Here is a 56,791-nt window from a genome sequence, read left to right as displayed (position 1 = left end):
CAGAGGCCGACGAAATGATCATTGCGGTAAGACCTTTGGCCGAACTGTGATGTGCCTCGGCCGCCATCAGGGCAAAGAACGGAACCGATAGACTGACAACCACAATCGGAAGGCGCATGACCATATAGCGCCGGAACCAGGTCTGGTTGAACATCGCCAGAATATCGGTGAAATACTCGGACCAATGTCTTTTGCTTTCGTCCTCAGGCGCTGTGGAAATTTTCTGATGCGGAACTTCGGACATCGCCAGGATTGATAGGCCAGACAACAGAAAAAACACCACTGCAACTCCGATCACAACCGAATGGCGCGCAAACGGAGGGTTGCCCAGCGTGATTTGATGGACCAACAGAACAAGACCGATTGCGCCCAATCCGCCGGCGCCTAACTGCAGATATCGCATGATCATCCGTGACCTGGACTGAACGTGCGCGCCCAGCAGGTCAGTAAGCAGCAATGTCTGGATCTCACCCACAAGACCGATCAAAAAAAATGCGATGATAAAGGCTGTGGCCGTGAACACGAGACTGCCTGTCGCGGCCGCCGCCAGAGCCATGACAAGGCAGGCCCCGATCAATACTTCGGTCATCGCGATGCTGCGTTTCTTCTGTTCGCGCAGCGCAATGACCTGGGCCAGAAACACGTCGGCGATCATGCTGCCGACCATGCGGATTGAAACCAGCGCGCCGGCGATGAACATCGGAAGTTCCAGCGAAACGGCAAGAAACGGCAAGACAATGGACGGGCTGCCAAGGGTCCAGGCGACCTGCGACAGAATACTCTGCCCGGTCAAAACAGGCACATTGCGTTTGGCCAAATCAAATTGAGGTTCGGTCATCTGCTCTTTGACTCGCTGCTTCAGCTATTCGACCCAGCCTATGGGTTCGAACCTGATCGGCCAATAGCCCTATCCTCCAACCAACAAAAAACCCGGCCTGACGGCCGGGTTTCCAAATCTCAAGATGCGGGGCAGATCAAAGCTGCGCCATCACCTCATCCGAGGCTTCGAAATTGGTTGTGACACGCTGAACGTCATCATCATCTTCCAGCGCATCCACCAACTTCATCAGCTTTTGCATATCCTCAAGCCCCAGCTCGGTCGTGGTACTTGGCTTCCAAACCAGTTTGGTGGATTCCGTTTCACCCAGCGCGGCCTCGAGCGCGTTCGAGACGTCGTTCAGATCGGTGTCGGCGCACCAGATGATATGACCTTCGTCCGAGCTTTCAACATCTTCCGCGCCTGCCTCAATGGCCGCTTCGAACACGGTGTCGGCATCACCAACCGTATCTGGATAGACCACTTCACCCTTGCGTTCGAACATAAAGCCGACGGAGCCGGTCTCGCCAAGATTGCCGCCATTCTTGGAAAAGGTCGAGCGCACGGTCGATGCGGTCCGGTTCCGGTTGTCGGTCATCGTCTCGACGATGACGGCCACGCCGTTGGGGCCATAGCCCTCATACCGGATTTCTTCGTATTCGTCGCCATCGCCCGCCTGCGATTTCTTGATCGCCCGGTCGATCACGTCTTTGGGGACCGAGTTTGACTTGGCCTCTTTCACCGCCAGACGCAGACGCGGGTTCTTGTCGGGATCGGGGTCGCCCATCTTAGCGGCAACGGTGATCTCTTTTGACAGCTTGGAAAACAGTTTGGACCGCGCGGCGTCCTGACGTCCCTTGCGGTGCTGGATATTGGCCCATTTGGAGTGGCCTGCCATGGTGCGTCCTCGTGATAGTGTTTGCGTATTTGGCGCCCATATAGACTTTTGCGGGCCATGGGATCAAGAGACCGGCTTGCGACGGCTTCTTCTGCGAGTATGTTGGCGGTATGACGACAGATCAGATCATACTTTTCGCTCTCTTTGCCACTGTATTCGGAATGCTGCTTTGGGGGCGGTTTCGCTATGATCTTGTTGCGTTTTCCGCGCTTCTGATCGGAGTGGTGTTGGGGGTAGTACCCGTCGATGACGCTTTTGCCGGTTTTGGTCACTCGGCAACCATCATCGTCGCGCTGGTTCTGGTCGTTTCGGCCGGGCTGGTCCGGTCCGGTGCGGTATTCTTGATCACGCGATCACTGGTTGACGCGTCACGCGGCCTTGGGGCCCATATCGCCTTGATGGGCGGTATCGGGGCGGTTCTGTCCGCCTTCATGAATAACGTCGCTGCCTTGGCCCTGTTGATGCCGGTCGACATTCAGACCGCACGAAAAGCCGGACGAGCCGTCGGCCTGACCCTAATGCCGCTCAGCTTTGCAACAATTCTGGGTGGGATGGCGACCCTGATTGGCACGCCACCGAACATCATCATCGCCTCAATCCGCGCAGAAACTCTGGGCGAGCCCTTTCGTATGTTCGATTTCGCCCCTGTGGGTGGCATTGCTGCGATTGCCGGGCTTGCTTTTGTCTCACTGGTGGGCTGGCGATTGATCCCGAACCGGGGACCGCAAACCGAAACCTCTGAGGCGCTGGCCGAATATATCGCAGAACTAACCGTCCCACCGGAATCGCCGTTGATCGGCAAACGGGTCAGCGAGCTTTATGAAGATGCCGAGAAATCTGACGTCGCCATCATCGGCCTGATCCGCGACGGCAAGCGCCGCTATGGCCGGTCGGCCCATGCAACACTGAATCAGGGTGACGCGCTGGTGCTTGAGGCCCGCCCCGAGGCGCTGGATGAATTCCGCGCGGCGCTGAAGCTGGATTTTTCGGACACACGTCGACAGGAGCTTCTGACCGCTGAAGGCGACGGGCTGGAAGTCGTCGAGGTTGTCGTGACCGAAAACGCCCGCATCACCGGGCGTACTGCGCAGGGGTTGGGATTGGCATGGCGGCAGAGCACCGTTTTGATGGGCATTTCGCGCCAGGGCCGCAGCATCACCGAACAGGTTCGCAAAACCGAGGTTGAGGCTGGCGACATCCTGTTGTTGCTGTGCCCGCGTGATCGCAGCGCCGATGTGACCGAATGGCTGGGATGCCTACCGCTGGCCCAACGCGGTCTGAACGTCACCGCCAATGAAAAGGCCTGGCTTGCGATTGGCCTGTTTGCCACCGCGGTACTGGCAGCCAGTGTTGGGCTGATCTACCTGCCGGTCGCATTGGGGCTGGTTGTGGTTGCCTATGTGCTGACCAAGATCATGCCAATCGCAGATCTCTATACTCACATCGAATGGCCGGTGGTCGTTTTGCTGGGCTCGATGATCCCCCTGGGCAGCGCACTGGAAACCTCGGGCGGCACCGAACTGATCGCCAATGCGCTGATCCAGTTAACTAACGGCCTGCCTGCATGGGCTATTCTGACCGTTCTGATGGTGGTCACCATGACCCTGTCGGACGTGTTGAACAACACCGCCACGGCGATTGTGGCGGCCCCGGTCGGCATTCAGATGGCCCGCACGCTTGAGGTTTCCCCCGACCCGTTTCTGATGACGGTCGCCGTTGCAGCCTCGGCTGCGTTCCTGACGCCTATCGGGCATAAGAACAACACGCTAGTTCTGGGTCCGGGTGGCTATCGGTTCGGAGACTACTGGCGCATGGGCCTGCCGCTGGAAATCCTGATCATTGCGGTTTCGATACCCGCCATCCTTGTGTTCTGGCCGCTGTGACGGGTAAGAGCCGTTCCATGAAACAATTTCTGATCCTGCAGTTACGCCCGGAAACCGATGCGTCCGATGCCGAATTTGCCTCGATTTTGGACAAGACCGGCCTGAGTTCTGAACAGACCCATCGCATCCGGTTGGATTGTGAAGACATGCCCGACGGCTTGGACGTGACCGACTATGCTGGAGTGATCGTCGGCGGCGGCCCCGGCTGTGTCAGCGACGATCCGGCGACAAAATCGCCGACGGATGCCCGCACCGAAGCCGCCATCATGGGCCTGATGCCGCAGATCACCGCGCGCGATCATCCGTTCATGGGGTGCTGCTATGGGCTGGGTATTCTTACCGCGCATCTGGGTGGCGATGTCAGTAAAGACCAGTTCGGAGAGCCCGTCGGCCCCTCAACCTGCCACGTGACAGAGGACGGTGCGACCGATCCACTGATCTCGGGGCTGGGTCAGAGTTTTGATGCTTTTGTGGGCCATAAAGAGGCTGTGCAATCCCTGCCAGAAGGGTGCGTGCATCTGCTTGCCTCGGACCCTTGCCCGTTCCAGATGATCCGCTGGGGCCAGAATGTCTATGCCACACAGTTCCACCCCGAGGCTGATGCCCGCGACTTTGAAGAACGTATCACCATCTACAAACACCACGGCTATTTCCCGCCCGAAGATGCGCAGCGTCTGATCGACATTTGCCACGCCGCCAATGTCACTCTGCCCGGTGAAATCCTGCGCAGGTTCGCCCAACGCTACGGCTGACCCTACGGCGCGGTTGCCTGCGGCTTTGACCCTCGCTTACGCTGGTCCGAACGGCTTTGGGAGGAGTTGTAGTTGGATCTGCTTATTAATGTCGGCCTGCCACTATCGTTGGCCATAATCATGCTGTCCTTGGGTGTCGGGCTTGAGATCGCCGATTTCCGCCGGGTTGTCAGCAGACGATACCCTTTTGCGATAGGGGCGTTCTGCCAGGTGATCTTGCTTCCCATTGCGGCATTTACGACGGTCAAACTCTTTGCACTGCCACCGGAAATAGCAGTCGGTGTTATGCTCCTCAGCTTTTGCCCCGGCGGTGTTACCAGCAATATCCTGACTAAACTGGCCAAGGGTGATGTCGCTCTTTCCGTCAGCCTGACAGCCATCATCAGCTTGCTGTCGATGGTGACGGTACCCGTATTGGCCGCATGGTCGATCAATCACTTCATGGGCGAGGACGCACCCGAGGTTTCGATCACCGGGCTGGCCATAGCGATGTTCCTGATCACCACCCTGCCCGTTGCCATCGGCGTCAGTATACGGCATTTCGCAAAAGGATTCGCAGAACGGGTCGATGCCCATCTGTCCAAACTGGCTTCGATTCTTTTCGTCCTGATCGTTCTCGCCGCGCTGGCCGGGAACTGGGAAATGTTCGTCGAAAATTTGGGGCTGATGGGGTCGGCGTTGATCACCCTGAACATTGCGCTGCTGCTGATCGGGCTGGGACTGGCCCGCGCCGTGAACCTGTCATGGAACGAGAGCAAGACGATCTCGATCGAAACTGGCATCCAAAACTCGACTCTTGGCATCACATTGGCAGCGCTGATTACCAGCACGGAAAACGGGCTAAGCCCTCTTGCTCTGCCATCGGCCGTCTATGGTATCTTGATGTATGTCGTCGCCCTGCCATTTATCGCCTGGCTGCGCCGCAGCTGAGAGGAAAAAACATGTCCAATAACACCGCAGATGCCATTGTCGTTGGGGCTGGGCTGGCTGGGCTTGCGGCCGCGGCCGAGCTAGGCGACCGCGGAAAAAAGGTGATCATACTGGATCAGGAACCCGGTCATTTCCTCGGCGGTCAGGCGTTCTGGAGCCTCGGTGGATTGTTCATGGTCGACACGCCGGAACAGCGCCGGATGGGCATCAGGGACAGCCACGAACTGGCCTTGCGTGACTGGCAGGGCAGCGCGCAGTTTGACCGCGAAGAAGACGCTTGGCCCCGCAAATGGGCCGAGGCTTATGTCGAATTCGCCGCCGGTGAAATGCGGCCCTGGCTGCACGATATGGGGCTGCGATGGTTTCCTGTGGTTGGATGGGCCGAACGTGGCGGTTCTTATGCCGATGGACATGGCAATTCGGTACCTCGGTTCCACATCACATGGGGCACCGGCCCTGGTGTTCTGGAACATTTCATCCGTCGCGTGCGCGAACATGTCAGCACAGGCCTGATCCAGCTGAAGTTCCGCCACCAAGTCAGCCATATCATTATGCAAAACGGCTGTGCCAAAGGCGTCTCGGGAGAGGTCTTGGCTGAGGACGCAGCCGCGCATGGCGCCAAGACCAACCGGGAAGAGGTCGGGGAATTCGAGGTCTATGCTCCTTCGGTCATCGTCAGTTCGGGCGGTATTGGTGGCAATTTCGAAATGGTGCGCAAGAACTGGCCGCGCGACCGCCTGGGCGAACCACCCAAAGACATGATCGCGGGCGTGCCGTTCCACGTTGACGGTCGGATGATCCCTATCAGCGAAAAGGCCGGTGGGCATGTGATCAACGGCGACCGGATGTGGCATTACACCGAGGGCGTCAAAAACTGGAACCCGATCTGGCCATCGCACGGAATTCGTATCCTGCCCGGCCCAAGCTCTATGTGGTTTGACGCGCGCGGCAATCGTCTGTTGCCCCCTTGTTTGCCGGGGTTCGACACGTTGGGCACGCTGAAAGAGATCCTGAAGACCGGTTATGAATACAGCTGGTTTGTACTGACGCAGAAAGTCATCAAAAAAGAATTTGCGCTCTCCGGGTCGGAACAGAACCCGGATTTCACCTCGGGCAGCTGGAAAGAGGTTATCCGTCAGCGCATTTTGTCAGGATCGCAAGCCACCGCGCCGGTCGAGGCCTTCAAACAACACGGGGAAGATTTCATCGTTGCCAACACTCTGACCGAACTGGTCAGCGGCATGAACCAACTGGGTGGCGATCTGATCAATGAAGCGCATTTGCGCGCCCAGATCGAAGCGCGGGACTCACAGGTCGACAACCCGTTTACCAAGGACGCGCAGATGGCGGCTATTCTGACGGCCCGCAACTATCGGGGTGACAGGTTGATCCGCACCGCCAAACCACACAAGTTCCTTGATCCTGCCAATGGGCCGCTAATCGCGGTCAAACTTCACATGCTGACGCGCAAAACGCTGGGCGGTTTGCAGACCAACCTCGACAGTCAGATGATCGGTCCAAACGGTCAGGTCGTTCCCGGGCTGTTCGCCGCAGGAGAGGTCGCCGGTTTCGGCGGCGGCGGCTATCACGGATACAACGCGCTGGAAGGCACATTTCTGGGCGGCTGCATCTTTTCCGGGCGCAACGCAGGACGGTCGCGCGCTGTGGCCTGATTACTGCGTGCGTATGAATTTCAGAACTGGGTCGCCTGCGCTGTCCAGCAGCGCAAGGCTATCGCCCGCCACCGCATAGGACACCACGTTTTGCAGGGCGGCAAAGAACTGATCCTCGACCTGCTCCATCTCGGGCGGGCAGGCCATCAAAGTGGCCGCAATATTGTCTGGAAACGTAAGCGAATTTCCGGAAATTTCGGCCTGCCCTGTGAAACGGTTGCAACCGCCTGAGCCGCTAAAGGCACCGCCTTGCGCAAAATCAAGTTGCGGTGCGCGTTCGCTGTTCAGCACGGCCCCATCCACACCAATCGCCGTCCAGCTTGTGTTTTCCAGCCCCGCCGACGTGGGGCCGCCCGTCTTGACCAACAAAAGGTCGGCCGTATCCGGCGCACCATTGGTCAGGACCGGATACACAGTGTCGGTCGTAAACAGCAGTTGTGACCCACGATATATTGCCCCCCGCACCGCATAGGTCATCCCGTCACGGATCAGAGCATCATCATAGGTCAATTCAAACTCGGCAGGCACCCCGCTCAGCACGTAGCGCTGCGCAGCCAGCGTTACCGCTGGCGCATCCGCAAGCGATATATCCTGCAGCTCGATATAAAGCGTCGCGTCTTCAGGCACGGCAATCCGTTCGCGGTAGGAGGCGGTACCGGTCACCGAACCAGCCGATACATCGCTGCCAATCAGCGCCACCATAATCGCACCCATTACGATCAACTGACCAAATTTTGGAAAAGGCATAATCCCGTCCTTTCGTCCAAGTTCTAGAGGAAAAGATTGTGTCTGGATCAGCCTTTACAAGACCGTCAGCGCAAAACCGGCGGGTTCGCGCCGGTGTTACAACGGCCAGATGATCGGAATAAGCAACGAAGCAAGCAGCCCTACTGTCAGGTTCAAGGGGATGCCAACCTTCATGAAATCGACAAACCGATATCCCCCCGGACCATAGACCATCATGTTGGTCTGATATCCGATTGGTGTCGCAAAGGATGCAGATGCCGCCAACATCACCGCAACTACCAGCGGCCTTGGGTCTACGCCGACGGCCTGCGCCAACCCGATTGCGATCGGCGTGACCACTACCGCAACGGCGTTGTTGGAGACGAGTTCGGTAAGCACCGAGGTCAAAACATAGATGGCCCAAACGATCAGGAACGGAGGCAGCGTGCTGAGCCCGGGCGCAATTGCATCGACGATCAGGGAAACCGCCCCGGACTTATCAAGCGCGGCCCCGATGGCCAGCATCGAGAATATCAATGCCAGAAGTCGCCCTTCGATAAAGGAAAACGCCTCATCCGCGTCTATGCAGCGGGTGACCAGAACCAGAGCGACCGCAAGAATGGACAGCAGCAGAATTGGCGCCACACCTAAAGCAGCCAATACGACGATCCCGATAAGCGCGCCAATCGCCACCGGAGCGTGATTGCGGCGGAACGCACGCGCCGAGGGCTGTGTCACGTCGACCATATCCATATCAGCGGCAAGCTTCTGGATATCGGCAGGTGATCCCTCCAACAGCAGAGTATCCCCGACCCGCACCACGAGGTCGTCTAGTTGACGACCGATATTCTGGTTCCGCCGATGTACCGCCAGAACGTAGACACCATAGCGGCGGCGCAGGCGCATCACGCCCAGCGTTCGCCCAACCATACGGCACCCCGGTGTGATCAGCACTTCGACCGTTTTGGTCTCGACCGCAGAAACCTGATCAACACGCTTTAACTCTTTGTTGCTTTGCAGGCTCAGCAACTCGGTCATCTCGGTTCGCAGAACCACGCGGTCCCCAACCTCGAGCGTCACACCCTTGAGGTTGCGCCGCAGCGACTCGTCCCCTCTGACCACGTCGATCAGACGGACGCCGGGGCGTTTGAACAGTTGCACCCCTGTCACCTCGCGCCCGACCAGGTTGCTGTCGGGCGGGATGACGGCCTCGGTGAAGAACTTCATCTTAGAGCGATCACTGAGAAGCGAGGCCATGCTGTCGCGTTCCGGCAGCAGACGCGGCGCAACAAAGCGCAGATAGATCATGCCGTAGATCACCACTGCGATGCCCAAGGGCGTGACTTCGAAAATCGTGAATGCAGCCAGACCCTGAGATCGCGCGACACCATCCACAAGCAGGTTGGTCGAGGTGCCGATTAGTGTCAGCGTCCCCCCCATGATGGCAGCATAGCTGAGCGGGATCAGCAATTTCGAGGCCGGCACGTTCAACGTGCGGGCAATCTGTACAAAAACCGGGATCATCACGACGACCACGGGTGTGTTTGACACCACCGCCGAGGCCAGAACCACAAACCCCATTAGCATGGCAATCGCGATACGCGGGTTAACCTGTGCCTGTTTCTGCGCAGTTGCGGTAAAGGAATCCAATGCCCCGGTTCTGACCAGAGCCCCCATGACGATGAACATCGCCGCAATCGTCCATGGCGCAGGATTGGACAGAACTGCCAACGCGCTTTGATAGGGCAGGATACCGGTCACCAGCATCAGGGCAACACCCGCGATGGCGACAACCTCGGTCGGGTAAGCCTCGCGCAGGAACATGACAAACATGCCTGCGACAACCAATAGCGCCACGATCGCGCTGCCCGTTTCTGTCAGTTGAAGAAATTGCATTCGTGGTATTCAGTCCGAACCCTGGCCCAGCTTGCGCGCCCGTCGGGCAGTTTCCCGTATTGCGGGCAGCAGGGCAAGCCCAACGTCGCGCTATTGCGGCCCGGCTTGTTGCAAGCGACCCCCAACGCGCACCATTTGCACGGATTTTGCCTGACCATTGCGATCATCGGTTTCCACGAACACACCGCTTAGCGTTGCTTCGCCATTTGCAGGCGTAAACCGCGCCTTGGGCATCCCGGTGATGAACCGGCGCATCGGTTCTAGCTTTTCCATACCAATGACAGAATCGTAATCCCCGCACATCCCGGCATCGGTCAGATAGGCTGTTCCCCCCGGAAGGATCTGCGCATCCGCGGTTGGAACATGCGTATGGGTTCCAACCACGAGGCTGGCGCGCTTGTCGCAATAATGCCCCATCGCCATCTTTTCGGATGTGGCCTCGCAATGCATATCAACGATGATCGCCTGCGCCTGACCGCCGCGCGGGTGTGACTTCAGAATTGGCTCGATGGCCGAGAACGGATCATCGAAGGGCCGCTTCATAAAGACCTGCCCAAGCACCTGTACAACCAGAACCTTGCGCCCGCCAGGGGCGGTATAGAGACGATGCCCGCGCCCCGGAGCACCCTTAGCAAAGTTAACGGGGCGCACAATGCGCGGTTCGCTCTCAATGAATTGCAACATGTCCTTCTGGTCGAAAGCGTGGTCGCCCAGCGTCAGACAATCCGCCCCTGCATCTAACAGCAGCTTGGCATGATCCCCGGTCAAACCCATTCCGTTCGAGGCATTCTCACCATTGATCACCACGAAATCCAGCCGCCATTCGTCGCGCAGACGTGGCAGATGTTGCTGAACAGCCGCGCGTCCAGCGCGGCCCATAACGTCACCCAGAAAAAGTATCCTCATAGAAACCGTCTAAGTGTGGCAATTCGCAAGTACAAGCCGTTAAGCTGACCCAATGAACGGCAAAACTCTTTATTTAGGAGATTCTTTATGTTTCGGATCGGTCTGACCTTTGGTGTCTGTGCCACGCTTGCTGCCTGCTCGGAAGAGCAAGCGGTCAACTCAAACCCACAGCTGCCAAACCCCTCGGCCATCTATTGCATCGACAGCGGTGGGCGGTATGAAATTCGGGACGGAGAGAATGGCCAGACCGGCGTGTGCATATTGCCTGATGGCACCGAAAAAAATGCCTGGGAATATTTTCGCGCTAAAAACCAGGGCTGATACCTTCGTTAAAAGGTCAACACACGGCTTTCAGTTACTACCATATCAAGCGGCTGATCCGTCGATTCCAGCGGCAGCCCGTCTGCTTCTTGCGCATCGAAGGCAAAACCGATGGCCAGAGTCGGGCGTTTCGCGCGCAGCCCTTCCAATGTCCGGTCATAGAACCCGCCCCCATAACCCAGACGCCCCCCATTTGCATCGAATGCCACCAGCGGAACGATTAGAATTTCGGGATCGAAATAGTCATCGACCTCGGGCACTTTGGCGCCAAACGGACCATCCTTCAGCCTGCCTTCGGGCGTCCAGCGAGAGAATTTCAACGGCTGCCCGGCCGCCTGAATAACCGGCACACCAACCGGGCCATAAGCGGACGCCTCGGCCATGGCGGGCAGCGGGTCACTCTCGGTCCGGATGGGCATATAACCCGACAGGGGTACTCCGCGGTGCCCGGCCAGAATTTCAGACAGTCGCCCGGCGGCACCGGGCGGATTTGCATCAAACGCAGATTTGCGCCGGGCAAAGGCCGCCTTGCGCGCGGCAGCTTTGATTTCGGTCAGATCGGTCACAATAGCACCACGCTGGCAAGCCCAAGAAAGATAAAGAATCCCATGACATCCGTCGTTGTCGTCACAAAGGTTCCTGACGCCAGCGCCGGGTCAATACCCATCCGGTCTAGCACGACCGGTACTACCGTACCTGCAAAGCCTGCGATCACCATGTTCACGACCAGAGCGGAGCCAATCACGACACCCAGCAACGGCGAGCCGAACCAATACATTCCCACCACGCCCAGAACGGTGGCAAAACACAGCCCGTTCAACATGCCCACCAGCAGTTCCCGTCGGATCACCCGCATTACGTTCGCACCTGTCAGGTCGCGCGTTGCCAGGGCTCGCACTGCGACGGTCAGCGATTGTGTCCCCGCATTGCCCCCCATCGAGGCCACAATCGGCATCAGAATGGCCAACGCCACCAACTGATCAATCGCCGCCTCGAACTGGGAAATCACCAGCGAGGCGCAGATCGAAGTACACAGGTTTACCGCCAACCATGGCAGGCGTCGCCTGCTGGTCGCGGCCACACTGTCGGACAGCGAGCTTTCGTTGCTGACACCGGCTAGGCGCAACATATCCTCTTCGTATTCCTCATCCAGCACCACCATCGCGTCATCAATGGTGATCACACCAACAAGCCGTCCGTCACCATCCACCACTGGGGCCGAGATCAGGTGGTACTGATTGAACGCATAGGCCACGTCCTCTTCATCCTGATCGACGGGAATGGTATAGAACTCTTCTTCGGCAATTTCGTGCAGAGGCACCTCGCGCCGGGTGGCCATGAGTTTGCCCAGTGTTACCTGTGCTGTTGGCTTCAACCGCGGATCAACAAGAACCAAATGGTAGAATTGTTCTGGCAGTCCGTCATTGGCACGCATAAAGTCAATGGCCTGCCCAACTGTCCAATGCTCGGGCGCCATGACGACTTCGCGTTGCATAAGCCGTCCGGCCGAGTTTTCCGGGTAGGATAACGCCTGTTCGGCCGCGATCCGTTCGGAATCCTCCAGCGCACCCAGGATGGCTTCTTGCTGCGGCTCTTCAAGGTCTTCCAGCAGATCGACGACATCGTCGCTTTCCATGTCGCGTACGGCATCCGCCAGAACATCGGGACGCAGGACTTCAATAACTTCTTCCCTGACACCTTCGTCCAGTTCAGACAGAATATCGCCGTCGAACTCTTTGTCATACAGACGGATCAACCGGGCGCGGTCATAGGGGTTGATCTGTTCCAGAAGGTCGGCGATGTCGGCAGCGTGCAGCGGGTCCATCAATTCGACCAGCTTGTCGCGGTCATCAACATCAACTGCATACAGAATGGATGCTACCGTTCGACGATCCAGTGCATAAGCGTCATCATCAGAAGTCGGCTCACTTACGGGTTCGTTAATACCTGTTGTCATATCTGCCCCCGCTCTGTTCGCCCATTGGCCCCTAAATAGAAGAAGCAGCTACCGGAAAACAATGACAATGCGCCGATTTACCGACAACTTTCCTGCCCCTATGCTGTTTCGCAGTCCCAGACAGGCGGAGATGAATGAGTATGGCGCAAAAAACGCTGCTGAAAGGGCGTGTCCTGAGTTTCACTGGCACCCCGTTCGAGGGCGAACCGACCGAGGCTGTCAAAATCAGCGAAGCGGTTCTGATCGAAAACGGTCGGATTTCCAGCGTATCGGATGCCGACAGTCTGCACAATGCCCACCCCGAGGCAAAAGTCGTGGATCATGGTCAGCACGTGATCCTTGCAGGATTTGTTGATGCGCATGTGCATTATCCGCAGACCGCCATGATCGCCAGTTGGGGCAAACGCCTGATCGACTGGCTGAACACCTATACCTTCCCCGAAGAGATGAAATTCGGGGATGCAGCCTATGCCTCTGAGATTGCCAACCGGTATCTGGACCTGACAGCGGCACACGGCACCACCACGATGTGCAGCTATTGCACCATCCATCCCGAGAGTGTTGATGCCTTTTTCCTTGCGGCCAAACAACGCGGTCAACGTGTGGTTGCGGGCAAAACCTGCATGGATCGCAACGCACCCGATGGCCTGAGAGATACCGTGCAAACTGCCTATGACCAATCCCAGACTTTGCTTGAGAAATGGCACGGGATCGACCGCCTGTCCTATGCGATTACGCCGCGTTTCTCACCCACCTCCACACCCGAACAGCTAGAGGCCATGGGCGCATTATGGGCAGAGCATCCCCATTGCCTGATGCAAACCCATCTCAGCGAACAGACTGATGAAATTGCCTGGGTACGCGACCTGTTCCCCGACGCCCGCGATTATCTGGACACCTATGAAAAGTTCGGCCTGCTTGGTCCCAACGGCCTGTATGGCCACGTCATCCACCTTGAGGCACGTGAACGCGACCGACTGCGTCAGGTCGACGCTGCGTTGATCCATTGTCCGACCTCAAACACCTTTATCGGGTCAGGCCTGTTCGACATGGCAGGGTTGATGCGCGACGGACACCGGGTTGGTCTGGCAACGGATACTGGTGGCGGTTCAAGTTTCTCGATGCTGCGCACGATGGCATCGGCCTATGAGATCGGACAACTGCGCGGAACGCCGCTGCACGCCGCGCAACTGCTGTGGCTGGGCACCGTAGGGTCGGCCCGAACGCTGAGGCTGGATGACAGCATCGGCAATATCGCCCCGGGAATGGAGGCCGACCTGATCGTGCTCGATCTCGCCTCAACCCCGGCCATCGCGCAACGCGAGGCCTGCGCCGATGATTTGTGGGAGGCCATCTTTCCCACCATCATGATGGGCGATGACAGGGCGATTGCCGAGGTTTGGATCGCAGGTCAACCTGTCAGGACCTAGGATTGCAAGGCAAGGGCCAATCGGTTCTGCCGTTCAATCACCCGGGGCAGATCCAGCGTTGCGATCTGCCCGTCCCGCACGATCTGACGGCCTTCGACAAACAGGTGCTTTACCCTAGTCGGACCGGCAAGCAACAGGGCTGCCGGATCCCAACTGCCCGCGCTTTCGATGCCGCGCGTATCCCAAATGGCTATATCGGCACGCTTACCGATAGCCAGACGGCCGCAATCAGGTCGGTTCAAGACATCCGCCCCACCCCGCGTGGCAATTTCAAGCGCCTCGCGAGAGGACATGGCATCGGCACCGCTTGCGACGCGCTGCAACAACATAGCCTGCCGCGCCTCGAGGATCAGATTGCCGCTGTCATTACTGGCCGACCCATCGACGCCCAGACCCACAGGCACGCCGCGATCTCGCATCGACCGTACAGGGGCAATCCCCGAGCCCAACCGGCAGTTCGAACAGGGACAGTGCGCCACGCCTGTGCGGGACCGTGCAAACAGATCAATCTCTGCCCCGTCCAGTTTCACGCAATGGGCGTGCCAGACATCTGAGCCGGTCCAGCCCAAATCCTCGGCATATTGACCGGGGCGGCAGCCGAATTGTTCCTGCGAATAGGCGATATCCTCGTCATTCTCGGCCAGATGGGTATGCAGCATGACGCCCTTGTCGCGGGCCAGAATGGCCGTGTCCCGCATCAAATCGCGACTGACCGAGAACGGCGAACACGGGGCCAGCCCGACCCGACACATTGCACCCTCTGACGGGTCATGAAAGGCGTCGACCACACGCATCATGTCTTCGAGAATAGCTGCTTCGGCCTCGACCAGTGAATCCGGCGGCAAGCCACCATCGCTTTCACCAATACTCATAGCGCCACGTGTTGGGTGGAACCGCAGGCCAACCTCGGCAGCCGCAGCAATGGTGTCATCCAGACGCGCACCGTTCGGATATAGATACAAGTGGTCGGAACTGAGCGTGCATCCCGTCAACGCCAGCTCGGCTAAACCGATCTGGGCGGATACGAACATCTCTTCGGGGCCAAATCGCGACCAGATCGGATAGAGCGTTTTCAGCCATCCGAACAAAAGCGCATCCTGTCCGCCAGGAACGGCGCGGGTCAGGGTCTGGTACAGATGGTGGTGCGTGTTCACGAGGCCGGGCGTAACCACACATCCGCTTGCATCATGGATCTCAGCGCTCGCCTGCAACCCATGGCCGATCTGTTCAATCTGTCCATCTCGGATCAGAATATCCGCGCCAGAAAGTTCTCGGCGCTGGTCATCCATGGTCAGGATCGTGTCTACATTTTTGATGAGGATATCAGTCATCTTGCTCTCCTTGCATCGCCCGTTTCATGCATGGAGTGCAAAAGCTGGCGGAAAACGGGCACAAGAACCAGCCGGATTAAGGCTAATCGGCCCGCCAGTCCGCCGCAACAGTTTTTAGAAGTTGCGCAGGATTTCCAGCGCCGCCGCGTGGATCTGCGGGTTTGCCGCCGCCAGAGCCCGACCGCCATTATGGGCGGGGCCGCCTTGCCAGTCTGTGACGATACCGCCAGCCGCATGAATCACGGCGATTGGCGCCTGAATGTCATAGGCGTTCAGACCTGCTTCGATCACCAAATCCACCTGACCCGCTGCAAGCAGAGCATAAGCATAGCAATCCATTCCATAGCGGGTCAGGCGTACGTGCTGTGACACAGCCTCAAACCCGGCACGATCTTCCGACGCGCCGACCTCGGGGAAGGTCGTGAACAGAATCGCCTGGTCCAGAGAAGGTGTTGAACGGGTCTTCAGGGACATATCGCCCGTAGGACCATGGCTTCGCGCGATATCCGCCGAGCCGATGAAGCGTTCCCCGATATACGGCTGGTCGATGATCCCCATGGTTGGCCCGTCCTGCGTGCTAAGCGCAATCAGAACCCCCCATGTCGGTGTCCCGCTGATAAACCCTCGGGTGCCGTCGATCGGATCCAGAACCCAGGTGCGGCCACTTTGCCCCTCGTGCTGCCCATATTCCTCGCCAAATATTCCATCTTGGGGCCGATGTCGGGCTAAAACCGCGCGCATGGCTTTTTCGGCTGCGCGGTCGGCGACAGTGACCGGATCAAATCCCTGATCCAGCTTATTCGAAGTCTCAAGATTAGACTGCCTGAAAAAAGGAAGAATGGCCGCACGCGCCGCGTCGGCCATTTCTTCAGCTACTTCAAGATCACTCAGCGACATCTTATCCATACGCTACCCGTGCGTTTCGTCAGGATCAGAGTCAACCCGTGAAATCAGGCAACATCACTCAGAACGCGCGCAAGCTCGAACAGGCGGCGACGCTGGTTTTCCGGTATGGCATAGTAAGAGCGGACGAGATCCAGGGCTTCTTTGTCGCCCATAAGGTCTGCAGGAACCGATTTCTTATCCGAGCTTCCTTTCTCGACCTCTTCCAGGCCTTCAAAGAAGAAACTGACCGGAACATCCAATGCCTCGGCAATGTCCCAAAGACGAGACGCGCTGATTCGATTGGCACCGGTTTCATATTTCTGGATTTGCTGAAACTTGATACCAACTTGCTGTGCCAACTGCTGTTGGGTCATGCCAATCAGCCAGCGGCGATGCCTGACGCGTTTGCCCACATGGACATCGACGTGATGGGTCATTGGTACTATCCTCCCTTACACACACAACTGAAACGGGTTCGCAACATGCTTTGTTACCGCAACATTAGCGAGCCCGACTTAACCACTCCCTAATTTGGAACATGCCCCCCAAATCAGCACCATAGCGCACTATTACGTTTTTTGGCGCTTTTTTCAAGAAGGTTGAATCTGATTCCACAAACAATGGTTTATAGTTGTGTTGTGAATACCGCGCACACGTTGATTCCGATCTGAAAACAATCACCTGATCAACACCGGATTAACGGGGTCTTCAGCAGGGTAACAGATTGACAAGACCACGACAGCACTGACCTATGCCCGAAAAGACGGAGCCAAATCATGCTGGCGTTTCATATCCAGACCAACGGGGCCAAGGCCCAGCTTTGCAATATTGACCTGCCAGAACCCGGCGACAGCCAGGTCTGCATTCAAATCAAAGCCTGCGGTTTGAATTTTGCGGATCTCCTTATGCAGAAGGGGACGTATCAGGACACCCCGGTGGCGCCCTTTTCCTTGGGCATGGAAGTCGCAGGGATTGTTCGCGAAATTGGAAACAATGTACGCCACCTGAACCCGGGTGACCGTGTCGCTGTCTATTCCGGCCAGGGTGGCCTCGCTGAATTCGGAGTGTTCGACGCCGATCGTGCAATCGCAATCCCTGACTCTATGAGCTTTGAAGACGCCGCCGCAATTCAGATCACATATGGCACCAGTCATATTGCCTTGGATCATCGTGCGCGGCTCAGGCCCGGCGAAACCCTTTTGGTGACCGGTGCGGCAGGTGGCGTCGGCCTGACGGCGGTAGAGATCGGCAAGCTTATGGGCGCCACGGTTATTGCGCAGGCGCGCGGCAGTGAGAAACTCAAGGTGGCACAGAAGGCCGGGGCCGATCATCTGATCGACGCATCCGAAGATCTCCGCGCCCGTGTCCAGGCATTGGGAGGCGCGGATGTCGTATATGACGCGATCGGTGGCGATGTGTTTAAAGCCGCCTTTCGCGCGACCAACCCCGAAGGTCGCATCCTGCCCATTGGCTTTGCGGGCGGTGAGGTGCCGCAAATTCCGGCCAACCACCTACTGGTCAAGAACCTGACAGTCATCGGGCTCTACATCGGCGGCTACTTGAAGTTTCGACCTCAGATTGTGACGGACAGCTTTGAAACGCTGTTTCGCTGGCATAGCGAGGGCCGCATCAAACCGCATATCAGCCATGTCCTGCCCCTGTCCGAAGCCGAACGCGGACTGGCCATGCTGCGCGACAGGACCGCCACCGGGAAAGTTGTCATAACCCCTTAAGGGATGATCAACCGACAACGGCTTTGAGCGGCACCCCCCCAAGCAAACGAAAGTTCTGGCGCACCAGCGTCGCCAACGCCTCAACCACGGCCCCGCGGCCAGTTTCGCCGCCATACAGATTTATCATATGCGCAGGAAGCTCGGGCAGGACGCCACCCGAATCGATCTGGGCAAGATGTGCGGCCTCTGTCCCTTCGAGCATGGCATGAACCGCCAAATCGGCGCTGACCGTTGCCTCGATAGTACGGTCGTTTTCGGTTTCCACCGAAAGCTCCCAGGGAATTCCAGCCGCATCCAGCGCAGCAATGACCTGCGGCCTGAACAGACACCGACGCCCAAGCGCTAGCGGAATGGGGCGTTTTCGCCAGGCAGACCCGCCCGGCGCACCAATCCAGCGCAAAGGAAGCTCGGCAATCGTCTCGGCCCCCTGCCCCACTGTCGCCTCGGTCGTTAGGATCAAATCGCAGTCTCCGCGCTTAAACATATCCTTCAGTTGCAGCGAATAGGAGGAGATAAGCTGCACACGGACGCGTGGGAAATCCGCGTTGAATCGCTGCAGCACCCGGGGAATCGCCGGATAGACGATATCATGCGGCACACCAAGAACGACCTCGCCCTCATAGGCCTGATCCGTCAGCTTGGACATCACCTCGTCATTCAACGAGATCATGCGTCTGGCATAGGCCAAAAGCTGTTCTCCCGACGCTGTCAGCGCGATGGTTCTGCCACTTCGGTCCAGCAGCTCCAGACCTAAAAGCTCCTCCAACCGCTTTAGCTGCATCGATACGGCAGATTGTGTCAGGTGCAGGAAACCGGCTGCCCGCGTCACGCCACCCTGATCGGCAACTGCCACAAAGGAGCGGAGAGTGGTGATGTCCAGATTTCGCATCTTCACGATTCCTTATGGATGTGTTCAATAATATTCATTTTCAAAATGTGTCACAGCCCTCCATATAAATCAAGGAAGTTGATGCAATAGGCACAACACATCAGCAAAACCGAAAGGACAAGGCTATGACGCAAATCACAGCTTCAACATATTGCAAGCCACGGCAGCGCTTTAAGCTCACTTCTGTTCTGGATGCGCTATCGCTACGGCGCCAACGCTGTCAGCTCGCCAGATTGGACGACCGCGCCCTTCTCGATATCGGCATTACCCGTGAAGAAGCCGAAGCCGAAGCAAAACGCCGCATATGGGATGCTCCGGAATTCTGGCAAAAATGAACCTAATCCACTACTTTTACCACTGAATGGCGGCTGACACCTCGAAGCCGCCATTTTTGTTGCGTGTTTTAGCCTGTTTCCCACGTTAAACCCTTGAAACACAGCCCGCACTTGACGATATTTGCGAGGAGCGCGGCCTGACATCGGGACGCAAAAAGAATATGTGGAGGGAGACCTTTTAATGGCACAATTTGACACGATCCGGACGGCGACCGGTACGCGCGCTGCCCAGATTGACGAGGGCCTGCGCGCCCATATGAACAAAGTCTACGGCACAATGTCCGTGGGCATGCTGATTACGGCACTCGCGGCCTGGGCTATTGCTGGTCTTGCCGTGACCTCAGATCCAAGCAACGCAGTTGCTCAGATCGGCGCTGATCGTTATCTGACCAGCCTGGGCGGCACCCTGTTCCTGTCGCCGCTGAAATGGATAGTGATGTTCTCACCGCTGGCATTCCTGATCTTTGGCTGGGGCGCGCTGATGCGGCGCGGGTCGGCTGCGGCGGTGCAACTGGGTTTCTTCGTATTCGCGGCCGTTATGGGCGTTTCGATGAGCTCGGTGTTCATGATCTACACTCCTTACTCGATCGCGCAGACGTTCATTGTGACCTCGATTGCCTTTGCTGGTCTGAGCCTGTTTGGCTACACCACCAAGCGCAATCTAAGCGGCATGGGCACATTCCTGATTATGGGTGTGATCGGCCTGCTGGTGGCGATGGTCATAAATATGTTCCTGCAATCGCCTGCGATGATGTTCGCGATCTCGGCAATCGGAGTGATTATCTTTGCTGGCCTGACGGCGTTCTACACACAGGACATCAAAAACACCTACGTTGCGCATGCAACACATGGTGACCAGGAATGGCTGAACAAAGCGGCTATAGACGGCGCGCTGAGCCTCTATATCTCGTTCCTGAACATGTTCCAGTTCTTGCTGATGTTCATGGGGCAACAAGAGTAGCACACCGCATTACAGCAGCAAATAAACAGGGCGGGTCCGAAACGACCCGCCCTTTTCTTTTGCGGCCTGCAGCAGGTCGCCCTGCGGTCAGCTCCTCGCCACGTGCTCCCAAAAAGAAAGGCCCCGTCCTGATGACGAGGCCTTGGAATTGAAAGCGAACGGAACTTTAGCTGCAGTTCAACTGAACAGCAAATCCGGAACTGCGCTTTTCTGAACCTTTGCGATAAACGTCGCCGACAGGCAAGCAGCCAGTGAATTGTTCGGCGCCAGTACCAAAGTTTGCACCAATCGTATTCGGAACCCTGGTGCGGCTATTTTCGGTACGCACGACGCCGAAAAGCGTTCCGTTCACTTCAACAGTGCTCAGGAACAGGTTTGTATCTGAGCCAGAAACGACTACTGCGCTGGTATCGCTGCGCGCGCCATTTTCTATTGCAACACGTGCAATTTTACCCGGATCGGTCTCGTCCGTTGAAACTCGGACCGGGGGCAGCTCTGCCAACTCTGCCGGAACATTGGTGGACTCTGGAACAAACGCCGCCGCACCCGGCACTTCGCTGATGCTCCGCGGCTCACCATCAATGCCCGTAAAGCCAACACCCTCGCGGTTATAGGGGTCTTCACAGGCTGCGAGAGCCAGAATAGTTGCTGTGGATAACAAGATTTTTTTCATGACGGCCAACATTTTGGAACGGTTAGCTCAAGCGTAGTTGCAATACATTCCAAAAAGCAACCCAGCGGGCAAACGAATGCCTCGGCTGCTGATGCTTAGCTGCAACGGCCTCCAAGCGCGCTCCGGCTGCCTTGAGCCGATAGATTCAGGTATGAAACATCGTCGCGCAAACGAAAAAGGCCCTGTCGAAACAGGACCCTTGTCATTCTGTCCAAGCAGGACGGCAGATTACTTGATCTTGCCTTCCTTGTACTCGACATGCTTCCGAACGACCGGGTCGTATTTACGAACGGTCATTTTCTCGGTCATGGTGCGCGCGTTCTTTTTGGTCACATAGAAGTGGCCCGTGCCCGCGGTCGAGTTCAGACGGATCTTGATTGTCGTCGGCTTCGCCATGGTTATCTCCTGCGTCCGAAAAGGCAGGGGCCTTTCGGTTGAATTCCTATGAGCGTGCGCTTTTACCCGGTCATGCAGCCGAGTCAACCTGAATTCGGGTAGATCGGCGCAGATTTCATCAAAACACAAGATCGTCCCTGCACCCAGCTTATCGCAGACCTTAACGCGGCCATTTCGGCCACAAGGGATGCCAGCTCAGCAGCCACAGCAAGACCTGTATCAAAGGATGACTCCAGCCGTGACCCACCTGTGGAACAACGCGATTCGTCTTAGCAATATTAACGCGCGGAGGGCCTGTAAGCCGGATCTTGTTCCAGGGTTGCCCCCTTCGATGACCATTCCTCTAGGCCGTGCATTGCTGCACGGCTCAAGCTGCCAACCCGGTCCCTCTCGGCCAAGACGCACTTAGCGGCGGTATCGGCGGACGCCGACCTGCCCGCGTGGGGACCCTATTTGGCATTGCTCCCGGTGGGGCTTGCCGTGCCACCCCTGTTGCCAGGGGCGCGGTGGGCTCTTACCCCACCGTTTCACCCTTACCATGCGCGCATGGCGGTCTGATTTCTGTGGCGCTTTCCGTCGGGTTGCCCCGCCCGGGCGTTACCCGGCACCGTTGTCTTGTGGAGTCCGGACTTTCCTCTCGGGCTTACGCCCCAGCAGCCATCCGGCCCTCCGCGCGGAGACGTGGGTATGCGCAGTGTCAGGCCGCGTCAAGGGCCGATAGGGCGTTAAGGGGCAACCCGTTCTTGGCCTGAGGTCAATTCAGCCCCGAGATATTTTTTGGCCAGATGAAAAGCGGATCAGGTCCAGAGCGCCGCATGGCCGAGCGGGGTGAAATCCGCAGGTTCCAACGGGCCTTCGGCCCAAGGGCGGTATCTGAGACGCACGGTGGCAAGCAGCGTGTCGTCGTCCGTTTCGGGCGGAAAGCCCATCTGTTGCGCCAACGCACGGAACAGCGGCATCGAGGGCTCTTGCGGGCCGTCATCCTGGCCACGTTGGCCAGCAAGATTGAGATGTTCGAGCCGTTGCCAGGGAAAGCGCGGGCCGGGGTCGACCTTGCGCCCCGGAGCCATGTCGGAATGGCCGATAACCCCGTCCGGTGCAATCGCCCATCGGGCCATGATACGGGCCAGAAGCCACTCAAGCGTGGTCATCTGAGGTTCGGGAAAAGGATAGGTGCCAAGGTTGTCCAGTTCGATCCCGATGGAACGCGAATTGATATCGGTTCGACCGCGCCACTCCCCTGCTCCGGCGTGCCAGGCCCGGTCCTCTTCGCGCACCATTTGCCAAAGCGTGCCATCGGAACCGATCAGGTAATGCGCAGACACTTCGAAGGCCGGGTCACACAAGCGATCCAGCGCAGCCTGCGCGCTGTCCATTGCTGTGTAGTGGAGAACCACCAAAGACGGCGTCAGCCCATCCCGGCGATCTCCGAAATTGGGGGATGGGTGCCAGATGGGCTGAGGATCAGTTGTTGACGGCACTGCGGAACGGGCTGGGATCCCAGCCGCAAGCATATCCGTCGCCATCAGGGTCAAGCCCCTTGCGGTCCTTCTGGGGACCGCCATTTGACAGGAACTCGATCTGCGCCTGGTCCGCCGATGGGAATTTCGCGCAATTCCGCTGTGCCTTGGCCTGCAGGTTGAACCCCGCACGGCTGTAGAGCTGGGCACCGACCGGATTGGATGTGCTCAGCGCGTATTGGACGATGTTTGGCTGACCATCCGCTCCGCGTTGCGGAACCGCGGTTGGGGCGACAACCTCATAGGTTTGGCTGTTCTGTTCGATTCGAGCAGCATCGGTTTCGATACTGCGACGTTCAGAAACCGCAGCAAAATCCTGTTCGTCAGAGATGCCGCTGTTGCTCGCAGTCCGCACCGATGCTGAAGCGGCGGTCGCCTGCGTCGAGGTGCTTGCAAGCGCTGCAGCAGTGGCCGTGGCCAGGTCAGCACCATCCGCGCCCGATGTGGGCGACCCCAGAGGTTGTTGCGAGACCTCATAGGGTTCCGGCAGAGGGCTTCCGGTGCCGCCCTGCCCTGCCAGCTCAGCTTCTCTTTGCGCCTGATAAGTCGGGGTGTTGAACCCTGTACCCTGAACCGGGGCCACCGTGTTACAGGCGGCCATCAACCCGATTGCGGGGATCAGAATCGAAAAGCGCATCCAGCTGCTCCGTTCTACGTTGTCTTGTTGATCAGAGGATTACCACCATTTCCCCGGCTTGGCCACAAAGCCCGCAGCGCTTTCCAGCGCATAGGCCGTGTTCAGCAAATCGCCTTCGTCCCATGGACGGCCAATCAGCTGCAGACCAAGCGGCAAACCCTGAGAATCAAGACCTGCAGGAACCGAAATGCCCGGCAAACCAGCAAGGTTGACCGTCACGGTAAAGACGTCGTTCAGATACATCTGAACCGGATCCGCCTCGGTCATTTCGCCCAGTCCGAACGACGCCGACGGCGTGGCCGGGGTCAGGATGGCGTCGACACCGGCGGCGAAGACGTCCTCGAAATCTTTCTTGATCAGGGTACGGACCTTGCGGGCGCGGTTATAATAGGCGTCATAGAAACCCGCCGACAGAACATATGTCCCGACCATCACCCGGCGCTGCACCTCGTGCCCGAAGCCTTCGGCGCGGGTCTTTTCGTACATCTCGGTGATGCCGTCGCCCTGCCCTATCTGCGCGCGGCGGCCATAGCGGACACCATCATAGCGCGCCAGGTTCGAGGACGCCTCGGCAGGCGCAATCACGTAATAGGCGGGCAGCGCGTATTTGGTATGCGGCAGAGAGATGTCGACGATCTCGGCCCCTGCGTCCTTCAGCATCGCCGCGCCATCTGCCCAGAGTTTTTCGATCTCGGCGGGCATGCCGTCCATCCGGTATTCCTTGGGGATACCGATCTTCTTACCCTTGATGTCGCCGGTCAGCATGGCCTCGAAATTCGGGACGGCCAACTCGGCGCTGGTGGAATCCTTGGTGTCATGACCGCACATGGTTTCCAGCATGATCGCCGCGTCGCGGACATTCTTGGTCATCGGTCCGGCCTGATCCAGTGAGGATGCAAAGGCCACGATGCCCCAGCGCGAACACCGGCCATAGGTCGGCTTGATGCCAGTAATCCCGACAAAAGCCGCTGGTTGACGGATCGAGCCGCCAGTATCGGTGCCAGTGGCGGCCAGACACAGATCAGCTGACACCGCCGAAGCCGATCCGCCGGAGGACCCGCCCGGTGTCAGCTGTGCGTCGTCATTGCCACGGCGCCACGGGCTGACCGCATTGCCATAGACCGAAGTTTCGTTGCTGCTGCCCATGGCAAACTCGTCCATGTTCAGCTTGCCCAGCATCACGGCACCCGCGTCGGCCAGTTGCTGCGAAACGGTAGATTCGTATTCAGGTTTGAAGCCTTCAAGAATCTTTGAGGCTGCCTGCGAGGGCACGCCCTTGGTGCAGAATAGGTCCTTGATGCCGATCGGCAGACCACACATCGACGGCGCATCACCCGCTTTGATGCGCGCGTCCGCTGCCTTGGCACGTTCTATCGCGATCTCGGGGGTTTTATGAACAAAAGCGTTCAGCGCATCTGCTGCATCAATGGCGGTCAAGCAGGCTTCGGTCAGCTCGACCGAGGTGACATCACCGGCACGCAGCGCGTCGCGGGCTTCGGCCAGGCCCAGTTTGTTCAGATCGCTCATGTCTTACTCCACCACTTTGGGGACTGCGAAAAAACCTTCGCGTGCGTCGGGGGCATTGGCCAGAACCTTGTCCTGCTGGTTGCCGTCGGTGACCACATCCTGGCGGCGCTTCAGGCGCATCGGTTCGACCGAAACCATCGGCTCGACACCGTCGACATCCACTTCATTCAACTGTTCGATGAACCCAAGAATGGTGTTGAACTCGGATGCCAGCGCAGGCAGCGCGTCATCCTCGACCTTGATCCGGGCCAGTTTGGCCACCTTTGCGGCGGTGCTTTGGTCAATCGACATCGGAAAACCTCATATGCGTCAGGGGGCATTTACCTGTCTGATGCCTCGGTCGCAAGGGTAGCAGGCGGTTGTTCTGCCCCTTCTATGCAAGGAGGCGGCTTAGCCATACAAAAATGCATAGCGCCTATGCACAAAAGTAAACCAATTAGTTCAGAATCCGCCTTGAAAAAGTGAACTGCGCCGTTCACTTCTTACAGCATGGCACAGCCACTAACTGGAGTAAGATGATGAAAACGCTCATGACCGCATTTGTGTTGGCCACTACTGTTCTTGCTACGCAAGCTCAGGCATTCGGACCCACCATGGGTTCGCTAACCCGCGACCTGTCTTTCCCCGATCAGGTTTCCGAACCAGTTACACAGGACAAAACGAAGCTGGGTAACTGACGCCACGACTTCGTCCGGGTCGGATCCCCCTCTCCGACCCGGAATTTCGCATTTGACTGCTGCGTTTGATTTGCCGACTCGCTACGATGCGTCCGAACACACCGCCGGATTTCCGGCAAGCCCACGGAGCATAGAATGAGCGCGCGAAAACAGGCAGTCCTGGACGCAATCGACGCAGCCAACATCCAAGATCCAACCTTAGAGAACGGCCAACCCGCAGCGTTGCTTTACGGACAACGCATGAGCGCTGAACTGGCCAGGCTTTTTCCCGATGCATCGAACTCGCTTGAGATCGCCGCACGCGGGCAACATGTTGAACGCTGGAAGCTGGCCCGAAGTGAATATCCCGAAGGGCGCGCCGGGTATCTGGCTTGGCGCAAGGCGCAGGGCGAACACCATGCGCAAACCGTCATGACCTTGATGAAGCAGTGCGGATTTGAAGAGAACGAAATCCAAGACGCCGGACGCATGGTGCGCAAGCAGGGTATCAAACGTGACAACGAGGTACAGGCGCTGGAAGATGTGGCCTGTTTTGTGTTCCTCAAATGGTATTTCGCTCCCTTCGCCGCAAAGCACTCGCAGGAAAAAATCCTCAGCATTGTCGAGAAAACCGCGCGTAAGATGTCATCCGATGCACGCACCAGGGTTCTGGCCGAATTTGACCTGCCGGCAGAACTGGCTGCTGCGTTTCAGGCCTGAGACGCACGGCTTAGGTGCCTGCGGTAGACCTCGATCATCCAGCCCAACATCGTGGCGTTCAGGATGTGCCACAGAAAATGCGTGCCAGTCGGGAACTGCATGCAAATCGGTGCGTCCAAAGCGCGAAAGGTAATCGACACGATCAGGATCACTGCGCCGGTCGCCAGCCCGCGGGCGGTATCAGGCCGGCGTTTCGACAACAGGATTGCGTAAATCAGGATCAATAGCGGCACCGGAGCATAGGCGGCCGATCCGCCCAGACCCGGAATCAGTTGGAACACCGGAATCGTCAAAGCGGCATATGGCACAAACAGGGCCGCGCCGATCCACGCGTAAAGCGGCCGCAACTGCCAGACGTCGCGATTCATTGCAAAAATATAGGTCAGGATAAAAAGCAGGATGGGTGCTGTATCCGCCAACGCGGACCAGACCTGTGCATGGGTGTGAAACAAATAACTGCCAATTCCGATGCCGACCAGGATAACCACAAGCATTTTTGCCAATGGCATCCCCGGCCCGCGCACCCGCCGCCACATAATGAAAGCCGCAATCAAAAAGGCGGCATTCGTAACCGCATTTATCGGCTCTGCCCAATAGGCAGGCGATAAGCGCTCGCAATAACTGTCAATTTCCCGAAACCAATCCATGAAATTTTACATACCCGATGCTAGTCTGCTGCCAACAGTTCATTTGGGAGTGCTTTTCATGAATATCATCTGGCTTGGGCATGGCAGCTTTCGCATTGAAACAGCAGGACAGGTTCTGCTGATCGACCCTTGGCTGACCGGCAACCCCGTTTTGCCTGAAGATCAGCATGACGCTGCTTTGGAAGGCGCGACACATATCCTGCTGACACACACGCATTTCGATCATGTTGTTGACGTTGTCTCATTGGCCAAACATCTGAACGTCCCCGTGGTCGGTCAGTATGACCTAATGGGGTACTGGAGCGAAGCCGAGGGTCTGGAAACAGTCGGCTTCAACAAAGGCGGCACGGTCAACCTGAACGGTGTTATGGTCTCGATGGTACCCGCCTCGCACAGCTCGACATTTTCGACCCCAGACGGGCTGCGCACCGGCGGCAGCGAGGTCGGTTTCATGATCTCATCCGAGGGGCACATGCTCTATGTTTCGGGCGACACCGATATCATGGCCGATATGGACTGGATGGGGGATTACTATAAACCCGATATAGGTATCCTGTCCGCAGGGGGCCACTTTACCATGGACATGAAAGGCGCCGCCTATGCTGCAAAGCGCTATTTCAATTTCAAAACCGTGATTCCCTGCCATTACAAGACCTTCCCGATTCTGGAGCAATCCGCGCAGGTGCTGGCGGACGGTTTGCCGGGTGTCGAGGTGATCGAACCGCAGCTGATGCAAGCCATCAAGCTGTAGCCGCTTGATGAGTAACGCGGTAACACCCTCTCCAGAACTGGTCGCTGTCATACGGCGCTGGAATGATGCGGTTCGCCTCAAGGATCGCGCCGCGCTGATGAACCTGCTCTCGTCATCTGAACATCTGCGGTATCAGGGGTCGGCAGATGGCGAAAGCTGGTCCGGACAGGTGTTCCGCCAGGGCTTTGCCGACCACACCCGCGAAATTCCGGATTTCAGCTGGGACGAACATTCGCTCGAGGCGTTTGAATGCGGAGACATAGGATGGGCCCATTGCGAAGCAACACTTGCATTCACATCAAACGGCAAAGCCACACTCCATAGGTTCACCTTTGTATTGCATCTGGAAAACGGTGTCTGGAAGATGATCCAGATGCATGTCTCCAACCCGACTTCGAACATGGAGAAAATCGGGATCGAGCATGAAGCGCTGAACGCATTGATCGCGGCAGCTCGGCAGGAATTCATTCAGGATCAACAAGAGGGCGCGGCATCGGTCATGTTTACTGATATCGCGGGTTCTTCTGAAATTACGCGTAAGGTCGGAGATCACAAATGGACCGCGCTCATATCCAGCCATTTCGATCTGGCTGAAAATCTGATTCACACCCATGGCGGCCGACTGGTCAAATCACTTGGGGATGGCACGATGTCGATCTTCTCCTCTGTCCACGACGCGATCCAAGCGGCGACCGAATTCCAAAGGGAAAATGCGGCCCTACAGTCGGATATACCCTTGGGTCTTCGGGTTGGCATTCATACCGGCGATGTCATTCAGCGGGACGAGGATTTCTTTGGATCGGTGGTCAATAAGGCCGCACGGGTGACTGGCCTTTGTGGCGCGAATGAAATTCTTGTCACCGACGTTACCCGATTGCTGCTGGGCGCGACCGCCGGGCTACAGTTCAGCGCTCCGATTTCCGCTCAACTAAAGGGGTTCGGTGGGCCACAGACGGTCTATCGCGTGGACTGGGCCAAACCCTAGCACCGCAGGCCGGTCCCAACCCAGATTATTTACTGTCCCTCTTTTTGGTGAAGAATTCGCGCAGCAGGGCTTCGCAATCCTTGGCGGCAATACCGTCAAACACTTCGGGTTTATGGTGCGACTGTGGATGGGAAAACACCCGCGCCCCGTGAGCTACCCCACCCGATTTGGGATCAGAGGCCCCGTAATAGATCCGCCGAACACGAGCGGCGGCCAAAGCCGCGGCGCACATCGCGCAGGGTTCCAGTGTGACATAGATGTCGTGGTCAATCAGGCGTTCCGATCCGGTCGCAACACAGGCGGCGCGCAGGGCCAGTATCTCGGCATGTGCGGTTGGGTCGTTCAACTCGCGTGTCTGATTGCCTGCCACGGCGACAACCCGGTCGCCCAGCACGATAGCAGCCCCTACCGGAACTTCGCCGCGTTCACCGGCTTCGCGCGCCTGCTCAAGCGCGATATCCATGTACGATTTGAACTCCATGCCTCTGACTGCATCAGAAACCTGCCTTTCGCAAGGCGGCGGGATGCGCTATGGGCTGCAAATGACTAATACCCCTCCTCCAGGCGACCGGATCGCCAAAGTCCTTGCCCGCGCTGGCGTCGCCTCGCGCCGGGAAGCGGAACGCATGATCGAAGCAGGTCGTGTGGTTGTGAACGGCAAGACCATCGACAGCCCCGCGCTGAACGTTACCGCCAAAGACAAGATCACCGTCGACGGCAAGCCTGTGTCCGAGCCGGAACCGTCACGTCTTTGGCTGTACCACAAGCCACCCGGTCTGGTTACGACGACGAAGGACGAAAAAGGCCGCGCGACGATCTTCGACAAGTTGCCCGAGGACATGCCCCGCGTCATGAGCGTCGGGCGGCTTGACCTGAACTCGGAAGGGTTGCTGTTGCTGACAAATGATGGCGGCATCAAGCGCAAGCTGGAACTTCCTGCCACCGGATGGCTGCGCAGATACCGCGTCCGTGTAAACGGGCGTCCAAAAGACGAGGATTTCGCGCCGCTCCGAAAGGGGCTGGTGATCGAGGGTGAACGGTTCCAACCGATGGATGTAACACTCGATCGGCAACAGGGCGCAAACGCCTGGCTGACCATTGGCCTGCGCGAAGGTAAAAACCGCGAAATCCGCCGCGCGGTCGAGGATATCGGCTTTGCCGTGAACCGGTTGCTGCGCGTCTCGTACGGCCCATTTCAGTTGGGCAAACTGAAACCCGGAGAGGTCGAGGAAATTCGCCGCCGGGTCATGCGTGATCAGCTTGGTCTTGAGGCTGAGCCAGAGGCTCCGGCCAAACGCCCTGCACGACCACAGCGCAAACGGCCTCCGATCGGCAAGAAATCTCGCAAATGATAAGGGTTAGGTAACCTTCCCCCTAGCGCCGGGGCCGCGCATCCCCTAAGTTTTCCGCAAAGAGAAACTCAGGGAGCATCATGTCCGGGTCCGGAGTACAAAAACTGGCCTACGTGGCCTTATTGGTTCTGTTGTTCGGCGTCTGCACCGGGTTACTGGGAGGGCTGTAAGCACATGGCCAAACGCTTTGGCGGCAAATACAGCCCACACGACTCAGATTCGTCGACAGATCAACCGGCGCGCGGTCAGTTTGATGGCGCGCGCGTCGAACCGGCTGGCGCGCGGGCCAATATCCTGTTTATCCCGGCTGTTCCATTGGTGTTTCTGTCGCTGAACGACGGTGCAATCGGGATGACCATTGGACTTGTTGCCGCTGGTTTGCTGACCGGGGCGGCCTTTCTGCTGCGCGAAGGGTTGCGGGCCGAAGCGGCCTATAACGCGCGGCGCACCGCACGGCGCCCGGCAATTCCCCGCAAGATATTTTCCAGCGTTCTGACCGGCCTTGGCGCCGGGTTGGCCTCATACCGATCCGAGTTTCTCGATGCGGCAACCGTGTCTGACGCCAGCCTCATCGCCCCAGTTTTATTCGGCACCGCCGCTGCTGTGTTGCATTCCGTTTCCTTCGGCCTGGACCCTGTGTCAGACAAAGGCATGGAAGGCATCGATACCTTTCAGCAGGACCGTGTCGCACGGGTAGTCGAAGACGCTGAGGTGCATCTGACCGAAATGACCGACGCCATCAAACGTGCTGGGGACCGCCGGATCGAAGCGCGGGTCGAGCGATTTCAGGAAACTGCCCGCGATTTGTTTCGCACCGTCGAAGAAGACCCGCGCGATCTGGCCGGAGCAAGAAAATACCTGACCGTCTATCTGCAGGGTGCCCGTGACGCGACGGTAAAGTTCTCGGATGTTTATGCCAGAACACGTGATGCACAGTCGCTGCAGAATTACTCGTCTCTTCTGGATGACCTGGAACAGAATTTCTCTGCCAGGACCCGTAAGATGCTATTGGATGACCGCAGCGATCTGACGGTTGAAATTGACGTGCTGCGCGAACGGTTGCAGCGCGAAGGCGTTCGGTTGGACTGACCGGCCCGAAGTATACAGAGAGGATTACCCCATGTCCGAGGAAGTAAAGAACAAGGCAGTCGAAGCCGAAACGCTGGTACAGGAAGTGACCGCCGTCGCCCTGCCTGACCCCACGGCGGAAATTGTCCTTCTTAAAGAGGCCGACGAGCCTGTAGGTGCTGAAATTCGTAAACGCATGGGCGAGATCGACATGGGGAACACGAATTCCATCGTGTCCTTCGGCTCGGGTGCGCAGGCCGAGTTGCAGGAAATCAGCCAGGCGATGCTGGCGGATGTACGCAACAAGGATGTCGGTCCGGCAGGTGACAGCCTGCGTCATATCGTGACCACGATCCGTGGATTCTCGGTCAGCGAACTCGACGTGCGGCGCGAGCGTAGCTGGTGGGAAAAACTGTTGGGCAAGGCCGCCCCGTTCGCCAAGTTCACCGCCCAATACGAACAGGTTCAAGGCCAGATCGACCGGATCACGGATGACTTGCTTTCGCATGAACATACGCTGTTGAAGGACATCAAGTCCCTGGACATCCTGTATGAAAAGACGCTGGGCTTTTATGATGAGCTGGCGCTTTACATCGCGGCCGGCGAAGAGAAGCTGAACGAACTGGACAGTCAGGACATTCCTCAGAAAGAGGCCGAGGTTCAGGCCGCGCCCGAAGAGGATCAGGTGATGAAAGCGCAGGAGCTGCGCGATTTGCGTGCTGCGCGCGATGATCTGGAACGCCGGGTGCATGATCTGAAGCTGACGCGACAGGTCACCATGCAGTCGCTGCCCTCGATCCGTCTGGTTCAGGAAAATGACAAATCTCTGGTGACCAAGATCAACTCGACCCTGGTGAACACCGTGCCTCTCTGGGAAACCCAGCTGGCACAAGCCGTCACCATTCAGCGCAGCGCCGAGGCCGCCGCCGCCGTGCGCGATGCGAATGACCTAACCAACGACCTTCTGACCGCGAATGCCGCCAACCTGCGCGAGTCGAACAAGGTGATCCGTCAGGAAATGGAGCGCGGTGTCTTTGATATCGAGGCCGTAAAACAGGCCAATGCCGATCTGATCGGAACCATCAATGAAAGCCTGGAGATTGCGGATGAAGGCAAGGCCAAACGCGCCGCTGCCGAGCAAGAGCTGCAGAAGATGGAAACCGAACTGCGCGACACTTTGGCCGCAGCCAAAGCGCGCAAGGACGGTATCGGTGACAACGCCGGAACAGCTGTTCCGGGCTGATGGTGGATTGAAGGTGCGGTCACAGGGATATCTGAAGCCCGTATTGGGTCTGGTCGCATTGCTGGCGCTGGCCAACTGCGACGAGGCCCTGACGTCTTCGGTTGCCCCTCAACCGCGCCCCGTAGCCCCCCCAGCGCCTGCCCTCAATGCCTATGTACCTCCATCTGCGGCCAGTCAGGATCTGGCGCGGTTCTATCAGCGGGTAGAACGTGACCTGCTGACGCGTGGTATGCTGCGCAGCGATGGCGGCGGGCCGGACACTCCTTATGATGCCAGCGATCTGGAGCGCAATTTCGAGACGATTGCCTTTTTCAACGAGTATCCAGATCACGCCGTCACCGCGACCACATACTCGACCGAGGGCCAGCTTAGCCGATGGTCCGCCCCCATCCGTGTTCAGACAGAATTCGCCCCGTCTGTGTCCCCCGAAATGCGGGCAAAGGATGCCGAACAGGTCGAGACCTTTACCGCGCGGCTGTCCAAAGTGACCGGTCATCCGATGTCTGTCGTTACCCGCAAGGCAAATTTCCATGTCTTTTTCGCGGGAAAGGATGACGGTGCATACGTGGTCTCCCGCCTGAAACAGCTTGTACCTGGCATCGATCAGCCATTGCTTGACCTGGTTGCAAACCCGCGTTCAAATATTGACTGTTTTGTCATCGCGTCTCCGACCAACCGGTCCCTGCACCGGTTTGTTCGGGCGGTGGTGCTGATCCGTGCTGAATTGCCTGATATGCTGCGGCGCAGTTGCATCCATGAAGAAATGGCGCAGGGGCTGGGACTCTCCAATGACAGCAACGCTGCGCGACCATCCATCTTTAATGATGACGATGAATTTGCGCTGCTGACCAGCCATGACGAGAAATTACTGACAATGCTCTATGACCCGCGTCTTGAGCCTGGCGTGGCTGTCGAAGACGCGCGTCCCGTGGTGCGGATCATTGCGCGCGAACTGATGGGCCAGCAGCTGTGAGCCCAAGATAAGGAGACCCCAAATGGGTATTTTCGATTTTCTGTCCGGCGAGTTCATCGACGTCATCCACTGGGTCGACGACACCCGCGATACGATGGTCTGGCGGTTCGAACGCGAGGGCCATGCGATCAAATACGGCGCCAAACTGACCGTGCGCGAAGGCCAGGCGGCCGTTTTCGTGCATGAGGGGCAGCTGGCGGATGTCTTCACTCCCGGTCTCTATATGCTCGAGACCAACAATATGCCGATCCTGACGACACTGCAGCATTGGGACCATGGCTTTCAGTCTCCGTTCAAATCCGAGATTTATTTCGTCAACACGACTCGCTTCAATGACCTGAAATGGGGCACCAAGAATCCGATCATGCTGCGCGATCCGGAATTCGGACCGACCCGCATTCGCGCTTTCGGTACTTATACAACCCGGGTCAAAGACCCAGCAAAATTCATGATCGAAATCGTCGGCACCGATGGTGAGTTCACGATGGACGAGATCAGCTTTCAGGTGCGCAATATCATCGTTCAGGAATTCAGCCGGGTCATCGCAGGATCAGGCATTCCGGTTCTGGACATGGCCGCCAATACCGCCGATCTGGGCAAGTTGATCGCGGCAGAAGTGACCCCGGTCTTGGACGGGTACGGGCTGGAGATGCCTGAATTTTATATCGAGAACATCTCACTGCCACCCGCAGTTGAAGCGGCGCTGGACAAGCGGACATCGATGGGGCTGGCTGGTGATCTGGGTAAATTCACCCAGTATTCAGCCGCTGAGGCGATGACAGCCGCGGCCAACAATCCCGGTCAGGGCGGTGGCATGGGCGCTGGCCTTGGCATGGGAATGGGCATGGCCATGGCACAGCAGATGTCGAACATGGCAGCGGGTCAGCCGAGCGGTCCGTGGGGCGGTTCCGCCCCCGCTGCCCAGCAACCTGCGGCGCATACGGCGCCTCCGCCGCCACCGCCAGTGGAACATGTCTGGCATATCGCCGTTGACGGGCAAACCAGCGGGCCATTTTCCAAGGCCAAGATGGGCCGCATGGCGACAGACGGAGAGATCACACGAGACACCCATGTCTGGACCGCCGGTCAGGACGGCTGGAAAAAGGCGGGTGAGGTACAGGAACTGGCGCAGTTGTTCACGATCTTGCCGCCGCCCCCGCCCGGAGCCTGAAGTGACGGAAAGCTTAGGCAGCAACGTTTAACGCGTATCCGCAACTTCTCTGAAAGAGCAAACGAATGTCTACTTTGGACCGCTACTCAATGCCCCAAATCGTGTTGCACTGGCTGATCGCTGTGATCATCATCGGCGAATGGATCAGCAGCGATGGCATGGGACGGGCCCTGCATGCCCGGCTTGAGGGCAACACGGTCTGGACAGAAGGGGCCACCCCTCATGTCTGGCTTGGCTGCATCGTCTTTGCGCTGATCCTGGTCCGCATTCTTCTTCGGTGGCGACAGGGCGCGCCTACCCCGGTTGAGGAGAGCTCGGACCTGATGGCGACTGCAGCAAAGTTGGGACATCTCTTGCTTTATGCGCTGATGGTCGCGGTGCCAATCTTCGGCATGTTGGCCTGGTTCGGGGGTATCCACGTTGCTGGTGAGGTCCACGAAACCGTGGGCAATGCCCTGTTGTTCGTCGCATTAGGTCACGCTGCCTTTGCCATCTGGCATCATTTCATCAAACGGGACGGGGTGCTGAACCGGATGCGCCTGTCCTCTGGCCGATAACGCAAATTCGAGGCTTCAATGGCCCCTACCGACCCTAACATTGTAGACGAATACCGCTTTCCCTGCGATCAATGCGGGGCGGATTATCGGTTCAATCCCGATGATGGTACGCTCACCTGTGACCATTGCGGTCACTCCGAGGCGATTGGCGCCGGACCGTGGGGCGGTGCCAGCCTGAAAGAGCTGGATTTCAACAGTGCGCTTTCGGATCAGCTGCCTGACGATGAGATCGAGGAAACGCGTGTTCTGACCTGCCCCAACTGTGCGGCTCAGGTTGAATTCGACCCGGCCACGCATGCAGCCGAATGCCCCTTTTGCGCAACCCCGGTCGTCACCGATACCGGCATCAGCCGTCATATCAAACCTCGCGGTGTGCTGCCCTTTGCGCTGGATGAGCGCACGGCGCATAAAGCGATGGGAGACTGGCTGGGACGGTTATGGTTCGCCCCAAACGGGTTGAAGGATTATGCCCGCAAAGGGCGCAAGATGCAGGGTATCTATGTTCCATACTGGACCTTCGATGCGGATACGAAATCCACATATCGGGGCGAGCGCGGCATAGTTTACTATGAAACACGCAGTGTCATGCGCGATGGCAAGCGTGTACAGCAAAGGGTCGCCAAGGTGAGATGGTCCCCGAAATCGGGCCGGGTCGCACGGTTCTTTGATGACGTTCTGGTTTTGGCATCCCAGTCTTTGCCCAAGAAGTACACCGACGCGCTGGAACCCTGGGATTTACCCGCGTTGGAACCGTATCAGCCTGAGTACCTCGCCGGTTTTCGGGCCGAGGCCTATACGGTCGAACTGAATGACGGCTACACCGAAGCGCGCGCGCATATGTCCCGCGTGATCGAACGGGATGTACGCTTTGATATTGGTGGCGATCGGCAGCGCGTTCATGCGGTTGAGACCGATGTGCGGGATGTGACCTTCAAGCATGTCCTATTACCGATCTGGATGGCCGCCTACAAATATCGGGGGCAGACCTACAGGTTTGTGGTCAACGGCCGCACCGGGCGCGTTCAGGGTGAACGTCCCTGGTCAGCGCTCAAAATCTCGGTCGCCGTGTGCCTTGGCCTGCTGGTGGCAGCCGGTGTTGGCTATCTGGTGGCAACCGGTCAACAGTGACCCTGCCGACCGCATCAGCCCTTGAACATCCGCCAGTCTGACATCATCCTGCGCCCTGTCAACGCCGATGGGGAGGCCTGTGTGACACTATCCGCTCTGAACAATCTACTGGATCAACGGCATTCCTGCCGCGCCTTCCTTTCTGACCCGGTGCCAAAGGATCAGATTAATCAGATCCTGACCAGCGCAGCCCGCGTTCCAAGCTGGTGCAATGCGCAGCCCTGGAACGTGACCATCACCAGCGGGCCAGAGACCGATAAGCTTCGGAAGGCACTGCAGGATGAGGTAATCGCGGACACGCCATCCCCGGACCTGCCCTTTCCTGCCTCCTATTCGGGCATCTACCAGGAACGACGCCGTGAATGCGGCTGGGCCCTTTACGAAGCCGTTGGCGTTGAACGCGGAGATCGCGCCGGGTCCACCCGGCAGATGATGGAGAATTTCGCCCTTTTCGGAGCGCCCCATTGTGCAATCATATCCAGCCCAACGGAACTCGGCGCTTATGGCGCCATGGATTGTGGTGGCTTTGTTACGGCCTTCACCCTGGCGGCGCAGGCTCTGGGCATAGCGACAATTCCGCAGGCCGCAGTGGCCAGCTATGGCCCTTTTCTGCATCGATATTTCAACATCCCGGATGACCGTCTGATCCTATGTGCGATCTCTTTCGGCTTTGCAGACAAAGACCACCCGGCCAACGGGTTTAGAACCAGTCGCGCCGCGCCCGACGCGTTTGTCGAGTGGGTCGACTGACCATCAAATGGAGGAACCAAATGCGTGCGCTGTTGCAGAGGGTCTCGCTGGCAAAAGTCTCGGTAGGAGGTGCAATGATCGGACAAACCGGTCCGGGCCTGCTGATACTGGTTTGCGCGATGCAGGGGGATGACGACCAAAAGGCCGAACAGCTTGCTGCCAAGGTCTCAAAGCTGCGGATATTCAAGGATGAGGCCGGCAAGATGAACAGGTCGGTTCTGGATATGGGCGGCTCGGCCCTAGTAATCAGCCAGTTCACACTTGCCGCTGATACCTCGCGCGGGAACCGCCCGGGGTTTTCTGAAGCGGCACCGCCAGAGGTTGGAAAACGCTTGTATGAGGTTTTCGCGCATCGGCTAAGTGTTCTTGGCGTCCCTGTCGAAACCGGTCAATTCGGGGCGGATATGGCCGTCGAACTGGTCAATGACGGCCCGGTCACGATCTGGGTCGAAAGCTGATGGAGCAAAGGCAAAAGGCAACCCGAATATGGCAGGCCGGAGTTGACGCGGTTAGTGGATATGCGGCGACGTTAACGGCGCTGAATGATATCGAGGCGCCCGACCAAATTTTAGCTGTCGGCAAAGCTGCGGCGGCGATGACCCGCGCAGCGCTGGACCATTTCGGCCCCCTCCCCGCTTTGGTTGTCACCAAGGATGGCCACGGGGACGCCCTGCCTGACCATGTCAGGGTGATCGAGGCCTCTCATCCCGTTCCTGATATCCGCAGTCTGCAAGCGGGCCGCGCACTGCGTGAGATGGTCCAGTCGATGGGATCATCTTCGCATTTGCTGCTGCTGGCTTCGGGCGGGGCCTCGTCTTTGGCTGAGGACCTTGTACCCGGCAAAACGTTGGCGAATCTGGAGCAGTTGAACCGAAAACTGCTGTCGGAAGGGTTGAATATCTCTGAAATGAACGCCGAACGGCGCAAACTGTCCCAAATCAAAGGGTCTGGCCTGTTGGCCCAGTTCAAAGGAGCGAAGGCGACTGTACTGGCGATTTCCGATGTGCCCGGCGATGACCTGAACGTTATCGGATCGGGCATTGGCGCACTTCCTGAGCCGCGCGATTTTCAGGGAGTTGCGCGCATCGTTGCATCGAACAAGCATGCCCGTGCTGCCGCCGCCCGACTGGCCATGGCCGAGGGCGCACCCGTTTTAGCGAATGAGGAATGCCTGCACGATGACCTGAAAAGCATAGCAGCCCGTTTGGGGCCACGGCTGCGCAATATGCCCGAAGGCGTCATGGTTTTCGGTGGAGAGCCAACTGTCGTGCTGCCCAGAAATCCAGGCAAGGGTGGGCGCAATCAGGCCCTCGCTTTAGCGTTGGCCAGAGAAATCGCGGGTATTGCTGGGCTGACGCTGCTTGTCGGGGGCACCGACGGCACCGACGGGCCGACCCAGGCCGCGGGGGCGATTGTTGACGGGACCATTTGGGGCGATGGTGCGGAAAAGGCGCTGCGGGATGCTGACAGCGGCAGCTATCTGGAACGCGCAAATGCTCTTTTCGTCACCGGGCCGACCGGAACCAACGTAATGGACCTTATTGTCGCAATCCGAAGCTGATTTGACGATTTTCACCTGCACCAAAACCCTTTTGGCCCCGAGACTGACTGAATGAATCCAGCCGACAATTCGCTACTCGACATCGAAGACCTGCCAGATGTCGGCATTCACATGCCGGATGGGTGCCGGCTTTCAGCCCGGATATGGAAGCCGTCGCATGCAGAAAGCCACCCTGTACCTGCCATTCTGGAGTTCCTGCCCTATCGCAAGCGCGACGGCACTGCGACACGAGACGCCCTGACCCATCCTTGGTTTGCCAAGCGCGGCTACGCCTGCATCCGCGTGGACATGCGCGGCAATGGTGACAGCGAAGGGCTGATGGAGGATGAGTATACCCAGCAGGAACAGGACGATGCAGTTGCAACTATCGAGTGGCTGGCGCAGCAACCGTGGTGCTCTGGTTCTGTAGGAATGATGGGGATCAGTTGGGGCGGATTCAATGCTTTGCAGGTGGCGGCACTACAGCCAGAGGCGCTGAAGGCGATTATCACGCTGTGCTCGACCGCCGACCGGTATGCGGACGACATCCACTACAAGGGTGGCTGCCTGCTGAACGAAAATCTCGGCTGGGGCGCGACCATGTGGTCTTATTCATCGCGCGCTCCCGATCCGGCCCTGCGTCCGAACTGGCGCGAGCTGTGGCTGGACCGCCTTGAGAACGAGCCCTTTCTGCCCTCTGTCTGGTTGCGCCATCAGACTCGGGATGCCTATTGGCGTCACGGGTCAGTCTGCGAGGATTTCAGCGCTATCCGGGCGGCGACTTTGGCTGTTGGCGGCTGGGGTGATGCCTATAAGAATACGGTGCCTTTATTGGTTGAACAGCTTGATTCTCCGGTCAAGGGGATCGTCGGACCATGGGTTCACAAGTATCCGCATTTTGCTGTTCCGGAGCCCCGAATCGGATTTCTGCAAGAGGCCCTGCGTTGGTGGGACCATTGGTTGAAAGGCCAGGATACTGGCGTCGACCAGGAACCCGACTATCGCGCCTATCTTATGGATGGGGTACGCCCCCAGCGCTGGTACAAGGAACGGCCCGGTTGCTGGATAACCGAGGATAAAGGCGCGACCTCGCATCTTCCTATTCAAACTCTGAATATTTCTAATGTTGGGCTGGACCAACCCGGACCGCTGGACACGTGCATCCGATCCCCCCAGACCTGCGGGATGGAAGGCGGAGAATACTGCGCCATCTGGTTGGGGCCGGATATGCCGGGCGATCAGCGTGTGGATGATGCATTTTCGGCCTGTTTCGACAGCGCCCCACTGGCCAATGATCTGAACATCGTGGGCGCGCCGCAAATATGCCTGCACATCAGTGCCGACCGTCCCCATGCCCAGATGGCAGTGCGCTTGAATCACGTCCATCCCGATGGGGCAACAACACGCATAACATACGGTGTCCTTAACCTGTGCCATCGCGATACCCATTCGCAACCGACCGAATTGGTCCCAGGCAAGGTATACGAGGTCACGCTGAATCTGGACCATATCGCTTATCGGGTGCCAAGGGGACACCGCTTGCGGATTGCGGTATCCAGCGCCTATTGGCCGCTGATCTGGCCTTCGCCCGAGTCTGCAGAACTGCATCTGACCGAGGGCCAAATCAAGCTGCCCATCCGTCACGCGGCTAGCGAGGCATATGTATTCCCCCCCCCGGATGCCGAGGCCGCACACGACATCACGACTGTCCGAGACAGCCGGAACTCTCGACAGGTCGAAACTGACATGAACTCGGGGGAAACTCATCTGATTATCGAAGATGACTTTGGCCTTGTTACGGACAACCACCACGGCCTGACACATGGCGGAACAGCCTTTGAACGTTGGTCGATTCGCCCTGATGACCCCTTATCTGCGCGCGGATATTGCCATTGGACACAAGAGATAATCCGTGACGGCACAGAGCTGCGTACAGAAACATCTTGCGAAATGTGGTCAGACGCCGGAAACTTCTACCTCTGTGCTGAACTCAAGGCATTTGAAAACGGCAGTTTGGTATTTTCAAAGACTAAGGAGGATACCGTACCGCGTAATCATATGTGAAATTCAAGCAGGTCTGAGCCGGACTTTTTTCTTGCTCGACCAACCGAATTGCGCCTAACTTGACTGGCGCGTCAATAAAAAAACCCGTCAGGGGCTGACGAGATAAATCACTGGGAGATATCTGAATGAACGAACAAATCACTCACATGGCCAAGCAGGTTACAGCTGGCAAGCTGACCCGCCGCGAATTTATGGGGAAAGCTGCAGCACTTGGTGTGTCTGCTGCGATGGCCAGCACAATGTTTGCCGATGCTGCACGCGCGGCTGGCCCGAAAAAGGGCGGTGATCTGAAATTTGGCCTGCAGGGCGGGGAATCCACCAACTCGCTTGACCCGGCCACCTATGCCAGCTCGGTTCCGTTCCAGAACGGCAAGCAGTTCGGCGACCAACTGGTCGAGGTTGCGCCCGATGGATCGATCGAACCGCGCCTTGCAGAAAGCGTCGAAGGCAGCGCGGATGCCAGGGTCTGGACCTTCAAACTGCGTCAGGGCGTGGAATTCCACAACGGCAAGACCATGACCAGCGAAGACGTGCTGAAAACCATGGAGCGTCACTCGAACGAGGATTCCCAGTCCGGTGCTCTGGGCATCATGCGCGGCATCGAATCGATGAAGGCTGATGGCGACAATTTCCAGGTTACGCTGAATGAACCAAATGCCGACCTGCCCTATCTGATGGCGGACTATCACCTGATCATCCAGCCGGATGGCGGCATGGAAGATCCGGGCGCAGGGGTTGGCACCGGCCCTTACCAAGTGGAAGTCAACGAACCCGGCGTGCGCCACGTGTTCAAGAAATTCGCCAACCACTGGAGCGATTACGGCAATTTCGACAGCGTCGAAGTGGTTGTTATCAATGACGCAACCGCCCGGACCGCCGCGCTGCAATCCGGTCAGGTCCACGCGATCAACCGGGTTGAGCCCAAGATTGCTGATCTGCTGGGTCGCGCACCGAACCTGACTGTGCATTCAACCGCAGGCCGTGGCCACTATGTGTTTATCATGCATTGCGACACGGCACCGTTTGATAACAATGAACTGCGTTTGGCCCTGAAACACGCGATTAACCGTCAGGATCTGGTCGACAAGGTTCTGCGTGGCTATGGCTCGATTGGGAATGACATGCCGATCAACGCGGCCTACCCGCTGTTTGACGGTTCGATCCCGCAGCGTGAATTCAGCATCGAAAAAGCAGCTGAGCATTACAAGAAGTCGGGTCATGACGGCTCACCAATCATTCTGCAGGTCGCTGATGGCGCCTTCCCTGGTGCAGTGGACGCGGCCGCCCTGTTCCAGCAGACCGCGGCTCAGGCTGGTATCCCGCTGGAAATCAAGCGTGAACCCAACGATGGTTACTGGTCCGAGGTTTGGAACGTACAGCCGTTCTGCGCCTCGTACTGGGGTGGCCGTCCGGTGCAGGACCAGATGTATTCGACCGCGTATCTGTCGACCGCAGACTGGAACGACACGCGGTTCAAGGTTCCGGCCTTTGACGAGATGCTGTTTGCAGCCCGCGCCGAGCTGGACAATGACAAGCGCAAGGACATCTACAAACAGATGGGCATGATGGTCCGCGACGAAGGCGGCGTAATCTGCCCGATGTTCAATGATTTCGTCGAAGGTGTCAGCAATCAGCTGGAAGGTTGGGAAAGCGACCCAACCCAAGAGATGATGAACGGCAACATGTCCCGCAAGATGTGGTTCTCCTGATAAGGACCACGGATCATGCATCCTATCATCAAATTGGTTTCCCAGCGCCTTGCGCTGGGACTCCTATTGCTGTTTGGCGCTTCGGCCCTGATTTTTGGCCTGACCGAAGCCCTGCCCGGAGACGCCGCGCAAGCCGTCCTGGGACAGTCCGCAACTCCTGAGGCTCTTGCTAACTTACGTGAGGAAATGGGGCTGAACCGCCCTGCCCTGACCCGATACGCCGAATGGCTGGGCGGGATCGTTCAAGGCGATCTGGGCCAATCGATGACCAACAAACTGGATATCGCTGAAAGCATCGGCAAGCGCCTGGGCAACACGCTGTTCCTGGCTTGTGCCGCCGCCGTCGTCTCCGTACCACTCGCTATCTTCCTTGGCTTGTTGGCCGTCCGCTATCGCAACCGTATGCCGGACAAATTGATCTCGGCTGTGACCTTGACCACGGTTTCGATCCCCGAATTCCTGATCGGCTACGTGATTATCTATTTCGTTTCCGTAAAACTGGGCTGGTTTTCCTCGCTTGCGATGATCAACGATTCGATGTCCTTCGGCGAAAAGCTCTATGCAATCGCCTTGCCGGCCTTTGTGCTGACGCTGGTGGTATTGGCACAGATGATGCGGATGACCCGCGCCGCAATCCTAAACCTGATGCAGTCGGCCTATATCGAAACGGCTGAGCTGAAAGGTTTGTCCAGTTTTCAGGTCATCGCGCGACATGCCTTCCCCAACGCGATTTCGCCCATTGTCAACGTCGTTATGCTGAACCTGGCCTATCTGGTCGTGGGCGTCGTCGTGGTCGAAGTGGTGTTCGTTTACCCTGGCATGGGGCAATATCTTGTGGACTCGGTGACCAAGCGTGACGTGCCTGTGGTTCTGGCCTGCGGCGTTGTCTTCGCTGCGGTCTATATCGGGCTGAACATGGTTGCCGATATCGTGTCCATCCTTGCCAATCCAAGACTGAGGCACCCGAAATGATGAAGAATCTTCCTATTTCGGCCATGATCGGTCTGTTTTTCACCGGGCTGTACTTTTTCGTAGCACTCGCGGCACCCCTGATCGCTCCTTACGGCATGGCTGAGGTGGTCGGTGATGTCTGGGAACCGTCCAGTGCCAAACACCTGTTGGGTACGGACAATATCGGGCGCGATCTGCTAACTCGCATGATCTATGGCGGGCGCACGACCATCTTTATCGCTGCTGCTGCCACAATCCTCAGCTTTGCCACCGGCACCACGCTGGGCTTGCTGGCCGCTGTTCTTGGTGGCTGGGCCGATCAGGTCCTCAGCCGAGCGGTTGACCTGGTCATGTCGATCCCGACACTGATCCTGGCGCTGGTCATTCTGGCGATTGTCCCGGTGACTGTCCCGATCCTGATCCTGGTGATGGGCCTGCTGGATGCCACACGCCCCTATCGCCTGTCGCGATCTGTCGCTGTGGATATCAATGTGATGGACTATGTTGAGGCTGCCAAGCTGCGCGGTGAGGGTCGTATCTGGATCATCTTCCGGGAAATCCTGCCCAATGCTCTGTCGCCTCTGGTGGCCGAGTTCGGATTGCGGTTCATCTTTATGGTTCTGTTTATCTCGACCCTCTCGTTCCTGGGTTTGGGCGTCCAACCGCCGCTGGCGGATTGGGGTGGAATCGTGAAGGAAAACAAAGACGGTATCGTCTATGGCATCGGCGCGGCGCTATATCCGGCTGTTGCCATCGCGACCCTCGCCATCTCGGTCAACCTTGTTGCTGACTGGGTCCTGAACCGTACCACATCGCTGAAAGGAGGCCGGGGATGAGTGATACCCTTCTCAAGGTCCGCGACCTCAAAATCGGCGCGACCGTCTATCCGCCGGGTGAAAAACCCCATGATATCGAAATCGTGCACGGGGTCAGCTTTGACCTCGAGCGCGGCAAGGTGTTGGGGCTGATCGGTGAATCCGGGGCCGGTAAATCCACCATTGGTCTGGCCTCAATGGCCTATGGCCGAGGTGGTGTTGAACTTACCGGCGGAGAGGTTTGGGTTAACGGGCGCGATATCCTGAAAACCCCGCATAGCGATATCCGTAATCTGCGCGGAGGCGAAGTAGCATATGTTTCGCAATCCGCCGCAGCATCGTTCAACCCAGCCAAGAAGATCATGGATCAGGTGATCGAAGCCGCGGTGGAGCACAAGAAGTTCTCGCGTAAAGAGGCCGAGGCCCGCGCGCGGGAACTGTTCGCCAAGCTGGGGCTTCCCGATCCGGACAATATTGGTGATCGCTATCCGCACCAAGTTTCGGGCGGTCAGCTACAGCGGTGTATGACAGCGCTGGCGCTTTGTCCTGAGCCTGATCTGGTGGTGTTCGACGAACCGACAACTGCGCTGGATGTAACCACCCAGATCGATGTTCTGATGGCCATTAAGGAAGCCATTCGTGATACCGGCGTTGCCGCGCTCTATATCACCCACGATCTGGCAGTCGTTGCGCAAGTCAGCGACGACATCATGGTTCTGCGCATGGGTAACACGGTCGAGTACGGCAATACCGATCAGATCATCAACAACCCGCAGGAAGAGTATACCAAGGCGCTGGTCTCGGTCCGCTCCATCGAACATGAAGAAAAGAAGCCGACATCCGAACCAGTGCTGACAGTTGACGGGATCACTGCGCGCTATAAGGGGCTAAATTTCGACGTCCTGCACAACGTCAATGTCGAGCTTCATCCGGGGCAGACGCTGGCAGTTGTGGGCGAATCCGGTTCTGGCAAGTCCACGCTGGCACGGGTGATCACCGGGCTGCTTCCGCCGCGCGATGGCGAGATCAATTTCGCCGGACGCAAGCTAAGTGGCGACCTGAAGGGCCGCAGCCGTGAAGACCTGCGTGAGTTGCAGATGATCTATCAGATGGCAGACGTGGCGATGAACCCGCGTCAGACCGTCGGCACGATCATCGGGCGCCCGCTGGAGTTCTACTTCAACATGCGCGGTGCCGAAAAACGCAAGCGGATCGTCGAACTGTTGGATGAGATCGAACTGGGCGAAAAGTACATGGATCGCTACCCGGCGGAACTGTCTGGCGGCCAGAAACAGCGTGTCTGTATTGCACGCTCACTGGCGGCCAAGCCCAAGATGATCATCTGTGACGAGGTGACATCGGCGCTCGATCCTCTGGTGGCGGATGGTATCCTCAAACTGCTGCTGGACCTGCAAAAGATCGAGGATGTGGCCTATCTGTTCATCACCCACGATCTGGCAACGGTGCGCGCTATCAGCGACAGTATTGCGGTGATGTATCAGGGCCGAGTCGTCCGCTACGGCCCCAAATCGCAGGTGCTGAGCCCACCGTTTGATGACTATACCGACCTACTGCTCAGCTCTGTCCCCGAAATGCATCTGGGCTGGCTGGAAGAGGTCGTCGCCCACCGCAAAATGGAAAGCGCCGGGAACTGACCCCGGCCCTTCCCGTAAGTTTATGAAATCCCGGCGCCATTCGATCAAGGTGTCGGGATTTTGCCATTCGGGGCGGGATCAGGCAGCCAGACCGCACCGAATCTTTTAGGGTCGGCTGAAGCAATCTGAAAAAGGGTCAGAGCATGGACCGCAAACTTCTCCTCATCATTCTGGACGGTGTTCCATGGCGCAATTTCCGTCGTTTGTTCGGCAATCTGGAAGGCTGGGTCGACACCGGCGAGGCGCGCGTTTGGAAGAAGCGCGCTGTGCTACCGTCAATCTCGGCAAGCTGCTATGCCTCGATCCATACCGGTGTAACACCGCAGGAGCATGGCTGTACCGGCAATGGCAACGTGTTCCGCCTGAGTCAGAAGGACATCTTCAGCCAAGTGCGCGAAGCCGGCGGCGTGACTGGGGCTGTGGCCCACAGCTTCTGGTCGCAATTCTTTAATCGCCATCCATTCGACTATGTCCGCGATGTTGAATACGACGAGCCCAACAGCAAAACGATCAATCATGGTCGGTTCCACACGATGACAGGCTATGGCAAAGCCAACCAGATGACGCCCTGTGACGTCGATCTGTTCGCAACGCTGACCAATCTCTGCCTACGCCATGGCTTGGACTATGGATTGCTGCATACCAGCACTTTGGACAGCATGGGTCATAGGTTCTTTCATGAATGTGAAGAGATGGACCATGCCTGTTTCGTGATGGACGAAATGCTGGCCCCGTTTATCCCGCGCTGGCGGCAGTTGGGTTACGACGTCATCGTCACCGCAGATCACGGCCAGGACGATCGTGGCCATCACGGTGGGCGTGGCGCATTGCAGCAGGAAACCGCGCTGTATTACTTCGGTGACGCCGAAGGCCCCGATGCGAATGCTGTGATCGACCAGCTACAGCTGGCGCCCACGATTCTGGGCCGTTTGGGTGCCCCGGTTGCCGAAACCATGAAGGGTCAGCCCTTCTTGAAGTAGGGGATCAGTCGTAAGGCCAGATCTGCTGGCCCAACGCCTCTATCGCCACCGAGATCCTCTCGAAGCTGTCCGCCGCACGTTTGACCATGGTGCGCGCCCGCAGATAGCCGTGCACAAGGCCGGATTCATTGATGCAATGAGCCTGCCCACCTGCAGCCCTGATCTGTTCGCAATAGATCGCACCATCATCACGTAAGGGATCACAATCTGCAGTTACCACCACGGTTGGGGGCAGCCCCGAGAAATCCGTGTCATGCAATGGAGCGAATGTCGGGTCGTTTTCCGGCACATCTCCACCACAGCGCACCTTCTCGTAAAAACTTACATCCTCCAGCGTCAGCAAAGGCGCATGGGCATGTTCCTTATAGGAACCACGGGACGAATCTCCGCCCAAGCCTGGATAGATGAGGACCTGACCAAGAAGATTGTCAAACTGCGTCCGTCCGTGCTGTGAAACTGCGGCGGCCAGATTTCCACCAGCGCTGTCGCCCGCCAGAACGAAAGGGTCCTGGAACTCTTGCACCGCCCAGTTGGTTGCCGCCCAACTATCGTGAAACTGGGCAGGATGAATATGTTCGGGGCTCAGGCGGTAATCCACGGCAATCACCCGATACCCAGTTTGTGCACAAAGTTCGGCACAGACATCGTCGTGACTGTCCAGCCCGCCGACGACAAACCCGCCTCCGTGGAAATAGATCACCGTCCGGCTTGGATTGCCTGCGGTGTAAATGCGAACAGGCACGCCATCGGCGCGCCTGTCTTCTGTTTCAACACCCATTGGGCGAGGTTGGCGAAAATCCTTGCACATTACGTCATAGACGCCGCGCTGATCTTCGATCGACAATTCGACCGCGTCATCAGGATAGCTTTCAGCCGTTCGTCTTATGAACGCCCAAGTTTCTTCATCAATCAGACGTTCATAGTCCATAGCCCCTCCGCGATCAGGCAGCCCACTCCCATGGCCGGGTGAACGATCCCAGCACTTTGCTGACATCGTCGTCCGAGGAACCGTTGGCGTCAAGCTGCGCGACAAGCCCGCGCTTTTTATCATCCAGAACCGAAACCACACGCGCAGCAACGCCTGCGTCTTCAAGCGCACCATTGTAGATGCGTGTGATCGCCTGCTTACGTAGCTCGGGCTTAAAGACTTTGCCCACTGCCGTCTTGGGCAGTTCGTCCAGAATTGTCATGTGCTTAGGTTGCGCGGCACGCTCGTGAACGTGAACTCTGCAGTATTCCATCAGCTCCTGCTCTGTCACACTGGCCCCGGAGACCAGTTCGACAAAGGCACAGGGCACTTCGCCCGCATGGGCGTCTGGTTGACCGATCGCACCGGCAAATGCCACGGCCTCATGCCCCAACAGCGCCTCTTCGATCTCGGCCGGGTCGATATTGTGCCCGCCGCGAATGATCAAATCCTTGGCACGACCGGTGATCCACAAATAGCCATCATCGTCAAACCGGCCCAAATCACCGGTGCGCAGATATTTGTCATAGTGGAACAGGCCCACGTTCTTTTCGACCTCTGTATACGTGTTGCCCGCAAATACGCCGGGGTTCGAGATACAGATCTCACCAATCTGATCAGTTCCACATTCGGTCGGACCGTCGGGCCCATCCTGCAGGATTTTCACATCCGTATAAGGGAACGGAACGCCAATCGAACCGATCTTCTTTTCGCCATCCACCGGGTTGCACGACACAAGGCAGGTGGCTTCGGTCAAGCCATAGCCTTCGACTATAGTAACGCCGGTGGCCTCTTCAAAGCGACGGAACAGTTCAACCGGCAAAGGAGCCGAGCCTGAGAAGGCCGTTTTCACTGACGAGATATCGGCGTCGACAGGGCGCTGCATTTTGGCAGAGATCGCTGTCGGAACCGTGATGATAAAGCTGACTTTCCAACGCTCGATCAGTTTCCAGAAATTGTCGAAAACGCCATCCCCGCGATATCCTTGAGGCGTCGGGAAGACCACATGCGCACCCGAACTCACCGCAGCCATGACGATCACATGCACAGCAAAGACGTGGAACATGGGCAGTGGGCACATGACCACATCGTTTTCGTCGAACAACAAGGTGCCACCACACCAGCCATTATAGATCAGGCCGGAATATTTGTGTTGTGCAACCTTGGGCATGCCGGTTGTACCACCAGTATGGAAATAGCACGCAACACGGTCTGATTTACTGTCTTCGAATGTCAGTGTCTTGGGCTGTTTCGCCAGCTCTTTGCTGAAATTCAAATAATCCGCATGAGCCAATTTAGCCTTGTCGCCCATTTTGGGACGCACAAGGGGCACGATCCACGATTTCGGAGGCGTCAGATAGCGATTCAGGTCGATTTCCAGAATTGTGTTCACACCGGGCGCGTGGCGTACGGCCTCTTCCACCTTCTGTGCAACATCGGCTTTGGGAAATGACTTTAGCGTCACAACAACCTTGGCTTTCGTCTCGCGCAAAATTGCTGCGATTTGCTCGGGCTCCAACAACGGGTTGATCGGGTTCACGATCCCTGCGACGGCCCCTCCCATGAGGGTCACCAGAGTTTCGTTGCAGTTGGGCAGTACATAGGCCACCACATCGTTTTCACCGATACCCAGAGATCTGAAAAGATTGGCGGCCTGATTGACCTTACCCAGCAGATCAGACCACGTCAGTGTCTCGGCCTTATCGGTTGGGCCGGAAAACAGCTGAAAGCTAATGGCCTTGTGGTCGGGGAACTTGGCCGCCGTTCGAGAAAGTAACTGATGAAAGGTTACCGGTACGTCTCGATCCTCCCACGGCATTTCATTTTCTATTCTTGCCTTATCGTCTAATCCCGCGAATGCCATTAGTTCCTCCCTGTACTTTTACTGCGTCACGCGCAGGCTCTCATCTAGGATGAAAGTAAAACCCGCTCATGTGCAAGTAAGGGCTTAACGGCAGAACAACCCAGAATGTAGAATGACGCTGGGGCGCAAAACAAAATATCTCGCCATCAGGTTACTCTGCTGCAACACCATCGGTAAATTGCAACCGTGCCAAACGCGCGTACAGCCCATCCTGCGATACCAGATCGTCATGCGTTCCCTGCGCAACGATCTGCCCGTTCTCCAGGACGATGATGCGGTCGGCTTTTTTCACGGTTGCCAATCTGTGCGCAACAATCAGCGTCGTCCGCCCTGCACGCAACCTGTCGACAGCCCCTTGCACAGCGCGCTCGCTTCCAGCGTCCAATGCCGATGTCGCCTCATCCAACAACAGGATCGGAGCATCGCGCAAAATGGCGCGGGCGATGGCGATCCGCTGCTTTTGTCCCCCGGACAGCATGACGCCTCGCTCTCCTACAAAGCTGTCATAGCCTTCGGGCAGCGTCGAGATGAATTCGTGGGCCGCAGCTGCGCGGGCTGCGTCTTCAACCTCGGCATCCGTCGCATCGAGCCGCCCAAATCGGATATTTTCGCGCGCCGATGCTGCGAATATCGTGGGATCCTGAGGCACAAGTGCCATATGACGGCGGAAATTGGAACGATCCAAATCTCGCAGGTCAATGCCATCCAAACAAACGCGTCCCGAGTCAGGATCATAGAATCGCTGAATCATCTGGATCACGGTTGTTTTTCCGGCCCCCGAGGGGCCGACAAATGCGACGGTTTCCCCGGGGTTGACTGTCAGCGACAGTTCATTCAACGCCACGACATCTGGACGCGCCGGGTAGCGGAAAGTCACATCGTCGAACTGAATCTCGCCGCGCACGGGCGCGGGGAAAACTTGCGCCTGGCCGGGATCGTTCACGGTGTCCTGAGCATTCAACAGCTCGACCAACCGCTCGGTCGCACCGGCCGCACGCTGCAATTCGCTCCAGATTTCGGACAGGGCCGCAACCGAACCGGCCATGATGATCGAATAGATCACGAACTGGATCAGAACGCCCTCGGTCATGACACCATTGCGGACATCATTCGCCCCCATCCACAACACGCCCACGATTCCGGAAAACACCAGGAATATAACGATGACGGTCAGCACGGCCCGGGTCTGAATTCGGCGCAGCGAGACAGTATAGGACGTTTCGGTCATCTCACCGAATTGATTTCGGCTGGCCTGCTCATGGGTAAAGGCCTGAACGGTTTGAACCGCGCTCAGCGCCTCGCCGGCATTGCCTGATGAGGCTGCGATCCAGTCTTGGTTTTCCCGGCTAATAACCCGCAGGCGCCGCCCCAATACCAGTATCGGAACCACAACCAGCGGAATCAGCAGCAAGACCATCCCGGTCAGCTTGGCCGAGGTCAGCAGCATCAGTACAAGCCCGCCCAGAAACATCAACATATTGCGTAGAGCGATCGAGACCGACGAGCCCAGCACGGATTGAATCAGCGTGGTGTCGGTCGTGATCCGGCTCAGCACCTCACCCGTCATGATACGTTCATAGAATTCGGGGCTCATCCCGATGACGCGATCAAAAACGGCTTTGCGGATATCGGCGACAACGCGTTCACCCAGGCGCGTAACAAGCGCGTAGCGGATGCCTGTTCCGACGGCCAGAATCGCGGCGATGCCCAGCGCCGCCAGAAAGTACCAATCCAGTAGCTCTCCGTCTTCGATCCGAAAGTTGTCGACCACACGGCGGACAGCCAAAGGCAATGTCAGCGTCATGCTGGCGGTCAGAACCAAGGCCAAAGAGGCCCCAATCATTTGCAATCGATAAGGCTTCATGAATGGCCAGAGCGAAGCCAGAACACCGATCTTCCTGGACCTGGCCCGTTCCTCAGCCGCACCGGGTGCGGGTTTTGCTGCTGGACTGGCTGAGACGGGTTTTGCCATGTCAGGCCCTTACTTCGTGTTCGAATTCCGGTATCCCGCTTCTTGGCGTCTACAACCCGCCGGGTCAAGCGGTGCAGCCGAATGGCCCAAACGAAAGGCTATTTGACGCAGATTTTTGGGGCTGATTTGGAGCGGGCGGCGGGAATCGAACCCGCTTCATCAGCTTGGAAGGCTGAGGTAATAGCCAGTATACGACGCCCGCTCAGCGGTGGCTGGTTTATGCCATGCCCAAGGTGTCGTCAAGCACAGTTCGCACGCGAAATTCAAAATCATATGACACCCGGGGACGGACCCCGGCGCATCGGTAATCCCGGGGTCGTTTCGGCAGCGGGCGGCTTATTCAACGCGCGGCATTCGCCCATTCGCAAGATTCAAGATCCGCCGAAATACGGATCATGGATGCCAGATTCTTACTGGAAGATTCGGCCAAACCAATCAACTTCGCAGGATAGGTCGTTGCGGCGCTCAGCGCATCCTTCAGCGGGACACCGGCATTTTTAACAAGGATGCGAACAGCCGTCGTCAGATCCAGGTCAGCCCCTGCCAGCGTTCCATTTTCAAGCGTCAGGCGGCCATCCGTTCTGGTAATACGGCGCCCTTCAAGGTTGAATTCGGCATCCTCTGTTCCGGCAACAGCCATGGCATCGCTGACCAGAAATATCCGGGCCGGGCCGGTCTTTGCCGCCCATGCCGCCCGCATGACCTCAGGGTGTACGTGTATACTGTCGGCAATCAGACCCGCAGACAAACCCGCATTAGCCAGCGCCGCCCCCACAAGACCAGGCTCGCGGTTTCCAAGCTGGCTCATGGCGTTGAACAGATGTGTGACACAGCGGGCGCCCGCCGCAGCATAACGTTGACAGGTCGCAAAATCCGCATCGCTATGACCCAGAGACACCAGAATTCCGGCCTCAGCCAAAGAGGTAACCTGTCGCTCAGACACAGCTTCTGGCGCCAGGGTTACTTTGAGGCAAGGCAATCGGCTGGCCGCGGCTATTAGGGTGGTCAGATCCTCTTCATCCATCGGGCGGATCAGCGCGGCGTCATGCGCCCCTTTTCGCGCCAACGAAAGATGCGGTCCCTCCAGATGCAGTCCAGCGACACCGGGAACACCGACATCCACAGCCTTGATCGCGGCCTCTATTGCCTGCTGGGTCTTGGCCGCAGTGTCGGTAATCAGGGTGGGCAAAAAGGATGCGACGCCAAGCTTTCTATGCGCTTGAGAAATACGCTGGATAGTCTCGACAGAAGGGTCATCGTTGAACATGACACTACCACCGCCATTGACCTGTAGGTCCACAAATCCGGGGCAGAGAATATCACCGTTCAGATCGACCTGCTGCCCGGCGATTTTGGTTCCGTCTGCCGGGGTGATCTCGGACAAATTACCTTGGCGAAACACAACCGCCTGCCCCTCCAGCAGGTGTGTGCCGTCGAAATAGGCGCCGTTTCTGAATACAACCGTCTCAGAGGTCATACAGTTTCCGTAACTTTCTTAAGGTGACGCGGGGCATCAGGGTCAATTCCGCGATTGCAGGCGACCGATTCAACCATGCTATAGAACGATGTGATGGCGCTGATGGGATCGGTCAGCCAATGGTCCGTTCTGACGACCGGCAGAGGCTGCGCCCGTTTCACCGCCGAGGTTGCGGCAAAAACGGTAGCCCCTTTTGCCGCCAACGCATCAGCCGCTTCTGCCGTTGTTTGTTCAGCGGCATCACCGGCGGCGAACACAATGGTAGGAAACCCTTCTTCAACGATTGAGACCGGCCCGTGCAGAACTTCGGCAGTCGAATAGCTCTCGGCGTGGATCTGGCAGGTCTCTTTGATTTTCAGCGCCGCTTCATTCGAGATCGCCAGCGATGGACCGCGACCCAAGGTAAACAGGGACCGGCCGGAAATCGCATTGGCGGCCGGGGTCCAGTCGCATTGGGCAGCCTTCCCAAGATACCCGGGCAGTAACCATATGGCCTGCTTCAGCTCTGCCTCATCCGCGATTTCCGCCAGCAACCACAGCCCCGCCACCAGAGACGTCACAAAGGTCTTGGTTGCTGCCACACTCAATTCCGGTCCCGCATGAAGAGGCAGGACGGCGTCCGTGGCATCTGCCAGGTGGGATTCCGTATTGTTCGTAATGGCGACCGTCACGGCACCAGATCGTTTCAGCGCGCGCGTCATGCCGACGATGTCCGGGCTTTGACCGGATTGCGAGACGGATATGCTTAACGCGCCCTGCGCCCGCAGGTCGGCCCCGTAGATCGAGCTGACAGACGGCCCTACCGACGCAACCGGCAGGTTCAGCAACAGTTCGCATGCATATTTCAGATAGGTGCAGGCGTGATCCGAAGATCCTCGCGCCACCGAGACCAGAAAACGCGGGTCTGCGTCGCGCGCCAACTGGGCAGCGTGGCGGATATTGTCAGCCCCATTGCTTAGCAATCGGTCTACGGCATCAGGAATTTCCAGTATTTCCTGACGCATCTTCGAGAGTTCTACGGACATCTAGTTCCGTCCTTTCCGGTTACAACCGCAATTCAGCGACAAAATCATACGCATCGCCGCGATAAAGCGAGCGTGTCAGTTCGGCGACGCGTCCGTTTCTGAGAAAAGAAACACGTTCAATATTCAGCCCGGCGGCTCCCTCGGGAACATCAAGCAGTTCAGCCTCACGCGCGGCCACATTCAGGGCCGAGATCTTCTGAACCCCCCGAACAGGACGGCGGCCCAGCCGATCCAAGACCTCGTACAGAGAGGTGGTCACCTCGATCGGGTTCGGCAGAATATCCAAAGGTAACGCCGCTTTTTCCAGCGCCAGTGGACGGCCATCGGCTTCGCGCAATCGGTAGATACGAGAGATTTGCTCACCCTCGGACAAGCTCAAGGCGGCAATCTCTTCTTGGGTCGGCGCAAAGACCCCCCGCTCCAGCCATTTCGACGCGGTTTTCATTCCACGGCTGGACATGTCTTCGGTGAACGAAGTCAGATGTGTCAGCGATTGTTCGACCCGTGGGATGCGCTCGCGGATGAACGAGCCCGAGCCCTGGCGCTGTTCGATCACGCCCTCTTGGACAAGCTCTTGAATCGCCTTTCTCACGGTGACGCGCGAAAGGTCCGTGATCTCGACAAGTTCTCTCTCGGACGGAAGCGACGATTTAGGGGGCAGAACACCCGTATCAATGCCCTCCTGCAGCCTTCGCCGTAGTTGGACATATCGCGGCCCATTATCAGCGGTCAGCCAGGACTCCGAACGCAGAAAATCAGCAATGCTCATGTTCGACCTCCTTTGCTAAGGCGAGCGCCCCGTCGAGCGGTTCGCCCAATGGTGCGCGCAGGTCGGATTGCATGTTTTCGGGCAGATACGACGCGTATTGACCACCAATACCGCCCGTCAGGCACAGCGCGGTGCCCGGGCTCCACCCCAGACGCGCGGCTGTATCGGCCAGGTAAGCAGCACCTGCCTGTATGATGTGTTGCGCAACCACGTCGTCATCTTGGGCAGCCATGGTCACTTTTGGTGCAATCGCACCAAACTGCGCAGGGTCTGCAGCCCCCGCAAAGCGAACGATCCCGGCAGGTCCGTCATGTTCGGACAGCAAAGTGGTCAAAAGGTCCGAACGGGTCTGCGTTCCATCAAACGCACGCAATGCCAAGGACAATGCCATCCTTCCAACCCACTGGGCCGAGGCTTCATCCCCCAAGACCGAGCCCCAGCCACCGACAAAGCGCATTTCTCTACCATTTTGTCTGGCCAGAAATGAGCCTGTACCACAATGGGCAATCAGCCCGTCCTGCGCACCCAGCGCCCCGCGCAAGGCAGCGGGACGATCATCCTCTATCCGGGCGCGCGTCAGGCCAAGCGCATCCCTCAGGCGGGTTGCGATTGTCTGATCCGTGATCCCGGCCAAGCCAACAAAAGCAGGGCAGGCCAACAAGGTCTCAACCCCGAGGCCAAGCTTGCCGGACATCTGATCCAACCCAAGTTTTATCTGTGAAACACCGGCCTCAAAATCAGTCGAGACATTCGCAGCGCCGACCTCAACACCGTGAATAACTCCGGCAACCTCGCAGGCAACGCGACACCGCGTTCCACCGCCATCAATGGCCAGCACAGCATTATTCAGGGACTCAGTCATGACAATACCAATACAATACCTATTTCGATTAGAAAAGCCTCGTTTTATGCTATTTTCGCCAATATCTCGATTTTTCCTTTAAAATTAGCACTTAGATTATACCGAAAAGAAAATGTTGGACAGGTGGTATTAAATAGGTATTGTAATCGGGAAACCTGGGAGGGGATTCTCTTGACGCTGCCGTCAACCGAACAACTGCACCGCGACGCCGCCAGCCTGAGCCGCGAAGACCTGACAGGGTCGGCGCTGTTGCTGGCCGAGGGGCAGATCGCTGCGGCAGCGGCGGTGCGCTCGGCCACACAGGCTATTGCATTGGGCGCCGCTGCGATGGCCAGGACGCTCCGGTCGGGCGGCATGTTGCACTATGTTGCGGCAGGCTCGTCCGGTTTGATGGCGGCGGCTGACGCGCAAGAGCTGGGCGGAACATTCTCGATCACGCCAGACCAGTTGCGAATCCATATGGCTGGTGGTCTTCCGACGGGTGTCGAGATGCCGGGTGATTCCGAAGACGCCGACGGTGACCTGCGTGAAGCGCTGAACAGTTTGTCAGCCCAGGACACGGTGATCGCCGTATCCGCAAGCGGGTCGACCCCCTACACGATGACAGCCGCAGGCATCGCCCGTGCAAAAGGCGCGACCTTGATCGGCATCGCCAATAACGCCAACAGCCCCCTGCTGATACAGGCCAACATCCCGATCCTGCTTGCCACACCGCCCGAATTGATCTCTGGATCAACTCGGATGGGCGCGGGAACGGCACAAAAGATCGCCTTGAATATGCTGTCGTCGCTGATGGCGCTGGACCTTGGCCACGTACATGGCGGCATGATGGTCAACCTGCGCGCCGACAATGACAAACTGCGCGCCCGCGCGGCCGGAATCGTCACCCGCATTGCCGAGGTGGACACAGGCGCTGCAAAGCGCGCACTGGAAGCAACGCGCGGTGATGTGAAGCCCGCCGTGCTTGTCGCCGCAAAAGGTGTTTCGGCATCCGAAGCCACCGAACGCCTACGAACATCAGACGGAATCCTAACGGCCGCACTGGCCATAGAATAATAACCATC

The 56,791-nt window shown here is 57.8% G+C and carries 55 protein-coding genes, 1 tRNA gene, 1 other RNA gene and 1 pseudogene (1 of these 58 cut by a window edge); 30 read left to right on the top strand and 28 right to left on the bottom strand.

Translation table 11 applies throughout. The features are described 5' to 3' along the window. Both FN806_RS10375 and FN806_RS10370 read right to left on the bottom strand, forming a co-directional pair. Positions 1–838: the 5' portion of a permease gene (locus FN806_RS10375; protein ID WP_142636777.1), read on the bottom strand. 434 nt of this gene lie to the left of the window's left edge; only the first 838 of its 1,272 coding nucleotides appear in the window; it begins with the start codon at positions 836–838; the stop codon falls past the left edge of the window. A 136-nt stretch (positions 839–974) separates the two neighbouring features. Continuing rightward, entirely contained in the window at positions 975–1,715 is a 741-nt protein-coding gene (locus FN806_RS10370; protein ID WP_142636775.1) for a YebC/PmpR family DNA-binding transcriptional regulator, read from the bottom strand. A 110-nt stretch (positions 1,716–1,825) separates the two neighbouring features. Between FN806_RS10370 and FN806_RS10365 the strand changes: the two genes are divergently transcribed. The 4 genes from FN806_RS10365 to FN806_RS10350 all read left to right on the top strand — a co-directional run bounded on the left by FN806_RS10365 (position 1,826) and on the right by FN806_RS10350 (position 6,953). Continuing rightward, on the top strand, positions 1,826–3,598 hold the full coding sequence (locus FN806_RS10365) for an SLC13 family permease (protein ID WP_142636773.1): 1,773 nt from the start codon (positions 1,826–1,828) through the stop codon (positions 3,596–3,598). A gap of 17 nt (positions 3,599–3,615) precedes the next feature. Then, entirely contained in the window at positions 3,616–4,350 is a 735-nt protein-coding gene (locus tag FN806_RS10360; RefSeq protein ID WP_142636771.1) for a glutamine amidotransferase, read from the top strand. Positions 4,351–4,422: 72 nt separating this feature from the next. Further along, positions 4,423–5,280: a bile acid:sodium symporter family protein gene (locus tag FN806_RS10355; RefSeq protein ID WP_142636769.1), complete on the top strand. Its 858-nt coding sequence runs from the start codon at positions 4,423–4,425 to the stop codon at positions 5,278–5,280. A gap of 11 nt (positions 5,281–5,291) precedes the next feature. Then, positions 5,292–6,953, top strand: a complete 1,662-nt coding sequence (locus FN806_RS10350; RefSeq protein WP_142636767.1) for an FAD-binding dehydrogenase — start codon at positions 5,292–5,294, stop codon at positions 6,951–6,953. On the opposite strand, the gene FN806_RS10345 is transcribed toward FN806_RS10350, so the two are convergent. The 3 genes from FN806_RS10345 to FN806_RS10335 form a co-directional block, all read right to left on the bottom strand. After that, complete coding sequence (locus tag FN806_RS10345; protein WP_142636765.1) at positions 6,954–7,700, bottom strand: YbaY family lipoprotein; 747 nt, start codon at positions 7,698–7,700, stop codon at positions 6,954–6,956. A gap of 96 nt (positions 7,701–7,796) precedes the next feature. After that, positions 7,797–9,575, bottom strand: coding sequence for an SLC13 family permease (locus FN806_RS10340; protein ID WP_142636763.1), 1,779 nt, complete (start codon positions 9,573–9,575; stop codon positions 7,797–7,799). Between the two features lie 90 nt (positions 9,576–9,665). Continuing rightward, entirely contained in the window at positions 9,666–10,481 is an 816-nt protein-coding gene (locus tag FN806_RS10335; protein WP_142636761.1) for a TIGR00282 family metallophosphoesterase, read from the bottom strand. A gap of 87 nt (positions 10,482–10,568) precedes the next feature. Here FN806_RS10335 and FN806_RS10330 point away from each other — a divergent pair, with 87 nt between their 5' ends. Next, positions 10,569–10,802, top strand: a complete 234-nt coding sequence (locus FN806_RS10330; RefSeq protein WP_142636759.1) for a putative hemolysin — start codon at positions 10,569–10,571, stop codon at positions 10,800–10,802. A gap of 8 nt (positions 10,803–10,810) precedes the next feature. On the opposite strand, the gene FN806_RS10325 is transcribed toward FN806_RS10330, so the two are convergent. Both FN806_RS10325 and mgtE read right to left on the bottom strand, forming a co-directional pair. Continuing rightward, on the bottom strand, positions 10,811–11,368 hold the full coding sequence (locus FN806_RS10325; RefSeq protein WP_142636757.1) for a 5-formyltetrahydrofolate cyclo-ligase: 558 nt from the start codon (positions 11,366–11,368) through the stop codon (positions 10,811–10,813). After that, the gene (gene mgtE, locus FN806_RS10320; protein WP_142636755.1) at positions 11,365–12,759 is read right to left on the bottom strand and encodes a magnesium transporter; all 1,395 of its coding nucleotides are present in this window, start codon (positions 12,757–12,759) and stop codon (positions 11,365–11,367) included. The genes FN806_RS10325 and mgtE overlap by 4 nt, the downstream gene beginning before the upstream one ends. A gap of 140 nt (positions 12,760–12,899) precedes the next feature. On the opposite strand from mgtE, the gene guaD reads away from it, so the two are divergent. Then, complete coding sequence (gene guaD, locus FN806_RS10315) at positions 12,900–14,189, top strand: guanine deaminase (protein WP_142636897.1); 1,290 nt, start codon at positions 12,900–12,902, stop codon at positions 14,187–14,189. Here guaD and FN806_RS10310 read toward each other — a convergent pair. The 3 genes from FN806_RS10310 to FN806_RS10300 form a co-directional block, all read right to left on the bottom strand. Beyond that, positions 14,186–15,520, bottom strand: a complete 1,335-nt coding sequence (locus tag FN806_RS10310) for an 8-oxoguanine deaminase (protein WP_142636753.1) — start codon at positions 15,518–15,520, stop codon at positions 14,186–14,188. The genes guaD and FN806_RS10310 overlap by 4 nt on opposite strands. A gap of 114 nt (positions 15,521–15,634) precedes the next feature. After that, positions 15,635–16,426, bottom strand: a complete 792-nt coding sequence (gene hisN, locus FN806_RS10305) for a histidinol-phosphatase (protein WP_142636751.1) — start codon at positions 16,424–16,426, stop codon at positions 15,635–15,637. 44 nt (positions 16,427–16,470) lie between these two features. Next, complete coding sequence (locus tag FN806_RS10300; RefSeq protein ID WP_142636749.1) at positions 16,471–16,842, bottom strand: helix-turn-helix domain-containing protein; 372 nt, start codon at positions 16,840–16,842, stop codon at positions 16,471–16,473. Positions 16,843–17,181: 339 nt separating this feature from the next. Between FN806_RS10300 and FN806_RS10295 the strand changes: the two genes are divergently transcribed. Then, positions 17,182–18,138, top strand: a complete 957-nt coding sequence (locus FN806_RS10295; protein WP_142636747.1) for an NADPH:quinone oxidoreductase family protein — start codon at positions 17,182–17,184, stop codon at positions 18,136–18,138. A 7-nt stretch (positions 18,139–18,145) separates the two neighbouring features. Here the strand turns inward: FN806_RS10295 and FN806_RS10290 are convergent, their stop codons facing one another. Beyond that, positions 18,146–19,027 carry a LysR family transcriptional regulator gene (locus FN806_RS10290; protein ID WP_142636745.1) on the bottom strand — a complete coding sequence of 294 codons (882 nt, stop codon included), beginning with the start codon at positions 19,025–19,027 and terminating at the stop codon, positions 18,146–18,148. 125 nt (positions 19,028–19,152) lie between these two features. Here FN806_RS10290 and FN806_RS10285 point away from each other — a divergent pair, with 125 nt between their 5' ends. Both FN806_RS10285 and FN806_RS10280 read left to right on the top strand, forming a co-directional pair. Next, entirely contained in the window at positions 19,153–19,362 is a 210-nt protein-coding gene (locus tag FN806_RS10285) for a DUF1127 domain-containing protein (protein ID WP_142636743.1), read from the top strand. Between the two features lie 181 nt (positions 19,363–19,543). Next, positions 19,544–20,323 carry a Bax inhibitor-1/YccA family protein gene (locus tag FN806_RS10280; protein WP_142636741.1) on the top strand — a complete coding sequence of 260 codons (780 nt, stop codon included), beginning with the start codon at positions 19,544–19,546 and terminating at the stop codon, positions 20,321–20,323. Positions 20,324–20,489: 166 nt separating this feature from the next. On the opposite strand, the gene FN806_RS10275 is transcribed toward FN806_RS10280, so the two are convergent. The 7 genes from FN806_RS10275 to gatC all read right to left on the bottom strand — a co-directional run bounded on the left by FN806_RS10275 (position 20,490) and on the right by gatC (position 25,367). After that, positions 20,490–20,996 carry a hypothetical protein gene (locus FN806_RS10275; protein WP_185956682.1) on the bottom strand — a complete coding sequence of 169 codons (507 nt, stop codon included), beginning with the start codon at positions 20,994–20,996 and terminating at the stop codon, positions 20,490–20,492. A gap of 228 nt (positions 20,997–21,224) precedes the next feature. Beyond that, a complete protein-coding gene (gene rpmG, locus FN806_RS10270) occupies positions 21,225–21,392 on the bottom strand; it encodes a 50S ribosomal protein L33 (protein ID WP_007799108.1) in 168 nt (55 codons plus the stop codon). A gap of 281 nt (positions 21,393–21,673) precedes the next feature. After that, an RNA gene (gene rnpB / locus FN806_RS10265) (RNase P RNA component class A) lies at positions 21,674–22,065 on the bottom strand. Positions 22,066–22,189: 124 nt separating this feature from the next. Further along, entirely contained in the window at positions 22,190–22,918 is a 729-nt protein-coding gene (locus FN806_RS10260; RefSeq protein ID WP_425471978.1) for an N-acetylmuramoyl-L-alanine amidase, read from the bottom strand. Further along, positions 22,857–23,549 (bottom strand): hypothetical protein, encoded by a 693-nt coding sequence (locus FN806_RS10255; RefSeq protein ID WP_142636737.1) that lies wholly within the window; start codon positions 23,547–23,549, stop codon positions 22,857–22,859. The genes FN806_RS10260 and FN806_RS10255 overlap by 62 nt, the downstream gene beginning before the upstream one ends. A 39-nt stretch (positions 23,550–23,588) precedes the next feature. Beyond that, entirely contained in the window at positions 23,589–25,076 is a 1,488-nt protein-coding gene (gene gatA, locus FN806_RS10250; RefSeq protein WP_142636736.1) for an Asp-tRNA(Asn)/Glu-tRNA(Gln) amidotransferase subunit GatA, read from the bottom strand. Between the two features lie 3 nt (positions 25,077–25,079). Then, positions 25,080–25,367, bottom strand: coding sequence for an Asp-tRNA(Asn)/Glu-tRNA(Gln) amidotransferase subunit GatC (gene gatC, locus FN806_RS10245; protein WP_142636734.1), 288 nt, complete (start codon positions 25,365–25,367; stop codon positions 25,080–25,082). Between the two features lie 227 nt (positions 25,368–25,594). Here gatC and FN806_RS20465 point away from each other — a divergent pair, with 227 nt between their 5' ends. Together FN806_RS20465 and FN806_RS10240 are read left to right on the top strand one after the other, a co-directional pair. Beyond that, on the top strand, positions 25,595–25,753 hold the full coding sequence (locus FN806_RS20465; protein ID WP_185956681.1) for a hypothetical protein: 159 nt from the start codon (positions 25,595–25,597) through the stop codon (positions 25,751–25,753). A 135-nt stretch (positions 25,754–25,888) separates the two neighbouring features. Further along, positions 25,889–26,452, top strand: a complete 564-nt coding sequence (locus FN806_RS10240) for a DUF4202 domain-containing protein (protein ID WP_142636732.1) — start codon at positions 25,889–25,891, stop codon at positions 26,450–26,452. Here FN806_RS10240 and FN806_RS10235 read toward each other — a convergent pair. Then, the gene (locus tag FN806_RS10235; protein ID WP_142636730.1) at positions 26,443–27,099 is read right to left on the bottom strand and encodes a ceramidase domain-containing protein; all 657 of its coding nucleotides are present in this window, start codon (positions 27,097–27,099) and stop codon (positions 26,443–26,445) included. The two genes, FN806_RS10240 and FN806_RS10235, sit on opposite strands and share 10 nt — an antisense overlap. A gap of 58 nt (positions 27,100–27,157) precedes the next feature. Here FN806_RS10235 and FN806_RS10230 point away from each other — a divergent pair, with 58 nt between their 5' ends. Then, a complete protein-coding gene (locus FN806_RS10230) occupies positions 27,158–27,850 on the top strand; it encodes a metal-dependent hydrolase (RefSeq protein ID WP_142636728.1) in 693 nt (230 codons plus the stop codon). 7 nt (positions 27,851–27,857) lie between these two features. Continuing rightward, the gene (locus FN806_RS10225) at positions 27,858–28,835 is read left to right on the top strand and encodes a nuclear transport factor 2 family protein (RefSeq protein WP_142636726.1); all 978 of its coding nucleotides are present in this window, start codon (positions 27,858–27,860) and stop codon (positions 28,833–28,835) included. A 25-nt stretch (positions 28,836–28,860) separates the two neighbouring features. Here FN806_RS10225 and FN806_RS10220 read toward each other — a convergent pair whose 3' ends face one another. Then, positions 28,861–29,316, bottom strand: coding sequence for a nucleoside deaminase (locus FN806_RS10220; protein ID WP_142636724.1), 456 nt, complete (start codon positions 29,314–29,316; stop codon positions 28,861–28,863). Between the two features lie 61 nt (positions 29,317–29,377). On the opposite strand from FN806_RS10220, the pseudogene FN806_RS10215 reads away from it, so the two are divergent. From FN806_RS10215 to FN806_RS10140, 16 genes and pseudogenes are all read left to right on the top strand, one after another. After that, positions 29,378–30,184 (top strand): annotated as a pseudogene (locus FN806_RS10215) (pseudouridine synthase); the annotation flags it as partial. Positions 30,185–30,361: 177 nt separating this feature from the next. Then, positions 30,362–31,276, top strand: coding sequence for a 5-bromo-4-chloroindolyl phosphate hydrolysis family protein (locus FN806_RS10210; RefSeq protein WP_142636721.1), 915 nt, complete (start codon positions 30,362–30,364; stop codon positions 31,274–31,276). Positions 31,277–31,307: 31 nt separating this feature from the next. Further along, positions 31,308–32,498: a toxic anion resistance protein gene (locus FN806_RS10205; RefSeq protein WP_142636719.1), complete on the top strand. Its 1,191-nt coding sequence runs from the start codon at positions 31,308–31,310 to the stop codon at positions 32,496–32,498. After that, the gene (locus tag FN806_RS10200; RefSeq protein WP_246097227.1) at positions 32,467–33,471 is read left to right on the top strand and encodes a DUF2927 domain-containing protein; all 1,005 of its coding nucleotides are present in this window, start codon (positions 32,467–32,469) and stop codon (positions 33,469–33,471) included. Before FN806_RS10205 ends, FN806_RS10200 begins: the two co-directional genes overlap by 32 nt. A gap of 22 nt (positions 33,472–33,493) precedes the next feature. Next, positions 33,494–34,642, top strand: coding sequence for an SPFH domain-containing protein (locus FN806_RS10195; RefSeq protein WP_142636717.1), 1,149 nt, complete (start codon positions 33,494–33,496; stop codon positions 34,640–34,642). 65 nt (positions 34,643–34,707) lie between these two features. Beyond that, entirely contained in the window at positions 34,708–35,199 is a 492-nt protein-coding gene (locus tag FN806_RS10190; RefSeq protein ID WP_142636715.1) for a cytochrome b, read from the top strand. 18 nt (positions 35,200–35,217) lie between these two features. After that, positions 35,218–36,327, top strand: a complete 1,110-nt coding sequence (locus tag FN806_RS10185) for a TFIIB-type zinc finger domain-containing protein (protein ID WP_142636713.1) — start codon at positions 35,218–35,220, stop codon at positions 36,325–36,327. An 81-nt stretch (positions 36,328–36,408) separates the two neighbouring features. After that, complete coding sequence (locus FN806_RS10180; RefSeq protein WP_142636711.1) at positions 36,409–37,077, top strand: nitroreductase; 669 nt, start codon at positions 36,409–36,411, stop codon at positions 37,075–37,077. A 20-nt stretch (positions 37,078–37,097) separates the two neighbouring features. Next, entirely contained in the window at positions 37,098–37,535 is a 438-nt protein-coding gene (dtd, locus tag FN806_RS10175) for a D-aminoacyl-tRNA deacylase (RefSeq protein WP_142636709.1), read from the top strand. Continuing rightward, the gene (locus FN806_RS10170; RefSeq protein WP_142636707.1) at positions 37,535–38,638 is read left to right on the top strand and encodes a DUF4147 domain-containing protein; all 1,104 of its coding nucleotides are present in this window, start codon (positions 37,535–37,537) and stop codon (positions 38,636–38,638) included. The genes dtd and FN806_RS10170 overlap by 1 nt, the downstream gene beginning before the upstream one ends. A 51-nt stretch (positions 38,639–38,689) precedes the next feature. Next, positions 38,690–40,681: a CocE/NonD family hydrolase gene (locus FN806_RS10165; protein ID WP_142636705.1), complete on the top strand. Its 1,992-nt coding sequence runs from the start codon at positions 38,690–38,692 to the stop codon at positions 40,679–40,681. A gap of 125 nt (positions 40,682–40,806) precedes the next feature. Beyond that, positions 40,807–42,390, top strand: coding sequence for an ABC transporter substrate-binding protein (locus FN806_RS10160; RefSeq protein WP_142636703.1), 1,584 nt, complete (start codon positions 40,807–40,809; stop codon positions 42,388–42,390). Between the two features lie 15 nt (positions 42,391–42,405). Beyond that, positions 42,406–43,362 (top strand): ABC transporter permease, encoded by a 957-nt coding sequence (locus FN806_RS10155; RefSeq protein ID WP_142636701.1) that lies wholly within the window; start codon positions 42,406–42,408, stop codon positions 43,360–43,362. Further along, the gene (locus FN806_RS10150; RefSeq protein WP_142636698.1) at positions 43,362–44,177 is read left to right on the top strand and encodes an ABC transporter permease; all 816 of its coding nucleotides are present in this window, start codon (positions 43,362–43,364) and stop codon (positions 44,175–44,177) included. Before FN806_RS10155 ends, FN806_RS10150 begins: the two co-directional genes overlap by 1 nt. Continuing rightward, a complete protein-coding gene (locus FN806_RS10145; RefSeq protein WP_142636696.1) occupies positions 44,174–45,811 on the top strand; it encodes an ABC transporter ATP-binding protein in 1,638 nt (545 codons plus the stop codon). Before FN806_RS10150 ends, FN806_RS10145 begins: the two co-directional genes overlap by 4 nt. Positions 45,812–45,954: 143 nt before the next feature. Further along, positions 45,955–46,791, top strand: coding sequence for an alkaline phosphatase family protein (locus FN806_RS10140; RefSeq protein WP_142636694.1), 837 nt, complete (start codon positions 45,955–45,957; stop codon positions 46,789–46,791). A 4-nt stretch (positions 46,792–46,795) separates the two neighbouring features. Here the strand turns inward: FN806_RS10140 and FN806_RS10135 are convergent, their stop codons facing one another. The 8 genes from FN806_RS10135 to FN806_RS10100 form a co-directional block, all read right to left on the bottom strand. Beyond that, on the bottom strand, positions 46,796–47,719 hold the full coding sequence (locus FN806_RS10135) for an alpha/beta hydrolase (protein WP_142636692.1): 924 nt from the start codon (positions 47,717–47,719) through the stop codon (positions 46,796–46,798). A gap of 13 nt (positions 47,720–47,732) precedes the next feature. Further along, positions 47,733–49,622, bottom strand: a complete 1,890-nt coding sequence (locus FN806_RS10130) for an acyl-CoA synthetase (protein WP_142636690.1) — start codon at positions 49,620–49,622, stop codon at positions 47,733–47,735. Between the two features lie 151 nt (positions 49,623–49,773). Next, a complete protein-coding gene (locus tag FN806_RS10125; RefSeq protein WP_142636688.1) occupies positions 49,774–51,594 on the bottom strand; it encodes an ABC transporter transmembrane domain-containing protein in 1,821 nt (606 codons plus the stop codon). Positions 51,595–51,721: 127 nt separating this feature from the next. Beyond that, positions 51,722–51,796 (bottom strand) — tRNA-Gly (locus FN806_RS10120). A gap of 138 nt (positions 51,797–51,934) precedes the next feature. Beyond that, entirely contained in the window at positions 51,935–53,071 is a 1,137-nt protein-coding gene (gene nagA / locus FN806_RS10115) for an N-acetylglucosamine-6-phosphate deacetylase (RefSeq protein ID WP_142636686.1), read from the bottom strand. Further along, a complete protein-coding gene (locus FN806_RS10110; RefSeq protein ID WP_142636684.1) occupies positions 53,068–54,096 on the bottom strand; it encodes an SIS domain-containing protein in 1,029 nt (342 codons plus the stop codon). The genes nagA and FN806_RS10110 overlap by 4 nt, the downstream gene beginning before the upstream one ends. Positions 54,097–54,115: 19 nt before the next feature. Beyond that, positions 54,116–54,865 (bottom strand): GntR family transcriptional regulator, encoded by a 750-nt coding sequence (locus FN806_RS10105; RefSeq protein ID WP_142636682.1) that lies wholly within the window; start codon positions 54,863–54,865, stop codon positions 54,116–54,118. Then, the gene (locus FN806_RS10100) at positions 54,852–55,727 is read right to left on the bottom strand and encodes a glucosamine kinase nucleotide-binding domain-containing protein (RefSeq protein ID WP_142636680.1); all 876 of its coding nucleotides are present in this window, start codon (positions 55,725–55,727) and stop codon (positions 54,852–54,854) included. Before FN806_RS10100 ends, FN806_RS10105 begins: the two co-directional genes overlap by 14 nt. Positions 55,728–55,898: 171 nt before the next feature. On the opposite strand from FN806_RS10100, the gene FN806_RS10095 reads away from it, so the two are divergent. After that, on the top strand, positions 55,899–56,783 hold the full coding sequence (locus FN806_RS10095) for an N-acetylmuramic acid 6-phosphate etherase (protein ID WP_142636678.1): 885 nt from the start codon (positions 55,899–55,901) through the stop codon (positions 56,781–56,783). The last annotated feature ends 8 nt before the right edge of the window (positions 56,784–56,791 follow it).

The organism is Ruegeria faecimaris (assembly GCF_900182615.1).
GTDB lineage: Bacteria > Pseudomonadota > Alphaproteobacteria > Rhodobacterales > Rhodobacteraceae > Ruegeria > Ruegeria faecimaris.
Note: the sequence above shows the minus strand (reverse complement) of the source record. Positions and strands in the feature narration are given on the sequence as shown.

Excerpts from the sequence above, each read along its gene's own strand:
- FN806_RS10370 (WP_142636775.1), bottom strand. The coding sequence starts at position 1,715 with ATGGCAGGCCACTCCAAATGGGCCAATATCCAGCACCGCAAGGGACGT.
- FN806_RS10365 (WP_142636773.1), top strand. The coding sequence starts at position 1,826 with ATGACGACAGATCAGATCATACTTTTCGCTCTCTTTGCCACTGTATTC.
- FN806_RS10360 (WP_142636771.1), top strand. The coding sequence starts at position 3,616 with ATGAAACAATTTCTGATCCTGCAGTTACGCCCGGAAACCGATGCGTCC.
- FN806_RS10350 (WP_142636767.1), top strand. The coding sequence starts at position 5,292 with ATGTCCAATAACACCGCAGATGCCATTGTCGTTGGGGCTGGGCTGGCT.
- FN806_RS10345 (WP_142636765.1), bottom strand. The coding sequence starts at position 7,700 with ATGCCTTTTCCAAAATTTGGTCAGTTGATCGTAATGGGTGCGATTATG.
- FN806_RS10340 (WP_142636763.1), bottom strand. The coding sequence starts at position 9,575 with ATGCAATTTCTTCAACTGACAGAAACGGGCAGCGCGATCGTGGCGCTA.
- FN806_RS10335 (WP_142636761.1), bottom strand. The coding sequence starts at position 10,481 with ATGAGGATACTTTTTCTGGGTGACGTTATGGGCCGCGCTGGACGCGCG.
- FN806_RS10330 (WP_142636759.1), top strand. The coding sequence starts at position 10,569 with ATGTTTCGGATCGGTCTGACCTTTGGTGTCTGTGCCACGCTTGCTGCC.
- mgtE (WP_142636755.1), bottom strand. The coding sequence starts at position 12,759 with ATGACAACAGGTATTAACGAACCCGTAAGTGAGCCGACTTCTGATGAT.
- guaD (WP_142636897.1), top strand. The coding sequence starts at position 12,900 with ATGGCGCAAAAAACGCTGCTGAAAGGGCGTGTCCTGAGTTTCACTGGC.
- FN806_RS10310 (WP_142636753.1), bottom strand. The coding sequence starts at position 15,520 with ATGACTGATATCCTCATCAAAAATGTAGACACGATCCTGACCATGGAT.
- hisN (WP_142636751.1), bottom strand. The coding sequence starts at position 16,426 with ATGGATAAGATGTCGCTGAGTGATCTTGAAGTAGCTGAAGAAATGGCC.
- FN806_RS10300 (WP_142636749.1), bottom strand. The coding sequence starts at position 16,842 with ATGACCCATCACGTCGATGTCCATGTGGGCAAACGCGTCAGGCATCGC.
- FN806_RS10295 (WP_142636747.1), top strand. The coding sequence starts at position 17,182 with ATGCTGGCGTTTCATATCCAGACCAACGGGGCCAAGGCCCAGCTTTGC.
- FN806_RS10290 (WP_142636745.1), bottom strand. The coding sequence starts at position 19,027 with ATGCGAAATCTGGACATCACCACTCTCCGCTCCTTTGTGGCAGTTGCC.
- FN806_RS10285 (WP_142636743.1), top strand. The coding sequence starts at position 19,153 with ATGACGCAAATCACAGCTTCAACATATTGCAAGCCACGGCAGCGCTTT.
- FN806_RS10280 (WP_142636741.1), top strand. The coding sequence starts at position 19,544 with ATGGCACAATTTGACACGATCCGGACGGCGACCGGTACGCGCGCTGCC.
- FN806_RS10275 (WP_185956682.1), bottom strand. The coding sequence starts at position 20,996 with ATGAAAAAAATCTTGTTATCCACAGCAACTATTCTGGCTCTCGCAGCC.
- rpmG (WP_007799108.1), bottom strand. The coding sequence starts at position 21,392 with ATGGCGAAGCCGACGACAATCAAGATCCGTCTGAACTCGACCGCGGGC.
- FN806_RS10260 (WP_425471978.1), bottom strand. The coding sequence starts at position 22,918 with ATGGCGACGGATATGCTTGCGGCTGGGATCCCAGCCCGTTCCGCAGTG.
- FN806_RS10255 (WP_142636737.1), bottom strand. The coding sequence starts at position 23,549 with ATGCGCTTTTCGATTCTGATCCCCGCAATCGGGTTGATGGCCGCCTGT.
- gatA (WP_142636736.1), bottom strand. The coding sequence starts at position 25,076 with ATGAGCGATCTGAACAAACTGGGCCTGGCCGAAGCCCGCGACGCGCTG.
- gatC (WP_142636734.1), bottom strand. The coding sequence starts at position 25,367 with ATGTCGATTGACCAAAGCACCGCCGCAAAGGTGGCCAAACTGGCCCGG.
- FN806_RS20465 (WP_185956681.1), top strand. The coding sequence starts at position 25,595 with ATGAAAACGCTCATGACCGCATTTGTGTTGGCCACTACTGTTCTTGCT.
- FN806_RS10240 (WP_142636732.1), top strand. The coding sequence starts at position 25,889 with ATGAGCGCGCGAAAACAGGCAGTCCTGGACGCAATCGACGCAGCCAAC.
- FN806_RS10235 (WP_142636730.1), bottom strand. The coding sequence starts at position 27,099 with ATGGATTGGTTTCGGGAAATTGACAGTTATTGCGAGCGCTTATCGCCT.
- FN806_RS10230 (WP_142636728.1), top strand. The coding sequence starts at position 27,158 with ATGAATATCATCTGGCTTGGGCATGGCAGCTTTCGCATTGAAACAGCA.
- FN806_RS10225 (WP_142636726.1), top strand. The coding sequence starts at position 27,858 with ATGAGTAACGCGGTAACACCCTCTCCAGAACTGGTCGCTGTCATACGG.
- FN806_RS10220 (WP_142636724.1), bottom strand. The coding sequence starts at position 29,316 with ATGGAGTTCAAATCGTACATGGATATCGCGCTTGAGCAGGCGCGCGAA.
- FN806_RS10210 (WP_142636721.1), top strand. The coding sequence starts at position 30,362 with ATGGCCAAACGCTTTGGCGGCAAATACAGCCCACACGACTCAGATTCG.
- FN806_RS10205 (WP_142636719.1), top strand. The coding sequence starts at position 31,308 with ATGTCCGAGGAAGTAAAGAACAAGGCAGTCGAAGCCGAAACGCTGGTA.
- FN806_RS10195 (WP_142636717.1), top strand. The coding sequence starts at position 33,494 with ATGGGTATTTTCGATTTTCTGTCCGGCGAGTTCATCGACGTCATCCAC.
- FN806_RS10190 (WP_142636715.1), top strand. The coding sequence starts at position 34,708 with ATGTCTACTTTGGACCGCTACTCAATGCCCCAAATCGTGTTGCACTGG.
- FN806_RS10185 (WP_142636713.1), top strand. The coding sequence starts at position 35,218 with ATGGCCCCTACCGACCCTAACATTGTAGACGAATACCGCTTTCCCTGC.
- dtd (WP_142636709.1), top strand. The coding sequence starts at position 37,098 with ATGCGTGCGCTGTTGCAGAGGGTCTCGCTGGCAAAAGTCTCGGTAGGA.
- FN806_RS10170 (WP_142636707.1), top strand. The coding sequence starts at position 37,535 with ATGGAGCAAAGGCAAAAGGCAACCCGAATATGGCAGGCCGGAGTTGAC.
- FN806_RS10165 (WP_142636705.1), top strand. The coding sequence starts at position 38,690 with ATGAATCCAGCCGACAATTCGCTACTCGACATCGAAGACCTGCCAGAT.
- FN806_RS10160 (WP_142636703.1), top strand. The coding sequence starts at position 40,807 with ATGAACGAACAAATCACTCACATGGCCAAGCAGGTTACAGCTGGCAAG.
- FN806_RS10155 (WP_142636701.1), top strand. The coding sequence starts at position 42,406 with ATGCATCCTATCATCAAATTGGTTTCCCAGCGCCTTGCGCTGGGACTC.
- FN806_RS10150 (WP_142636698.1), top strand. The coding sequence starts at position 43,362 with ATGAAGAATCTTCCTATTTCGGCCATGATCGGTCTGTTTTTCACCGGG.
- FN806_RS10145 (WP_142636696.1), top strand. The coding sequence starts at position 44,174 with ATGAGTGATACCCTTCTCAAGGTCCGCGACCTCAAAATCGGCGCGACC.
- FN806_RS10140 (WP_142636694.1), top strand. The coding sequence starts at position 45,955 with ATGGACCGCAAACTTCTCCTCATCATTCTGGACGGTGTTCCATGGCGC.
- FN806_RS10135 (WP_142636692.1), bottom strand. The coding sequence starts at position 47,719 with ATGGACTATGAACGTCTGATTGATGAAGAAACTTGGGCGTTCATAAGA.
- FN806_RS10130 (WP_142636690.1), bottom strand. The coding sequence starts at position 49,622 with ATGGCATTCGCGGGATTAGACGATAAGGCAAGAATAGAAAATGAAATG.
- FN806_RS10125 (WP_142636688.1), bottom strand. The coding sequence starts at position 51,594 with ATGGCAAAACCCGTCTCAGCCAGTCCAGCAGCAAAACCCGCACCCGGT.
- nagA (WP_142636686.1), bottom strand. The coding sequence starts at position 53,071 with ATGACCTCTGAGACGGTTGTATTCAGAAACGGCGCCTATTTCGACGGC.
- FN806_RS10110 (WP_142636684.1), bottom strand. The coding sequence starts at position 54,096 with ATGTCCGTAGAACTCTCGAAGATGCGTCAGGAAATACTGGAAATTCCT.
- FN806_RS10105 (WP_142636682.1), bottom strand. The coding sequence starts at position 54,865 with ATGAGCATTGCTGATTTTCTGCGTTCGGAGTCCTGGCTGACCGCTGAT.
- FN806_RS10100 (WP_142636680.1), bottom strand. The coding sequence starts at position 55,727 with ATGACTGAGTCCCTGAATAATGCTGTGCTGGCCATTGATGGCGGTGGA.